Origin of the sequence: Bradyrhizobium sp. (assembly GCF_047605465.1) — a bacterium.
Taxonomy (GTDB): Bacteria; Pseudomonadota; Alphaproteobacteria; order Rhizobiales; family Xanthobacteraceae; genus Bradyrhizobium.
The window spans coordinates 1-57,671 of the sequence record NZ_JASGFS010000014.1; the positions used below are offsets into that span (position 1 = coordinate 1).

Annotated in this window: 51 protein-coding genes; 31 read left to right on the forward strand and 20 right to left on the reverse strand. The window is 57.8% G+C overall.

The genetic code is table 11. The features are described 5' to 3' along the window. Nucleotides 1–126 precede the first annotated feature (126 nt). The 5 genes from QM712_RS14135 to QM712_RS14155 all read left to right on the forward strand — a co-directional run bounded on the left by QM712_RS14135 (nt 127) and on the right by QM712_RS14155 (nt 6,247). A complete protein-coding gene (locus QM712_RS14135) occupies nt 127–1,449 on the forward strand; it encodes a tyrosine-type recombinase/integrase (RefSeq protein WP_415023724.1) in 1,323 nt (440 codons plus the stop codon). A gap of 107 nt (nt 1,450–1,556) precedes the next feature. After that, nucleotides 1,557–2,030, forward strand: coding sequence for a DNA N-6-adenine-methyltransferase (locus QM712_RS14140; protein ID WP_415023725.1), 474 nt, complete (start codon nt 1,557–1,559; stop codon nt 2,028–2,030). 143 nt (nt 2,031–2,173) lie between these two features. Further along, on the forward strand, nt 2,174–2,530 hold the full coding sequence (locus QM712_RS14145; protein ID WP_415023726.1) for a hypothetical protein: 357 nt from the start codon (nt 2,174–2,176) through the stop codon (nt 2,528–2,530). 502 nt (nt 2,531–3,032) lie between these two features. Next, on the forward strand, nt 3,033–5,120 hold the full coding sequence (locus QM712_RS14150; RefSeq protein WP_415023727.1) for a TonB-dependent siderophore receptor: 2,088 nt from the start codon (nt 3,033–3,035) through the stop codon (nt 5,118–5,120). A 17-nt stretch (nt 5,121–5,137) separates the two neighbouring features. Beyond that, the gene (locus tag QM712_RS14155; protein WP_415023728.1) at nt 5,138–6,247 is read left to right on the forward strand and encodes a PepSY-associated TM helix domain-containing protein; all 1,110 of its coding nucleotides are present in this window, start codon (nt 5,138–5,140) and stop codon (nt 6,245–6,247) included. 101 nt (nt 6,248–6,348) lie between these two features. On the opposite strand, the gene QM712_RS14160 is transcribed toward QM712_RS14155, so the two are convergent. Beyond that, nucleotides 6,349–7,716: a relaxase/mobilization nuclease domain-containing protein gene (locus QM712_RS14160; protein ID WP_415023729.1), complete on the reverse strand. Its 1,368-nt coding sequence runs from the start codon at nt 7,714–7,716 to the stop codon at nt 6,349–6,351. Next, complete coding sequence (locus QM712_RS14165; protein WP_415023730.1) at nt 7,685–8,140, reverse strand: plasmid mobilization protein; 456 nt, start codon at nt 8,138–8,140, stop codon at nt 7,685–7,687. The genes QM712_RS14160 and QM712_RS14165 overlap by 32 nt, the downstream gene beginning before the upstream one ends. A 422-nt stretch (nt 8,141–8,562) precedes the next feature. On the opposite strand from QM712_RS14165, the gene QM712_RS14170 reads away from it, so the two are divergent. Genes QM712_RS14170 through QM712_RS14180 form a run of 3 tightly spaced genes read left to right on the forward strand, consistent with a single transcriptional unit; the run spans nt 8,563 to nt 10,721 of the window. Further along, nucleotides 8,563–9,936: a type IV secretory system conjugative DNA transfer family protein gene (locus tag QM712_RS14170; RefSeq protein ID WP_415023731.1), complete on the forward strand. Its 1,374-nt coding sequence runs from the start codon at nt 8,563–8,565 to the stop codon at nt 9,934–9,936. Then, nucleotides 9,929–10,495 carry a hypothetical protein gene (locus QM712_RS14175; protein ID WP_415023732.1) on the forward strand — a complete coding sequence of 189 codons (567 nt, stop codon included), beginning with the start codon at nt 9,929–9,931 and terminating at the stop codon, nt 10,493–10,495. Before QM712_RS14170 ends, QM712_RS14175 begins: the two co-directional genes overlap by 8 nt. A 34-nt stretch (nt 10,496–10,529) precedes the next feature. Next, nucleotides 10,530–10,721 carry a hypothetical protein gene (locus QM712_RS14180; protein WP_415023733.1) on the forward strand — a complete coding sequence of 64 codons (192 nt, stop codon included), beginning with the start codon at nt 10,530–10,532 and terminating at the stop codon, nt 10,719–10,721. A 78-nt stretch (nt 10,722–10,799) separates the two neighbouring features. Here the strand turns inward: QM712_RS14180 and QM712_RS14185 are convergent, their stop codons facing one another. Continuing rightward, nucleotides 10,800–11,063, reverse strand: a complete 264-nt coding sequence (locus QM712_RS14185; RefSeq protein WP_415023734.1) for a hypothetical protein — start codon at nt 11,061–11,063, stop codon at nt 10,800–10,802. A 666-nt stretch (nt 11,064–11,729) separates the two neighbouring features. Between QM712_RS14185 and QM712_RS14190 the strand changes: the two genes are divergently transcribed. The 4 genes from QM712_RS14190 to QM712_RS14205 all read left to right on the forward strand — a co-directional run bounded on the left by QM712_RS14190 (nt 11,730) and on the right by QM712_RS14205 (nt 16,075). After that, the gene (locus QM712_RS14190) at nt 11,730–12,047 is read left to right on the forward strand and encodes a hypothetical protein (protein ID WP_415023735.1); all 318 of its coding nucleotides are present in this window, start codon (nt 11,730–11,732) and stop codon (nt 12,045–12,047) included. Between the two features lie 167 nt (nt 12,048–12,214). Continuing rightward, the gene (locus QM712_RS14195) at nt 12,215–13,087 is read left to right on the forward strand and encodes a hypothetical protein (protein WP_415023736.1); all 873 of its coding nucleotides are present in this window, start codon (nt 12,215–12,217) and stop codon (nt 13,085–13,087) included. Nucleotides 13,088–13,184: 97 nt separating this feature from the next. Next, nucleotides 13,185–14,624 (forward strand): hypothetical protein, encoded by a 1,440-nt coding sequence (locus QM712_RS14200; protein WP_415023737.1) that lies wholly within the window; start codon nt 13,185–13,187, stop codon nt 14,622–14,624. Next, the gene (locus tag QM712_RS14205) at nt 14,621–16,075 is read left to right on the forward strand and encodes an RCC1 domain-containing protein (RefSeq protein WP_415023738.1); all 1,455 of its coding nucleotides are present in this window, start codon (nt 14,621–14,623) and stop codon (nt 16,073–16,075) included. Before QM712_RS14200 ends, QM712_RS14205 begins: the two co-directional genes overlap by 4 nt. Here the strand turns inward: QM712_RS14205 and QM712_RS14210 are convergent. Both QM712_RS14210 and QM712_RS14215 read right to left on the reverse strand, forming a co-directional pair. Then, entirely contained in the window at nt 16,072–16,305 is a 234-nt protein-coding gene (locus tag QM712_RS14210; protein ID WP_415023739.1) for a hypothetical protein, read from the reverse strand. The genes QM712_RS14205 and QM712_RS14210 overlap by 4 nt on opposite strands. Before the next feature lie 48 nt (nt 16,306–16,353). After that, the gene (locus QM712_RS14215; protein WP_415023740.1) at nt 16,354–18,567 is read right to left on the reverse strand and encodes a polysaccharide deacetylase family protein; all 2,214 of its coding nucleotides are present in this window, start codon (nt 18,565–18,567) and stop codon (nt 16,354–16,356) included. Nucleotides 18,568–18,768: 201 nt separating this feature from the next. Between QM712_RS14215 and QM712_RS14220 the strand changes: the two genes are divergently transcribed. Then, entirely contained in the window at nt 18,769–20,484 is a 1,716-nt protein-coding gene (locus QM712_RS14220) for an ArnT family glycosyltransferase (protein ID WP_415023741.1), read from the forward strand. A 147-nt stretch (nt 20,485–20,631) separates the two neighbouring features. Here the strand turns inward: QM712_RS14220 and QM712_RS14225 are convergent, their stop codons facing one another. Beyond that, nucleotides 20,632–20,814, reverse strand: a complete 183-nt coding sequence (locus tag QM712_RS14225; protein WP_415023742.1) for a hypothetical protein — start codon at nt 20,812–20,814, stop codon at nt 20,632–20,634. A 1,033-nt stretch (nt 20,815–21,847) separates the two neighbouring features. Here QM712_RS14225 and QM712_RS14230 point away from each other — a divergent pair. From QM712_RS14230 to QM712_RS14245, 4 genes are all read left to right on the forward strand, one after another. Continuing rightward, on the forward strand, nt 21,848–22,540 hold the full coding sequence (locus tag QM712_RS14230) for an MgtC/SapB family protein (RefSeq protein WP_415023826.1): 693 nt from the start codon (nt 21,848–21,850) through the stop codon (nt 22,538–22,540). A 19-nt stretch (nt 22,541–22,559) separates the two neighbouring features. Continuing rightward, on the forward strand, nt 22,560–22,931 hold the full coding sequence (locus tag QM712_RS14235; protein ID WP_415023743.1) for a DUF930 domain-containing protein: 372 nt from the start codon (nt 22,560–22,562) through the stop codon (nt 22,929–22,931). 62 nt (nt 22,932–22,993) lie between these two features. After that, nucleotides 22,994–23,248, forward strand: a complete 255-nt coding sequence (locus QM712_RS14240) for a PepSY domain-containing protein (protein ID WP_415023744.1) — start codon at nt 22,994–22,996, stop codon at nt 23,246–23,248. 525 nt (nt 23,249–23,773) lie between these two features. Continuing rightward, complete coding sequence (locus QM712_RS14245) at nt 23,774–23,998, forward strand: hypothetical protein (protein WP_415023745.1); 225 nt, start codon at nt 23,774–23,776, stop codon at nt 23,996–23,998. A 90-nt stretch (nt 23,999–24,088) separates the two neighbouring features. Here the strand turns inward: QM712_RS14245 and QM712_RS14250 are convergent, their stop codons facing one another. After that, entirely contained in the window at nt 24,089–24,790 is a 702-nt protein-coding gene (locus QM712_RS14250; protein ID WP_415023746.1) for a hypothetical protein, read from the reverse strand. A 240-nt stretch (nt 24,791–25,030) separates the two neighbouring features. Between QM712_RS14250 and QM712_RS14255 the strand changes: the two genes are divergently transcribed. Continuing rightward, nucleotides 25,031–25,255, forward strand: a complete 225-nt coding sequence (locus QM712_RS14255) for a DUF6894 family protein (RefSeq protein ID WP_415023747.1) — start codon at nt 25,031–25,033, stop codon at nt 25,253–25,255. A gap of 26 nt (nt 25,256–25,281) precedes the next feature. On the opposite strand, the gene QM712_RS14260 is transcribed toward QM712_RS14255, so the two are convergent. From QM712_RS14260 to QM712_RS14270, 3 genes are all read right to left on the reverse strand, one after another. Beyond that, a complete protein-coding gene (locus QM712_RS14260) occupies nt 25,282–25,449 on the reverse strand; it encodes a hypothetical protein (protein WP_415023748.1) in 168 nt (55 codons plus the stop codon). A 213-nt stretch (nt 25,450–25,662) separates the two neighbouring features. Further along, nucleotides 25,663–27,330 (reverse strand): hypothetical protein, encoded by a 1,668-nt coding sequence (locus tag QM712_RS14265; RefSeq protein ID WP_415023749.1) that lies wholly within the window; start codon nt 27,328–27,330, stop codon nt 25,663–25,665. 119 nt (nt 27,331–27,449) lie between these two features. Further along, the gene (locus tag QM712_RS14270; protein ID WP_415023750.1) at nt 27,450–28,811 is read right to left on the reverse strand and encodes a dicarboxylate/amino acid:cation symporter; all 1,362 of its coding nucleotides are present in this window, start codon (nt 28,809–28,811) and stop codon (nt 27,450–27,452) included. A gap of 95 nt (nt 28,812–28,906) precedes the next feature. Between QM712_RS14270 and QM712_RS14275 the strand changes: the two genes are divergently transcribed. Further along, complete coding sequence (locus tag QM712_RS14275) at nt 28,907–29,293, forward strand: hypothetical protein (protein ID WP_415023751.1); 387 nt, start codon at nt 28,907–28,909, stop codon at nt 29,291–29,293. An 85-nt stretch (nt 29,294–29,378) separates the two neighbouring features. Here QM712_RS14275 and QM712_RS14280 read toward each other — a convergent pair whose 3' ends face one another. After that, complete coding sequence (locus tag QM712_RS14280) at nt 29,379–29,963, reverse strand: tyrosine-type recombinase/integrase (RefSeq protein ID WP_415023752.1); 585 nt, start codon at nt 29,961–29,963, stop codon at nt 29,379–29,381. Nucleotides 29,964–30,251: 288 nt separating this feature from the next. Here QM712_RS14280 and QM712_RS14285 point away from each other — a divergent pair, with 288 nt between their 5' ends. The 3 genes from QM712_RS14285 to QM712_RS14295 all read left to right on the forward strand — a co-directional run bounded on the left by QM712_RS14285 (nt 30,252) and on the right by QM712_RS14295 (nt 31,781). Next, nucleotides 30,252–30,416, forward strand: coding sequence for a hypothetical protein (locus tag QM712_RS14285; RefSeq protein ID WP_415023753.1), 165 nt, complete (start codon nt 30,252–30,254; stop codon nt 30,414–30,416). 122 nt (nt 30,417–30,538) lie between these two features. Next, a complete protein-coding gene (locus QM712_RS14290) occupies nt 30,539–31,441 on the forward strand; it encodes a hypothetical protein (RefSeq protein WP_415023754.1) in 903 nt (300 codons plus the stop codon). A 19-nt stretch (nt 31,442–31,460) separates the two neighbouring features. Continuing rightward, a complete protein-coding gene (locus tag QM712_RS14295) occupies nt 31,461–31,781 on the forward strand; it encodes a hypothetical protein (RefSeq protein WP_415023755.1) in 321 nt (106 codons plus the stop codon). Nucleotides 31,782–31,908: 127 nt separating this feature from the next. On the opposite strand, the gene QM712_RS14300 is transcribed toward QM712_RS14295, so the two are convergent. After that, nucleotides 31,909–32,805, reverse strand: a complete 897-nt coding sequence (locus QM712_RS14300; RefSeq protein WP_415023827.1) for an ArdC family protein — start codon at nt 32,803–32,805, stop codon at nt 31,909–31,911. 796 nt (nt 32,806–33,601) lie between these two features. Between QM712_RS14300 and QM712_RS14305 the strand changes: the two genes are divergently transcribed. The 3 genes from QM712_RS14305 to QM712_RS14315 all read left to right on the forward strand — a co-directional run bounded on the left by QM712_RS14305 (nt 33,602) and on the right by QM712_RS14315 (nt 37,741). Beyond that, the gene (locus tag QM712_RS14305) at nt 33,602–35,620 is read left to right on the forward strand and encodes a TonB-dependent receptor (RefSeq protein ID WP_415023756.1); all 2,019 of its coding nucleotides are present in this window, start codon (nt 33,602–33,604) and stop codon (nt 35,618–35,620) included. Nucleotides 35,621–35,640: 20 nt separating this feature from the next. Beyond that, on the forward strand, nt 35,641–36,837 hold the full coding sequence (locus QM712_RS14310) for a PepSY-associated TM helix domain-containing protein (protein WP_415023757.1): 1,197 nt from the start codon (nt 35,641–35,643) through the stop codon (nt 36,835–36,837). Between the two features lie 667 nt (nt 36,838–37,504). Next, complete coding sequence (locus QM712_RS14315; RefSeq protein ID WP_415023758.1) at nt 37,505–37,741, forward strand: hypothetical protein; 237 nt, start codon at nt 37,505–37,507, stop codon at nt 37,739–37,741. A 75-nt stretch (nt 37,742–37,816) separates the two neighbouring features. Here QM712_RS14315 and QM712_RS14320 read toward each other — a convergent pair whose 3' ends face one another. Together QM712_RS14320 and QM712_RS14325 are read right to left on the reverse strand one after the other, a co-directional pair. After that, a complete protein-coding gene (locus tag QM712_RS14320; protein WP_415023759.1) occupies nt 37,817–39,328 on the reverse strand; it encodes a PAS domain-containing protein in 1,512 nt (503 codons plus the stop codon). A gap of 596 nt (nt 39,329–39,924) precedes the next feature. Further along, the gene (locus QM712_RS14325; protein ID WP_415023760.1) at nt 39,925–41,289 is read right to left on the reverse strand and encodes a phosphatase PAP2 family protein; all 1,365 of its coding nucleotides are present in this window, start codon (nt 41,287–41,289) and stop codon (nt 39,925–39,927) included. Nucleotides 41,290–41,802: 513 nt separating this feature from the next. Between QM712_RS14325 and QM712_RS14330 the strand changes: the two genes are divergently transcribed. After that, nucleotides 41,803–42,156, forward strand: a complete 354-nt coding sequence (locus tag QM712_RS14330; RefSeq protein ID WP_415023761.1) for a hypothetical protein — start codon at nt 41,803–41,805, stop codon at nt 42,154–42,156. Nucleotides 42,157–42,213: 57 nt separating this feature from the next. Here QM712_RS14330 and QM712_RS14335 read toward each other — a convergent pair whose 3' ends face one another. Next, nucleotides 42,214–44,097: a ParB/RepB/Spo0J family partition protein gene (locus QM712_RS14335; protein ID WP_415023762.1), complete on the reverse strand. Its 1,884-nt coding sequence runs from the start codon at nt 44,095–44,097 to the stop codon at nt 42,214–42,216. A gap of 375 nt (nt 44,098–44,472) precedes the next feature. Between QM712_RS14335 and QM712_RS14340 the strand changes: the two genes are divergently transcribed. The 4 genes from QM712_RS14340 to QM712_RS14355 all read left to right on the forward strand — a co-directional run bounded on the left by QM712_RS14340 (nt 44,473) and on the right by QM712_RS14355 (nt 48,734). Next, complete coding sequence (locus QM712_RS14340) at nt 44,473–45,288, forward strand: hypothetical protein (RefSeq protein ID WP_415023763.1); 816 nt, start codon at nt 44,473–44,475, stop codon at nt 45,286–45,288. Between the two features lie 297 nt (nt 45,289–45,585). Further along, on the forward strand, nt 45,586–46,815 hold the full coding sequence (locus QM712_RS14345; protein WP_415023764.1) for a DUF3800 domain-containing protein: 1,230 nt from the start codon (nt 45,586–45,588) through the stop codon (nt 46,813–46,815). Nucleotides 46,816–47,037: 222 nt separating this feature from the next. Beyond that, a complete protein-coding gene (locus QM712_RS14350; protein ID WP_415023765.1) occupies nt 47,038–47,865 on the forward strand; it encodes a type IV toxin-antitoxin system AbiEi family antitoxin domain-containing protein in 828 nt (275 codons plus the stop codon). Further along, nucleotides 47,862–48,734, forward strand: a complete 873-nt coding sequence (locus tag QM712_RS14355) for a nucleotidyl transferase AbiEii/AbiGii toxin family protein (protein WP_415023766.1) — start codon at nt 47,862–47,864, stop codon at nt 48,732–48,734. Before QM712_RS14350 ends, QM712_RS14355 begins: the two co-directional genes overlap by 4 nt. Before the next feature lie 249 nt (nt 48,735–48,983). Here the strand turns inward: QM712_RS14355 and QM712_RS14360 are convergent, their stop codons facing one another. The 5 genes from QM712_RS14360 to QM712_RS14380 form a co-directional block, all read right to left on the reverse strand. Next, entirely contained in the window at nt 48,984–49,904 is a 921-nt protein-coding gene (locus tag QM712_RS14360; protein ID WP_415023767.1) for a hypothetical protein, read from the reverse strand. Nucleotides 49,905–50,262: 358 nt separating this feature from the next. Next, nucleotides 50,263–51,900: a non-canonical purine NTP pyrophosphatase gene (locus tag QM712_RS14365; protein WP_415023768.1), complete on the reverse strand. Its 1,638-nt coding sequence runs from the start codon at nt 51,898–51,900 to the stop codon at nt 50,263–50,265. Beyond that, nucleotides 51,897–52,970: a beta-ribofuranosylaminobenzene 5'-phosphate synthase family protein gene (locus QM712_RS14370; protein ID WP_415023769.1), complete on the reverse strand. Its 1,074-nt coding sequence runs from the start codon at nt 52,968–52,970 to the stop codon at nt 51,897–51,899. Before QM712_RS14370 ends, QM712_RS14365 begins: the two co-directional genes overlap by 4 nt. Continuing rightward, a complete protein-coding gene (locus QM712_RS14375; RefSeq protein WP_415023770.1) occupies nt 52,873–53,589 on the reverse strand; it encodes a hypothetical protein in 717 nt (238 codons plus the stop codon). The genes QM712_RS14370 and QM712_RS14375 overlap by 98 nt, the downstream gene beginning before the upstream one ends. Continuing rightward, the gene (locus QM712_RS14380; RefSeq protein ID WP_415023771.1) at nt 53,586–54,680 is read right to left on the reverse strand and encodes a DNA adenine methylase; all 1,095 of its coding nucleotides are present in this window, start codon (nt 54,678–54,680) and stop codon (nt 53,586–53,588) included. The genes QM712_RS14375 and QM712_RS14380 overlap by 4 nt, the downstream gene beginning before the upstream one ends. Nucleotides 54,681–54,913: 233 nt before the next feature. On the opposite strand from QM712_RS14380, the gene QM712_RS14385 reads away from it, so the two are divergent. Then, nucleotides 54,914–57,655 (forward strand): AAA family ATPase, encoded by a 2,742-nt coding sequence (locus QM712_RS14385; RefSeq protein ID WP_415023772.1) that lies wholly within the window; start codon nt 54,914–54,916, stop codon nt 57,653–57,655. Nucleotides 57,656–57,671: the final 16 nt, after the last annotated feature.

Genomic DNA, 57,671 nt, shown 5'->3' on the forward strand with positions numbered 1-57,671 from the left:
CATGCGACTGAAAATCGCAGTGTCGGTGGTTCGATTCCGCCCCTGGGCACCATTACCCCCTCCCACGGTTGAACATCCCGGCTCATAGTGCACCAAAAACCCTGTTTTCATAGGGTCTGAGTGCGCATGCCGATCCGCGGCGATCCCTTGCGTCACCACAATCTGGGGGTATTTATGGGGGTGTCCCCTGTAGAACCCGAAAGCGATACCCCCATGGCGTTATCGGACTTCTCCATCCGCAGCGCGAAGCCGCGTCAGAAGCCTTTCAAGATATCGGATAGCGGCGGTTTGCACCTGTTAGTGCAGCCTGGCGGCGGCAAGCTCTGGCGATTGAAGTACCGCTTCGGCGGCAAGGAGCGGCTTCTCTCCTTCGGACCCTACCCGGCGACGGGCCTTGCCGACGCAAGACAAAAGCGCGACGGAGCCAAGAAGCTTCTCGCGTCCGGGGTCGATCCGTCGGAGGAACGGCGCAAAGAGAAAATCGCGACCGCCATATCCCAGAACAACACGTTCGGCGCGATCGCCTCGGAATACATCGCCGGGAAGGAAACAAGCGGCACCGCTGCCACGACAATCAGCAAGTTAAAATGGTTGCTCGAAGATCTGGCTGCTCCACTGGCCGAGCGTCCGATCTCAAGCATTACACCGGCCGAGTTGCTCGACCTGCTCAAGCGGGTGGAGAAAAGCGGCCGCCGAGAGACCGCCCGCCGCTTGCGTGGCACGATCAGCAGTGTGTTTCGCTTGGCCGTGGTCACCCTGCGGGCCGAAACCGACCCGACCTTCCCCTTGCGCGGCGCGTTGCTCGCACCCGTGGTCGAACACCGGGCGGCTATTCTCGACGAACGAAAGCTTGGGGCGCTGTTGCGGACGGTCGATGATTATGATGGCTGGCCCACCATCACGGCTGCGCTCAAGTTCATGGCGCTGACCTGCGCGCGTCCGGGTGAAGTCCGTCTCGCGCGCCGTGACGAGATCGATTTCGAGAAAGCGATGTGGCGCATTCCGGCCGAGAGGATGAAAATGCGGCGTCCCCATGACGTGCCATTATCACGTCAGGCCATTGCCGTTCTTAAGGACATCTGGTCCTTGTCTGAGCACGGCGAGCTGATATTCCCGTCGGTGCGCTCAAATCGCAAGCCGCTGTCGGAGAACGCGTTCAATTCCGCGCTACGCCGCATGGGGTACTCCAAGGATGAAATGACAGCCCACGGATTTCGGTCGTCGGGTAGCACCATTCTGAACGGTCGTGGCTTCGATCCTGATGTCATCGAAGCCGTCCTCGCGCATCAGGACGAAAACGAAGTGCGGCGCGCGTACAATCGCGCCAAATACTGGCCGGAACGCGTCAAGCTGATGCAGGCCTGGGCAGATCTCCTCGATGAATTCCGCGCACTGCGTCGAAGGGAGACGAGGCAATCAACACAAACAGTTGATCCGATTATTTCCTGACACATAGTGACTCACGAGCGCGCAAGAGACCGCATGGCCGAGCATGGTGTAACGGTGAAATCCGCGCAGCCGTAGCCAAATCGAAAGTCTTCAACAAGGGGACTTTCATGCCAATCAACGCGGGATTGTTTTCAAGCGAGACGCCGGAATGGGCAACGCCGCAACCAGTTTTCGATGCGCTTAACGCGCGTCATGGACCGTTCCTGCTTGACGTCTGCGCCACGCAAGAAAACGCAAAATGCCAACGCTATTTTACGATCAAGGAAAACGGCCTCTGCCAGACGTGGTCCGATAATAACTGGATGAATCCACCCTATGGGCGAACCATTGGAGAGTGGATTGAAAAGGCCTTTCGCGAGGCGCTGCTTGGCAGGCAGACAGTTGCGCTGCTGCCTGGTCGCACCGACACCCGTTGGTTTCATGAATTCATCTACGGGCGGCACGAAACACAATTTCTGTGTGGTCGGCTCAAATTCGGCGGCTCAAAGAACAGTGCGCCGTTCCCGTCGATGGTGGTGATATTCAGCCCAGGAAGCCGACGAAGCGGATCTTCGCCGAAGGAAAGTGCAAATTCGCCGTAAGAAATGGTTTTATGCTACCGAGGCGGACGGAAGGCCCGCAATGGCCGCGACAAAATAGCCTATCTCTTAAAGGATATCGGAACACTAGTTTCGATTTGGATCCTCCCAGTAAAATCCATCATCCACCTGAGTGAGGGTGTCGAGTGACGAAGACGCCTGTTATCGTGCCGGCCGGCGCCCACACGCAAACATCGCTCGCCAGGAGAGAACGTCTAAGCTTTGCGCTGGAGTGTGCAGGAAGGCCAATTTTGGCTTTTGCAGCAATCTCGATCTCGGCCGCCAAGAAGCTCTGTGAAGAAGATTGGTTTCTCAACGAGCTTTGCCGATTTCAGAGTAATGGATCGCCACTTTGGGATGGCAAGCAAGCGCTCATGGTTCGTGCGGCAACAGCGCCCGAACATGCCGAGGTTCTCGTCGAGCACAACGACCAGTTCATGCACGACGAGGATACAAAGTACACATTCAGCTTTCTGGTCTGCGTAGATCCCGAGAAAAACTGAATCGATCAACGTCAAATCGCGGACAGACATCGCTTAAGTTTGGGGGGCGGCCGAAAGGTGCTCCCGCTCCGCCTGACATTTTCCGAGGATGACGATCGCGGGTCGGTTTCAATGCCGGAACCGTTGCGCGTGTGCAACAGGAAAGCACAACGGATTACTAATGGACTGATTCTATCTCCATCCACCATCGGCCCCACTACCCGACGCGCCCAATGTTGGCTAACGCCTGGAGCTAACATTATTCGCATTGGGGGTGAGTGAAATGGAGCGGTCTGTGGCCAAGGCTGTTTGTCTTGGAGCTGTATGTGTTTGCATGCTTTCGGTTGGGAATAATGCATTAGCTCAATCGGCAGGTGAACCGCAGAGCCAAGTTCAAGCAAAGGGCCCGGCAACTCTTCCTCCAGTCGTCGTTGCCGCACCTGTCTCACAGAAGCGCTCACGGCCAATAAGCCAGAGAGCCAGCCGTAGCTCCCCTCACGCAAACCGATCGCGCGTGGTCACCGTGCGCCAAGAGCCGACGACTATTGCTCCAGCGGCTGCAGGTCCAGAAGCGGCCGTTCGACGCGAGCAAGGCTACGTGCCGCAAACTGGAGCTGCCGCAACGAAATCCGCTACGCCGCTCGTAGAAACGCCACAGTCAATCTCAGTCGTCACCAAGCAACAGATCGAAGACCAGCAACCGCAAAATGTTCGCGAGGCACTTCGTTATACGCCAGGCCTCGTTTCCGAATATCGAGGTGCAGGCGGCACCCGTTACGATACCATTCTTTATCGTGGATTTGGTGGCGGCGTGAATTATGACTACTCCTACCTCGACCAATTGCGTCTCCTGGGAGCCAATTACCTCGTTCCGCAAATCGATCCGTACATGCTCGATCGGATTGAAGTCTTAAAAGGCCCCGCGTCCGTCCTTTTTGGACAAGGAAATCCCGGCGGTCTCGTCAATCTTGTGAGTAAGCTACCGACTGCGCAGCCGTTCCATGAGGTCATTGTCCAGGGAGGGACATACGGCCGCATTCAGGGAGGCTTCGATTTTGGTGGGCCTATCGATAAGGAGGCGACTTGGCTTTATCGCTTGACCGGCATCGGCCGTATGGCTGATTCCCAGGTTGATTTCGCGAAAGAGCAACGTGTAGCGATCGCGCCTGCCATAACATATCGCCCCGACGCCGACACTAGCATCACTCTGTTGGCGAAGTACCAGCACGATCCGTATGGCGGATATTTTGGCTTCTTGCCGGCTGCAGGCACCGTGTTGCCCCTGGCAAACGGCAGCCGTATTCCACGCAATTTCTTCGATGGTTCTCCCCAATACGATCAGTTCGATCGGACCGAGGCCAGCATTGGCTATAAGTTCGACCATCGCTTCGACAATATGTTCTCGGTGGCGTCGAGTCTTCGCTACATGCATCTCGATCTTGATTACAAGAGCGTCTTCACCAGTCCGCGTGGTCTAAACACTACCGATCCGAACAACCCATCGCTTTATCGGAGCGCGATCTTCAATAGATCCCATGGCGATGCTTTAACAACCGATAATCATGGCGAGATCAATCTCGCAACCGGACCCGTTTTGCATAAGATCCTTGTCGGAGTTGACTATCAGCAGCTCAACTATGCCGAAGTGCAAGGATCGGGAACAGCTCCTTCTCTTTCGATCTATAATCCTGACTACTCGCTTGCGATCCCTACACCGAGCACCACGGTCGATGCGACGCAGCTCCTGCGTCAGGTCGGGCTGTACGTCCAAGATCAAATCCGTATCGAGAGATTGACGCTTTTGACCGGTGTTCGCCAGGATTGGGCGGACAATGATCGCACCGATCGCCTATCACCGCCGGCGGTCTATCAGCTCGATAAGGCGACCACTTGGCGAACCGGTGCAATCTATAATTTCGACAGCGGATTGGCTCCCTACGTCACCTACTCGACGTCATTCCAGCCCAATAGCGGTGCAGACGTTTCAGGTAATCTTTTTAAGCCGACGACCGGCCAGCAGATCGAAGGTGGCGTTAAGTACCAGCCGGTCGGCTATAACGCACTTCTAACGGCCGCGGTTTACGATTTAACACAACAGAACGTGCTGGTGACCGACCCCGCCAACACAAATTTCAATATTCAGACTGGCGAGGTGCGGACGCGCGGTCTCGAACTGGAGGCGCGTGCAACCGTTCAACCCGGGTGGTCTTGGATCGCTTCCTACGCATACATGGACAACATCAACACAATCAGCACTACGGCTCAAGGCAAGCATCCGACCTACGTGCCGGATCAAACCGCGGGAATTTGGCAAGATTATACGTTCCAGTCGGGACAACTTGCAGGGTTCGGCTTTGCCACTGGCGTTCGCTATGTCGGTCGGAGTTTTGCTGATGCAGCGAACACGATCACGGTACCCTCCGTCTTACTGTTCGATGCAGCGGTGCACTATGACTTCGGAGTTAGATTCCCAACGCTAAGAGGGTGGCGTGCACAAGTGAACGCTCAAAATCTCTTCGATAAGACCTACGTTTCGGCCTGCGCAACTGCTACAAAATGCTTCTACGGTCTCGGCCGTACCGTAGTTGGCACGCTTGCGTACCGATGGTGAACCTTTAGAGAAAGTCCGTGCTGTCGACACAAAAGATCAGGTTTTGGCGGGCGATCCATACATGGACCAGCCTGATCTGCACGCTATTCTTGCTGATGTTGGCGCTGACAGGATTGCCTCTAATATTTCATGACGAAATTGATGAGTGGTTCGGGAAGCTCCAACTCTCGGCTGAAACATCGAGCGCTAGCTCAGCCGATTTCGATGCAATCGTGCGGGAGGCGCAGGCAGTCTATCCGAAGCTTGCGGTCCGCTATCTCATTTGGGACAAAGACCTGCCGGGCGTTGTAAAGGTCAATATGGCGGCATCGATAGATGCACCTCGCGGAAAGGCAACGTTTTTATCTCTTGAGGAGGCTACTAGTCGCGTCCTAGACCCTCAGCCAGGGCGTAGCAGTGCGATGACGTTTATATTGCAACTTCATACCGATATGTTTGCCGGTGACGTTGGAAGTGTGTTTCTCGGTTTGATGGGAGCGCTATTTGTAATCAGCCTCGTGTCGGGCGTCGTGCTTTATGCGCCTTTTATGCGAAAACTGCATTTTGGAACTGTCCGCGCCGAACGCGGGCGAGCTATCAAATGGCTCGACCTTCATAACTTGCTCGGAATTACGACGACAGCCTGGCTGCTTGTGGTTGGATTGACGGGCGTCATTAACACGCTTGATTCATTTATCTTTCGATATTGGCGATCCGATCAACTCGCGCAAATGGTTGCACCCTATAAGGCAATGCCGCCTCCAGCGCGGATTGGATCCGTAACGGAAGCAATTTCGAAGGCGAAGGAAGTATCGCCCGATCGGACCCCGAGTTTCTTGGCTTTTCCAGGAACGTTTTTCAGCAGTAAACACCACTATGCAGTTTTTATGCGAGGGAAGACGCCGCTTACATCGCAGATACTCGAGCCAGTGTTAGTTGACGCGGAGACGCTTCGTGTTACGGAAAAGCGAACGCTTCCTTGGTACGTCCTGGCGCTCGAATTGTCACGACCACTGCACTTTGGAGACTACGGGGAAATGCCCCTCAAAGTAATTTGGGCAGCATTGGATGCTGTCGCTATCGTCGTCATTGCAAGTGGGCTTTATCTTTGGGTTAAAAAACGCATGCGGCCGACAAAGAACGCTTAATGCTATCTTGGTCGCGCAAACACCGACAGATAGTGATGGAACGGCTCACCGTTAGGCGGTTAGGTAGATCTCCAATCTTGGAGCCCGCCATGTCCGCGCAATTATAATTCACGCCCCAAGTCGGGCGACGGATTTTGGCGGCGCCAAGCCTCCATGTCGCGCCGGATTTGTTCGGATCGTGAAATCTGCTCTTGGCCGGCGCCCGTAGCGGCGTCATTAAATTCACGCGTCGGCTCGGCCTGTTCCCGCTTTTGTGTTGGCACGAACCGGGGCGGCGGTGGATTTTCCATCTCGTCGATGAGGTGGTCTTTGGCCCGGGCGAACGTTACGTCCTTCCGAGCCAAACGCTGATGGCTGCGTTCTGCTTCCCGTTCCGTTGCCTGGCGGTCGCGAAGTGTGTGGAAGCGCTCCCGGTGGATGACCCAAATCCGATCCGAGAGCAGCTTGGCCGCGCTCTTTTCCTCTCGCGCCAATTCCCGGCGTTCGCGCTCGTGTATTTGCCCGAGGGATTTGGCGAGGTGCTTGCGAGAGAAAATCAGGCGAGTCATTCGGCGGAACGTCAGCGGCTTCGCGTGCGCCAAACGATGACGGTTCTTGTAAACGAACACGGCCCGCTCCAAAGGATGCGTAGCGCTTCGGTCTACCAAATGCGCTTCGCGCCGCTGAGCTTTGTAAAGCTCACGCCATTGCGGCCGATAGGCGCGCTTATTGTGCGCCCGGGCATTGTCAATTGCCGCACGCGTGTCCTGGTCGAGCGCGTCGCGCTCGCGTATTTGTCGGTCCCATGTGACGCCGCGTTCGAATTTGTGCTTCAGATCCAATTCGGCCCGCAGCCGCTTCATGCGATCGACGACGTCCTTTCGATCGAACCAGTGCGGCCGACTTGGCGATTTATCCTTTATGGGAACGAACGGCGCCGGCTTCACTTCGATTCCGGCCGCGCCGAGTAATCGGGTCGCCACCGACTCCTTCTTGCGCATTTCCCGGACCTTGCGACGCTGTTCGTTGTTCTTGACCCGCTCCTCGCAGTGGATGCGGCCCTGCGCGCGTTCGTAATTTTCCGCCCATTCGGATAGGCGCTCCTTCGAGAACTTCAGCGCTGCCGTGCGTCCGGTATAGGGGTGAATCGTGTTCGCAACGATATGGACGTGAGGGTGGCTTTTGTCGTCATGGGCGACGATGAGCGCTTCGTGCTCGTCGAGGCCAAGCAGCTTCAGGCTATCGAGCGCAGCCGCCTTCATCTGTTCTGAGGTCGGTTTGTCGTCGGCATGCCAAGCCAGCGTGTAATGCAATACCGGCTTATCGTTTTTCCGTCCGCGCGCCGATAGGCCGGCATTAGCCTTAAGCTGGCCCTGATTTCGGAAGGTTTCGTACATTTCAAACCAGGCGGCGTCCGGATCCGTGTGCAAATTTTGCAGCATGATCCAGTCGACGCGATCATTGGTCTTCGCGTTCGGATCGTGCAGCACGTACGTGCACGACCCTTTGAAACTCTTGCCGCGGGCCTGAAGGCGCGGAATCATTTGCAGTGGTCCTATCTTTGAGGGTGCGAATGCGCTGCGCGAGGAGTTCGTCTCGGATCAGGAGTCGCAGGAGCGTGCTGAGTTCGTGCGCCACCTTTTCGATATTCTCCGGCGCCGGCACCGTCGTCACGATGGCATCGAGCGCGCCGGCGATACGTTTGAGTTCGGCGATTGTGGCTGGATGAATCGCACCTGGTGCGTGGTCGTGGGTCTGGACATAACCCTTGCTGAGATAGCGCTCGGCAAGGCCCGCAAGGCTGACGCCCAGTTGTGCGGCCTCCGCGCTGAGGCGCGCGTGTTCTGATGGCGTAACGCGCACAGTGACAACGTGTGTACGTGCGGCTTGCTGATAAGTTCGTGGCCTTGCCACTGACGCCTCCATGAAGGTTGGTGGGTTCGGGGCGCGCCGCGCCCTGACCGGGAAGGGGTCCGGGGAAACGGAGCGGAGCGGTTTCCCGGGCTCGAAAGGGATTTGGAATTCGAATCCGGAACGGATATGGATTCCAAATCCACATCTCGCTACTCCTCTTCAGTCTAAGCGCTTCACTCATGGGTAGAACTTTTCGTATTGTCTTTATCCGGAGACTTTTTCTGGCTTATGCCAGTTTTATTTTTTTTGTAACGCGGCGTCTCATCTTCGGACGTGCAGTCGCATGCTTGAACATGCAGCCACGTTTACTTCGATGATCTTCGTTCACAGCTAACTGGGCATCGCCGAAGAACTTGCAAGAGCGCAGGCCGGACCGGCGTCACGCCGGACGGGGGCGCTCTCCGCTAAACAACGGAGGCCTTATGCTTGACGATGTTTTTCCGCCGCGCGGCTTGGGACTTTCTGAGCACGCCAACACGCCGCCGTCTCAGACGTGGGGACATCCTTGGGAGCTTGGTTCGAATTGGGATTGGCAGCCCGGTAAGCTGCTGCTTGGTCAATGGCAGGGGCGTGCTATCGGCATCGAAGACGATCGTCACGGTGTCACGATTGCCGGGGCGCGGTCGGGAAAATCTACGACCAGCCTTATTCCGAATCTTCTGCGCTATCCGGGGTCGGTCGTGGTCATCGATCCCAAAGGCGAATTGGCGCGCGCCTGTGCCGCGCGTCGGGCGGCCATGGGACAGCGCGTCTTTGTGCTCGATCCGTTTTCCGAAACCGGAATACCGACGGCGTCCTATAATCCGTTCAGCGAGTTGGGTTTTGGAAAGTCGCTACACACCGCAGCCGACGCCGCGCAGCTGGCGGACGCGCTGATTGTCAGCAATCCGCGAGATCCGCACTGGACGGATTCGGCGAAAAATCTGGTACGCGGGCTCGCGCTACATCTCCTGTCGTCATCTTTGTTCGTGACGTTGCGAGAGGTGCGCCGGCTTCTGAACGGGACGCCGGCCGAACTGGATCGCCTGTTCAAGGCGATGGCCAATTCCCGCGCCTTCGACGGCGTCGTTGGCAATATTGGGTCCGCCTTTCTCGGTAAATTGCAGGCCGGCGGCCGCGAGCTTCAGGGCATTCTCTCGACGGCGCAGGAGCAAACCGCGCCGCTCGACGATATCGTGGGCATCACCGATAGCTCGGATTTCGGCCTGAGCGATTTATACAAGGGCGACACAACGATCTTCCTGGTGCTGCCCGGCATGCGCATGGGAACGCATTACCGGTGGCTGCGCCTGATGGTGCAGCAGGCGCTTTGCGCGGTGGAGCGCAACGCGGTCCCGCGCGGCGGCCTCCCGGTCTGGTTCGTGTTGGAGGAGTTTCCGGCGCTAGGCCATATGCGATCGATTGAAACCGCCGCCGGACTGATGGCGGGTTTCGGCGTAAAGCTCTGGGCGGTGCTGCAGGATCTTACCCAGCTTCAAACCCACTACCCAAAATCCTGGGAGACCTTTCTGGGAAATGCCGGCTTTATTCAGGCGTTCGGGAATGCGGATGTAACCACTACAGAACATCTTTCGAAATTGCTTGGCATGACGCAAGTCATGGATCGGCACGATATTCGTGTATCAGGATCCGCGTTAAGCCACGGCGATACCGGCCGGCGGGAAAATCCGCGCAGTGTCCGCTTGCTCGATCCCTACGAAATCACGCGCTGCTTTTCACGCGAGAGCAACCGGCAATTGGTCATCGTGCCAGGCCGTCCGCCCCTTTATATGCACCGGCTGCCGCGCGATGCGTAAGTTCGAAACAGAAATCATCCGCGAATATGATGCGGAAGGCCGCCTGTCGGCTGCGGGCTTGCGCTGGGTGGAAGCGCGATATGGTGTGCTCGCGGTCGGCGGGGCAATCTTTTGGTTGGCAGTTTACGTCGCGGCAGTGTTGGCAATTACAGCCATTTGCATGGGCGGTGCGGTCGGACTTGTCAAACCGACCGCGAGCGCAGGTCTCACGGCCTTGGCGGCGGTCATGATGCTGCGACGGTGGGGCTTGCGTGAGCGGGCGGCGATTTTTCATTTTGACCACATCGCTGTGCCCTTCGGCCAGCCGCGCGCGCGAAAAAGCCGACGGCTGGAAGTCGCGATCGGCGAGGCCGCCAATGTCGAAGTGTGGCGCAGCGGCTACGAATTCTGGCTGTTGGTCTACACGCGCAGCGCCGACGCGTATGTGCTGGGTCGGGGATTGAACGAATTCCAGGCGCGCAAGGTCGTGACGCTATTGAGTCACGCCCGCGACGATTTGCGCGGAAGTCTGACCCGACATCAATCCAATCAGCCGAGCGCGCGTCGGATTATCGAATGAAATTCTTTCCACCATCAATATGCAGGAGGTGACCATGGATCAGAGACTTGTCCGTATTCGCGAATTAATCAATCAGAAGGAGGCGATCGATACTGAACTTGCCGGACTGATTGGCGCTCGGGGTGAGATCCCAAAGCGCGGACGACCGCGCAAGGCCGAAGCGAGCGATGGCGCTTTTGCGCCAAGCGAGAATGGCGCGATGGCCGATACTGAATTGGAACGGTAGACGAAAGCCCCGAGCACATTTGCAGGCGCTCAAAATGAAGCGGCGCCGCTTCCAAGCGGCGCCGCCTTTTGAGGTCCATCAGGTCGATGGGCCTGAGCGCTCCGGCGCTGTCGAGGTGAAGGGGTCATCGCTGACCCCCGTTGCCTCGTTCTTGTCTTCCGACACTTCGCGGATGACGGTACGGCCGGTCGCCGGATAAGCGTCGAATTTGAGGTTGAAGCCTTTGCCGTCGCGGTTGGGCCACGCGGCGCCAATGCGGATCCAGCGGGTTTTTTCTCCCTCACCGATCACCTGATAAATGGTGTGCGTGGGGCGTTTGGATTCGTTCGTTATGTTGCTCATGTTGGTCTCCATTCTTTTGGTTCTGGCCGAGCACCGCGCCCGGCCGATGAAACCGTGAAGACCACGCCGAAGGACGCGGGGTCACACCGGCAACACGGGAGCGAAGCGAATGGAGCGGGCGGCCGGTTGACCCAAGAGCGGACTGGCGTGGTTAGGTTCATCGTCAAGGCCGGGTGTGCATCGCCCGAACGAACCGCATGGAATGGAGACAGGGGTACGTCACGGATGCGAGGGTCCGCACGCACTGACGCAGGAAAAGATAGGTGATAAAGGCCCTGGCATCTCATCGGCACGCCGAAGCCGCGCGCAAATCAACCGCTCGCTTATTCGCGCCGGGATAATTCATAACACAGCGCAGTGTCGTGAAGGCAACGGCGGATTTCAGCCATTTGTCATGAGTTTGTTGACCGCACGTTCGCAAGCCGCGTACCATTGAAGATGAGGTGGGCGATGTCGTCCGCCTCGGGGGGCGTCAAAACCCACAGTTGATGCGGCGGACACAGCCGGAATGTGTCGCTTCTCGGTCTCACGGCCGGGGGGCGGCGTTGAATGTCCAAGCCTCGCGGCCAAAGAGCGCCGCGCCGTTTTCATCAACACGGTTTTGAACTCCCGGCCACCAGCCCAGCAAGTGCTGCCGGTCTGGTCGGCTATTGACCCGGGGGTTGATTGGAAAGATCGCATTTTGCATTTGTTTCTTTGATGGGGCTGGCCGTTCTGCTGCCCTTCTCCGCCATCGCCGCGCCGGTCGCGTCGGCGACGTCATGCGTAGTCAATCCCAAAGACGCGGTCAACGAAGCGCGGAGGGCGCTGGGGACGCCGTCTTCCGCTGACGATCAAGCGGCTCTGTTTTTCCTGATTGAAGCTGTCGCCGCGCTGAATGCGAAGCTTGAGGGCTTGCGCGACGGCAGCGTGCCGTTTGCTGGAGCAATCTATGCGCCAAAGGGCGTGGTCATGAAGAAAAGCCCGCCAAGTGAGGTGCGTTGATTTGGCGATATGTGCCCAGTGTCCGGCCGCTTGGCCCGATTTACCCACAACGATCGCTGTCGGGCGGCCGGACACTGGCCATCATGCTGGCGGCGATCCTGCTTCTGGCTGAGCCTCGCTCTGCCGGTGCGGCGTGCAGCCAACCGGGCGCAGAGGAGGGAGACGTCATGTACAATGCCGACTACAAGCTTGTGCAATATTGCGATGGCACGCGCTGGATCTCCATGGGCGGCGGCGTCACCGACATGCGTATCGGAACGCTTGCGGCCAACCGATGGTGCGTGGCGAACGCCGCCGGCACCGGACTTGAGTGCACGCAAGATAAGCCGATCACCGACGTGACGTTGACAGGCGACGTGATAGGGACGGGACCGGGCGTGGTCGCAACCACCATCGCAAGCCAGGCCGTGACTACGGTTAAGCTGGCGGACGCCAATGTCACCTACGCCAAACTTCAGCCTACCCAAGCCGCCGGCGTGTTGCTGGGACGTGGCGCGGGAGCGGGTGCCGGCATGGTGCAGGAGTTGACGCTGGGGACAGGGCTTTCGCTGGCGGGCACTGTGTTGAGCGCGGCGGCCTCGTCGGCGAACGCCGCTGGCCCCGCCGGCGCGGTCCAGTTCAATGACGGCGGCGCATTCGGCGGTGTCTCTGCTTTCACCTATAGCGGCAGCGTGGGCCTGAATGTCCAAAACGGCAATGCGTCGGGCACAGCCATCAACGCCGGAACGACCGGCGCGACGGCAACGGCAATTAACGCCAGCAGTTCAGCGACAGCTGTTAACGCCACCACCACGGGAGCTACTGGGACGGCCATCGGCGGCACCGCCACGGGTGCGTCGGCAACGGCCATCAACGCCAATGCCTTGGGAAATGCCGGCACCGCCCTGAGGGGCCAGGCCACTGGCGCGAACGCGTATGCCGTCTATTCGCAGGGACGCATGCATGTGACGGGCGCACTGACGACAGCCGCCGAGGTTACGGTTGGCAAGAGCCTGACGCTCACGCCGCAGGCCGGGCTTGCAGCGCCGGTGATGCCATGACCAGCGGGGTATATTGAAACGCGAGAATATGCACAGCATCCGCCCGCCTGGCGCCACACCCCCTGATGAGCGGTCGTTGGGCGGGCGGACCCTGTGCATGGCGTTGGCGGCGATCGCGCTGCTTGCGGGCGTGTCGCCCGCGCGCGCGGATTGTCCCGCGCCGCCCCTGGGCGATCCGTCGGACATGGTGGTGAGCTTCCTGAAAGCCAGCGGTACGCAGGCGGCGTCGGCCAACCTGTTCGCAGCGCCGGTCAAGCAAGGAATGCTTATTTACGACAGCACGGCGAACCGACTGAAATACTGCGACGGGGCGGCCTGGAAAGCGCTGATGGACGCGGGCTCCGTCGCGGGCACGCTGGCCGGTCTGTCCGATGTCGATTTGACCGGCATCAGCAATGGCAAGATTTTGATATTCGACGGCAACGCCGGAAAATGGGTAGTCGGCAACGCGCCCGCGGCAGATGCGGCCGGTACCGCAAACGAAGTGCAGTTTCGCGACAGCGGCACGGGCGCGTTCGATGCGGATTCCGGCTTTGTCTATGACAAGGTGAACCAACGTCTGGGCATTGGCACTGTGATGCCATCGCCAAGCGCGGCGCTTGATGTCGCATCGACCAGCCGCGGCCTGCTGCCACCGCGCATGACGAGCGCACAGCGCACGGCGATTGCAACACCGGCCACAGGTCTGGTCGTTTACGACACCGACCTTAACGCGCTCTACGTCAGGACGGCGTCGGCCTGGACATCTGTGGGATCGGGCGGGTCCGGCACAGGGCGCGCCGGATCAGGCACGTTTTTGTTCGCCGGCGGCAATTGCGAGACCGCAGGCACCGCATGCGCGATCGATATTTCATCGGTGGGTTTCACGGGCACACCCGTCTGCGCTGTCACCATGAACAATATCGACGCCACCGGCTACTCGGAGCACATGGTTGTTCAGGGCGTAACCGCCACCACGCTGAAAGTCTGGAAAGGGCAGTACCTGAATAACGGTACAACGATGTCCGGCAACTGGGTCTGTGTTCAGGGTGTCGGATCGCTGGGCGGCGGTGGCGGGTCTGGCGGTTCGGCGGCGAGCGCGGCGGGACCGGCCGGCGCAGTACAGTTCAATGACGGTGGCGCATTCGGCGGGGCCTCTGCTTTCACGTATAGCAGCAGCGCAGGCCTGAACGTTCAAAACTTAAATGCGACCGGTTCGGGCATCAGCGTCACCGCCATTGGTGGAACGGGCACCGGCATTAGCGCAACCGCTAACGGCGCGTCGGGTACAGCCATCAACGCCGCCACCAATGGTGGGACGGGGACGGCTATCAGCGCGATCGCGACCAGCGGGTCAGGGACAGCTATCAACGCCAACGCTTTCGGAAGTACCGGCATCGCTTTGAGGGGCCAAGCCACGGGCGCAAACGGGTACGGTGTCTATTCGCAGGGGCGCATGCATGTGACAGGCGCGTTTACGACAGGGAGTGATGTAACCGTGGGCGGCCGGTTGAATCTCACGCCGCAGACCGGCCTTGCGGCACCGGTGATGCCATGAGCGGACGGCTGAGAAGTTTCGCAGCAATCATGGTGGCGCTGGCGGTGTTGACGACCGGCCATGCGCAGGCCGCCTGCACTGGCGGGGAGCTCGTCTACAATGACGATTACAATGTTATGCAATGGTGCGACGGCCAGGACTGGATAGGCGCGCCGAAGCCAACGCCACCAATGATGACCGCCGTTGCGGCGGGGTCCGCGCATAGCTGCGCAATCGACATGGCCGGCGCGGCATGGTGCTGGGGCCAGGGAACGAACGGTAAGCTAGGCAATGGCGGCACAGTCGATAGCCCCGTGCCGGTCGCCGTCAGCGGCGGCCACAGCTTCACCCGCATAACGACGGGCGGCTCGCAAAGCTGCGCGATCGACACGGCCGGGGCCGCGTGGTGTTGGGGCTCAGGTAGTACCGGCCTGCTCGGCAATGGCGGCACAGCCAGCAGCAGCGTGCCGGTCGCGGTCAGCGGCGGCTACAGCTTCACCGCCATCACGGCGGGAGACGCAACTACCTGCGGCATCGACACGGCCGGCGCTGCGTGGTGCTGGGGCTTGGGGACCTTAAGCGGGCTCGGCAATGGCGGCACAGCCAACAGTAACGTGCCGGTCGCGGTCAGCGGCGGGCATAGCTTCACCGTCATTACGTCGTGGGTCTACCAGAGTTGCGCGATCGACACGGCCGGGGCCGCGTGGTGTTGGGGCTCCGGGAGCACTGGCCAGCTCGGCAATGGTGGCACTTCCAACAGCAGCGTGCCGGTCGCGGTCAGTGGCGGGCACAGCTTCACCGCCATTGCGATGGGACAATCACATAGCTGCGGCCTCGACACGACCGGTGCCGCGTGGTGCTGGGGCTCTGGGTACAATGGCTTGCTCGGCAATGGCAGCACTGCCAACAGCCTCGTGCCGGTCGCGGTCAGCGGCGGACATCGCTTCACCGCTATCGCGGCGGGCAGCGCGGCCAGTTGCGCGCTGGACGCAGCCGGGGCGGCATGGTGCTGGGGGTACGGGGGCTACGGCGCGCTCGGCAATGGCGGGACGACCGATAGCGCCGTGCCCGTCGCGGTCAGCGGCGGACACAGCTTTGCTGGCATAGTGGCTGGGAAAGCCCATGCCTGCGGCGTCGATACGGCGGGCGGCGCGTGGTGCTGGGGGGAGGGCGCAAATGGGAAGCTCGGCAATGGCGGCACGGCCAACAGCTCCGTGCCCGTCGCGGTCAACGCGCCGGGCGCGGCAGCGGCGGGTGGTGGCTGCACGGCCGGGCAGGTTATCTACAACGGCGATCACCAGGTCCTGCAATGGTGCGACGGCACCCAATGGATCGGGTTGCCCAAACCAAGTCCGTCAGCAGGCGGCGGCAGCAGCTGCGCGGCCGGAGAGATTCTCTACAACGTAGACTACCAAATCATGCAATGGTGCGATGGCACGCAGTGGATCGGCTTTCCTAAGCCAGGCATTTAACGCAACGGGATATGGCGGCCAATCGCGCGCAGATATGCGATAATTTCCTTTTCTAGATGGTCGCAACTTCCAAAGCGGCGGTCGATGTCCATCAGAACAGGCTCGATGCGCTCATAGTGGGAGCTGGGGAGATTGGCGTCACCGAAAAAGTAGCGGTCGTCTCCTATGGCGGTGATGTTGCATCCTGTCTCGATGACGGCCTGCACAAAGGCGGAAAAGTCCGCTTTCACGCAGTCCGCCGCCCCAGCAGATCGGCTTGCGGAGGCCGTCAAAGTGGTTCAGTGGAGCGAGATAGTCGCCGGCGCCATTGCGATTGCACGCTCTGCAGCCTTGTAAAGGTCGAGGCGCGAATACACCCCAAATGACGAGCCGTTGTCGAGGAAGCCGCCGCCGGGACCTTCGGTCACGGTGAGAATATTGTTGGCCTGTTCCAGCGTCAAATAGGGGAACGCTGTGGTGAGCAAGTAGCCTGCTTCCGGGGCAATCTTGCCGACGTCCTCAAGCTGATAAGCGGAAGCTGCAAAGACAACGGGTAGCCGATAAGTTTGTACGGCATCGTTGAGCGCAGCATTTTGTACCGGGTCGAAGAAGCGTCCGAAGTCATTTCTCGCACAATCTGCTAGGGATGCGTCGCATGTCTTGGATAGGAGACCTGCGATACTCACTCGCGCATTGATCAGATCTTTCCGAAAGTCATCGATACGAACACCGTCGCGGATCTCGCCGACATAGCCCGGCCTATTCGCGAGGAGTTGAGCGACGTCATAAAGCGCAAGAGTGCGACCGCCCACGACGTCTGTGGCGTAGTGGGCACCGATGACGATGCGGCCGTTTCCGTACTCAGCAGCTCTTGTGATCATCTGCTGATACCTTTCAGGCACAAGAATCGCGAGCAGCAACGCCAACGCATAGCCGCGTGTGGCATGTCGGCTTGGATAGGATGGGATAGATGTAAGATCTTGGGCGGGACCGCTTAGCCAGGCCCGGTTTGAGGATAGCCTTCCAAAGCCGTCCTGGCCATCGAAGTCCGGCATATGCTCCATGAATTGAAATGGGTGGCCATTGCCATGTTGATCAGTGCTGCTTCCGCTTTTTCCGGCTGCATAGGCGAGACCGAAAATATTTGGCTTTCCATGTGCCCTGCGCAGAATTGCGAGCGCGTCTGACGAGGCAGGCGATGCGCCATCGATCGTTTCATTGCCGAAGAGATATTTGCAGGCTGTGGCGTCTGATTCCGTGGTGGATGTGACATAGGCAAACAATCTCTCCAAACCAAGCGATAGCTCTTTCTGCTTGCCTTCTTTGCCGTCACTCGTTTGGTCGCGGCGGACCACACGATATGCCGCGGCCAGTCTTGAGCCCAAGCCATCGGAAAGCTGAGACGCGGCGCGATCGATATCGCGGGCATCGAGCAGTGCCTGACGTCGAAGTACATCCAGCGATGGTGAATCTGGATAGTTGCTTCGATTCTTCTGCAAAGCGGCTGTAATCAAGCGATTTGAGTTAAGCGCAGCGCGTCCCGTAATCGTGTCATTCAATGCACTGAGTGGCGCCAGACCCGAAATGGCATTGAGGCTCGTTAACGAAGACATGGGCTGTGCCACCAACCCGTATTCTGCAAGCGTCGCCAACCCGTTCGGAGGTGTATCGGCAATTAGCGGTTCGGTTGGGTGATGACGTGGCATCCTCCACTGCTCGGGCGTTGTCTCTGTCTTCGGGATGTTCGCTGATGCAGGAACGATATGGACGATGTGATAACCGCGAGCCTTCAGTTCAGACAGAATCACAGGCAAAGCCTCTGCGGTGCGTTCGTGTATGTCGTGCAGAAGCAGGATGCCGCGCCCTTTCGCTTCCAGTCGCGATATGGCGCGGTGCACGATTTCGGCGCTTGAAATCTTCATCCAGTCGTCCGCGGGGAAATCAGCTCCCCAGATCATCAATCCGCGCTGGGTAAGCGCGGTTTCTGTCGGCTTGGCCGTCAAGAAGCCGGGAACGCGGAAAAAAGGAGCCAGGTCCTTCTTATCGTTTAAGGCGGCGCCAACAGCAGCGATGCCGGCGTCAATCTCAACGCCGGCCTGCTGCTCGGTCATTCTCCGAAATGTGAAGGGATGACTATAACTGTGCGTTCCGATCGTGTGCCCTTCCGCAAAAACACGGCGTACTTCGGCGGGGTGAGCCTTTGCCATCTCACCCACCATCAGGAAGGTTGCTTTAACGCACTCCGATGCGAGCGTATCCAGGATGCGGTTGGTATAGCGCGGAGACGGTCCGTCATCGAATGTGATGACCACCTCGTGGTCTTGTAGAGGAAGGGTTTCGGCATATTGCATCGTGCCGACTCGCGTATGCTCCTTGGGGTCGACCGCAATCGTTCGTGAGACGCCCAGGGCATCGGTGCGGTCGCCGCAGGGCGCAGCCAAGCCCGGCGCTGTCCAGCCGACGCTACTGCAGGTAGCCAGCGCGATGCCTAGTAGCAACTGCTTAATGTGCATGCGATAGCCCTCGCTCAGCGTCGATTTCGGAGTCTTCGTCGAATCACGCGGATTGCCATTCTATTGCGAACAGTTAAAACCTCGTTTCCATCCTTCTCGGACGACGATAAGACAATTCTGAATGACGCGAGGGCTTCCCGCCGCCTCGGACAAGACATTCTTTCCATCGTGCGCTATCGCGCGACTAGCTTTGTTGGACCGATGATCGATCGCGCCGAAACCCTCCAGAAACCTGCTGCCGTTCCAGTGAATTCCTTCGGTTTGAGAGGCGGTCGTAAGGAACGCGGAATGCCCTGGCGTTTCTGGGATATTGCAGCAGTTGGGGTGCTTCTTATCGTGATCGCCTTGGTGATCTCAACCTTCCGCTCGTACGGGGTTTCGAACGACGAGGGCGTGCAACAACATTACGGCGAGTTAATCCTCAAATATTATCGCAGCGGGTTTGCAGACCGTTCAGTTTTCTCCTTCGACAATCTTTATCTCTACGGTGGTCTGTTCGACGTCACTGCGATCGTCCTCCACCACATTTTCCCAATGGAGCTTTATGATCTACGGCACTTGATGACAGCGTTCATCGGTGTTGGGGGCATATGTGCCGCGATCATGTTGGCGAGGCTCGTCGCCGGGCCGCGCGCCGGGGCGCTTGCCGGAATTGTGCTTTCAGTAAGCGGAAGCTGGTATGGGCCTATGTTTACGCATACCAAGGATATACCTCTCGCGTCCGCCATGACCGCCGCTTGTTACTTTCTCGTGCGGGCATCTCGTGACTTGCCGTCGCCACGATGGCGAGACGCCTTAGGCTTCGGCATCGCGACCGGCTGCGCTCTGGGGATCAAGGTTCTTGCGCTTCTTCTGCCGATTTACGCCGGCATCATAATTCTCTGCGGATTTCTGCAGCGCAAAGAGCTGACGTGGAAGGATGGTACCCGCTACATTGCGCTTTGCTTTAGGAAGTTGGGGCCAGCGCTTATCGTCGCTTATGTGTTAATGATCACAGCATGGCCATGGGCGGCACTTTCGCCGTTCAATCCCGTGCGTGGGCTTTTTCAATTTTCCCAATTCCATTATCATATTGCAACGGAGTTAGCTGGCCACCAGTATGAAATGGCTTCAGTGCCTCGCTTGTACATCCCGATCTATTTGTCCATCCGGGAACCGTTGATAGCGCTGATTCCGGCCCTTTTTGCCTTGTTGGTTGTTTTGATTCCGCTTCCGTGCGGAAGAATTGTCACGCCGTTGCGGCGATACGAGACCGCCGCAGTCGGCCTCATGGTACTATTCCCATTGTGCTGTCAGGTCATCGGGCACGGTCCTGCGTTTACCGGGATGCGGCATTTTACCTTTGTGGTGCCGCTAATCGCTGTTCTTGCAGCTATCGGCATGGAGACGGCTCTTGCTTCGCTTGGGCGCATACATTGGCTGACCGTAGCCTGTGCGCTTACAGCTATCCTCGTTAGTGCGGGGATGGTCGCTGATGTTTTAGTTGAGCTACATCCCTATGAATACTTGTACTACAACCCACTCGTCGGAGGTCTCCAAGGGGCGGCGCGGCGGTACGACACGGACTATTGGGTCGCCGTTATGCCAGCAGCTGTGAGCAGTTTGTCTGCATTCTTAAGCGATCCTGAGAAAATGCGGATGGCGAACCGGATCTATTCGGTGGGAGTGTGTGGCGAACATGCATCGTTCGATCGAGAGTTGCGTGTGCAGCATCTCAAAAACCGTCTGCGGTGGACAGATGACTGGGATCGCGCAGACTTTTACATTGCGCCGACGCATGGCGATTGTGACCGGGCGATAAAGGGACGAGTGGTCGCGAAAGTCGAGCGAATGGGGGTCCTGATTGGCGTTGTGAAAGATCTGCGCAACTTGAATGTTCCGGCTGTTGCACAAAACCTAGCTCATCGGAAATCTTGATTGCCCTTGCTCTGTGTGGCTTTGCCGATCTACGTCGCCGGTGGCGACGAAGTTTTGGAGAGACCTGTGCTGATGGAAGCGTTTCAACCCACGATTGGTCATATCAAAACTGGTCGAGGCGGCAGTCGAATCTGCCGGGCCAGCCGTTCATCTGGTTGGTTTTAGCTTCAGTTTCTTTTCCATCCGAAGACGCTTTTTAAGCAAATCTGCCTGACATCGATAGGCATTCGCCAATAGCCGCATTTCAGCGGCGAGTTCGGGATCAGCAAGCCGAAAGGCAACCGCCTCAGCTCTATCTGCCTGCTTGCGGAGAGACTTAGTCGGTTTCATCGTATGCTCCCGTCTGGCAAGCAGAAAAAGCGCCTTCCAGGACGTGTCTGAACCGCCCCATGCATGCCGGCGCGCTTCGCTTGATGATTGCCGCCCGCTTCATCTGAAGCCAAGGCCATAACTGATCCAGCTCGCAGATAAATGGCTGCGACAAATTGGCGCAGACGACACCGCGCATCCGTACAATTCACGCCCGCCCTGCCCGAACATTGCAAAAATGTAAAATGTCATCTCCATGACAAATCGGTTAGCGTCACCGACGCCCGTTCGCGGCTTGGGGGGATCACAATGCGAGTTACAGCTGATGAGTTGCTCGGCGGTGATCTCTTCCGTGAAGCGAACGGCGATGCGAGGGCGATTATCTTGCGTTGGGCAAACTTGATGCTCAGCAAGGGGGAGATGCCGTACCGCGTTCGAGCGGCCTTGGAAGAAGCTCTCCGACAAAAACTTGGGGCCGCAGAAATATGTGCGGGAAATGGCAGCCCTTGATCATGGGTCGCTGACATACGGGGCGTTCACTAATGGCGCGAGTTTTCGTGGAGGCGTGTCCGCAAGGAGCACGCGAGGGCTCTATCATTTTGGGTTATGTGGTGCTGGACCATGCAGACAACATCCTATTTCAAGCGGTTACCAAAAAAGAAGCGGTTTTGTGGGCAAAGCAGAACCAGTATACGCCTTATGCGCCTCGCTTGAGACATCGGAACAACAAGCGTCAACCTGCCCACTGGCAAAGTCTCTAGTTTGCTCTCTTGCCCTAAAGATCCGCTATCGTGCAGCGGATCGTTTGATTGGCTTATCCGACGCGGCAAGAAAAGCTTAGTTCATCGCAGGGCAATCGTGACGGTCAGTAGATGCTTGCCGCCCAGATTTAGCAGAGTTGTACGACCCATCTCGGCTTTGAAGCGAGCACCACGTTGATGTTGACGGAAGCGTAAGCGTAGCTCGGGTGCCGACCCATATTGATGATGTTTGCTAAGTTCTTATCACGTTGCCGGCGAAGAACTGGGACGAGAAGAAAGTAGGTCTGGATACGATGCTTGCCAATCAAGAGATACTTCTACGCTTATGCGTAGCCGCAGCCTGCGGAAGCATTATTGGATTTGAACGCGAGAGACTTCTCTGGACTGCCGGTATCCGAACTCACATGTTGGTCTGTGTTGGGGCATGCCTCATAATGATCGTATCAGCATTCGGATTCAGCGAGAGCCTTGTCGCGAAGAATGTTGTTCTCGATCCTTCCCGCGTGGCTGCGCAAGTAGTGTCGGGCGTCGGATTCTTGGGGGCGGGCGCAATCCTAGCGCGCAACGAGGTCGTGAGGGGACTAACCACTGCAGCGAGCGTCTGGTCGGTTGCGGCCATCGGCCTCGCTGTCGGTGGGGGGCTTTATTTTGCAGCCGGTGCATCTACCGCAATAATCATTCTCATCCTGGCTGGCGTAAAGCCTCTTGAGGAGGCCTATCGGGCGCGTAATCAGAGTTGCCAATTTAAAATCGGGCTGTCGCAGAACGCGGTGATCGCGCCCGAGGATGTCCAAAAGGCACTCGGCTTGCGCTCCAATCAAGTCAAGCGTTTCCTGGTTAGGCCAACCGAAGCGGGGTCGGAAGTGACGGTCTACATCAACAAAGTATCGTCGCGGGATATCAAGCGTTATCGGCAAAAACTCGATGAATTGGATGGTGTAGAAGAAGTCCAGGTCCTCGAACAGAAGCGAGGGAATGGTGGCTAGGTTGACCTTGCACGCTGGCATGGCTGCAAAGCGGTCGATGGTTCTCATATCCCTTTTTGCATGTCCTGCGTTCTGCGCTCCTGATGAGCGCTTCGTGGCAAGCTTGCGCCGCCTCGATCCGGACATGCGGCTCGAGCAAATTTGCGACTACGAGGCGATGACCCAGATTGGACAAGCCGATCGCGCAAAATCATATGTCATTTCGCCGCCGCTTCACGTTGGCAATACGCTGAAGGCGAACGGAGGTGCGTTCCGCCGCAACGGAGCTTGGTTTCGCGTGTCCTTCGTTTGCACGGCAACAGCAGACCACCTGCGTGTGTTGTCATTTAAATTGAAAGTGGGAGGGCTCATTCCGCGAGGAAGTTGGCAAGCCTATGGGCTTTGGGATTAGGTCTCTGCGAGGAACAACTGTAGTGGAATGTCGTTCACTTCGGCTAGGAGTCGGAGAAACATATGAAGCTCGCTACCTTCATCATCATAGGATTGCTGTCGACAGCCGGCGCGGCACGAGCGGATCAGTCTGGACCGGATTGGATGCCGGCTCACCAGGTGAAGGCTCAGCTCGCCAAGGCAGGCTACTCTAACATAACGGAATTCGAGGCGGATGATGGGCATTGGGAGGGGGAGGGCGTGAAATCAGGGAGAAAGATGCAGTTTCATGCAGATCCGAAAACCGGTAGGATCATCTCTGAGAAGCCAAGCCATTGAAGCGAGCACGCCTAGCTCGGCGCCGAAGGGGTTCTGAGCTAATCGGCAAACACGAGGCAATATTCCACCCGCTAATTCCCAGAGGCCGTGTGGGCGAAACGTGCGAGCCGCTACCGGTGACTGAAAATGGGGCTGTAAAGCTGGCATAATGCGCAGGTGACTTTCTCGGCAATGATTTTGTTATAGTCTATGTCCATAGACACGTCATCTGCAGAGCCGAGTCATAATCCGGTCGATCATGAGCACCGTGTGAGATTGGGAGGCGGATGAAGCGCCCCACCGATGCTGTCGCTTTCAGTGGGGCCGCTTCACCCTGCAATCACCAAGTCACGCAAAGGTTCTCCGCTCTATTTAGCAATGTGATTGGTGCCGTCAGCTTGACCGGCAGCAGCCGCTGCACCGTCGGGGATATCCTCCGCGACGGCCATCCCGGGGTGGATGCAATGATGCGGACAGGGTGCATTGCATCGGCCTTTCCAAGCCGGGCATTTAGCCCAACGGGATATGGCGGCCGATCGCGCGTAGATGCGCGACAATTTCCCTTCGCAGATGATCGCGATTCCCAAAGCGGCGATCGATGTCTTCCAAAAAAGGCTCTATGCGCGCCAAGTGGGCTTCGGAGAGACCGTGGTCACCGAATACCCAGCGGTCTTCGCCGATGCCGGTGATATCGCATCCCGTCTCGATGACCGCCTGCACGAAGGCTGGAATTTCCTCACGTTTCATGTGTCTCATGTTCTGCCCCGATGATTTGAACCGGCAGCAGGCTAGGCCCTCTAGCGAAGGATGATACTGTTGAATTAACGGGGGCAGCCGGGACCGGGTCAGCCATCGCGCCCGTCAAAAGTTCTCGCGAAGGCGACGCAATGCGTCGAGCATCTTGTGGGTGCATTCGTGCGTCATTGTGCCGGCCAACTGGCGCTGCGCCATGATGATCGAGACATTCACCGCCTCCCTGCCGATCGTGCCCTGACGTGTAAGCCGCCGAAATTCCTCCATACTCATAAGTACGGGCACACCAGGATGGGGACGAAACTGCGCGCTACGCTCGCTGCGTCTGACAGGGATGCCGATAGGCGCACTGGTCTGCTTGTCGCGATCCGGTTCGAGCCTCCACAGGCGAAAGGCCTGGCGCATGGTGGCAAAGTCGATGCGTGATCCCGTTGCAGCCGTGACCGACGCCAGCACAGCGCCCGTGATTTCGTAGCGGGTGGCGAGGGCATTGCGCATGTTGAGGGTATAGAGCTCCTCCGGGGAGAGCGGCGCGCCGCGCATCGGTCGCCAGACGTCGCCGCCGTCGGCCATGACGCGCTCCTTGACCACCTCGCCCGCATCATTGAGCAACGGCCGATAGGCCTCCTTCAGGATGCCGAACACGAAAAGCCCATGCTTCATCGGGTCTGTGGAGAGGTCGTAATACGATTCCGTTTGCTCGTTTGCATCGATATAGACACGGGAGACGACTTCCACCGGGTAGCCGTCGGTCAGATGGCAGGCATGCCGAGTTTCCTTGTACCCGGCGTCCTTCAAGAATCTGACCATGCGGTCTACGTTGAAATCCCTCGGCAGCATAAATGAGCGACAATTTTCAGTTCGGATGCATCCTTTTCTTTTTAGCAAATCCACGTGCTGTTCTAAATCGAAATATCAAGCGAGACCGCTTGCGGCGCCGACAGCTGACCGACAAGAGAACAGCCGCAGATTATGTGAAACAACCGGCGCGCAAGGCGTCAGCGCTAGCGCGCAGCGACAGAACAGGGCCCCATGTGATAGACTCGGCGGATGTCGAAACGATACTTTTTCCATATCTGGCGCGGGGTGCGTGTCGCGATCGATGACGTGGGACAGGAATTCGCGGCGCTGCCCGAAGCGGACAATCACGGCGCGGATCTTGCGAAAGACATCGCCGGCGGAGACGTCGACTACGGACCCGGCGTGGTCTCCGTGGTGGATGTGCACGGCAACGAGGTTTCACGCCATCGGATCGAGCGATGCCTGCTGTGCTGAACCGCCGGCTGCGTAAGATGGCTTGGTCACAAATTCGAGTCGTCTGCTGGCAGGCCCGCCATTAGCGCCAAGGGATCGGTCTCGGGGACATTATCTTTCTTGAACCAGCCCGAAATGCGCCGTGAGCGTCGTGGCGTCCGGACGTGCCCCCGGCGAATTGCGGGAAACGGCAAAACATTATCGATCTTTGTCATGGCGCACATCCTTCACGGAGAAGAGTGAGCTACTCCTCATCGGCGATCAAGATGATTACGAGTGCAGGGAGGGGGCGGCTAGAGGGCGGAGCACGAGATCGTATGTGAGCTCGTGAATGAATACTGGGTCCTAGCGCCTAGAGGATCTGGAGCGCGCAGCCAAGGCAGACGTCGGGTTAGCCGACGTCTGCATCAGGTGCGCTATCAAAGCCTTCAGACGAAGGCTGCAATCTCCGCGAGGGTTACCTGCGGTGTACCATTGACAGACCAGGTACCGCTTGCACCCTGCTGATCCCACCAATTGATATCATTGAAGCGAATTGCGCACAAAATCACTTCCCCGACCAGCCGGCTTCCCAACTCGCCGAGAGGGTTTTGCGGCCCTGCGCCTGTCGTTCGGGCCAACTCTGCCTCTTTGAGAATGTAATACCAAAGCGGAGTCCGAAACGTCCCATCGGCGGTGAAGAGGTATTTCTTGTCCGCGTTTGGCTCGACTTGGTCGTGAGTAAGGGGGGCGGCCACTCCGAAAAATGCCGCCAATTCTTCACCCGCACATAGGCCAATCATCGAGCTTCGGATGAGGTTTCGCTGAGCCAAATTATGAACGTACTTGATATCATCCGGAATCGTGCGACGGGGGAGGTCGAACACAACGCTTGTGACTTTCCCATCAATCGCGTTGGCCATAGGCCGCTGGTTGCCGAGAAAGAATTGCCAATCGATCTGATGCGCCGCGGAGAGCTTCTGCCCTCCTCGGAGGTCAGCGTAGGTGGGAGGGAAGGTCCCTTGATCGGGCGAAAGGTCCGAGTTGAAGAGTGTCACCGGCGGGTTCGCGGCTTGGATGTTATAGGCCGGTCGCAGCTGGCTGTGACCCATTCGAAATCCGATCGAGAACTCGTGCGGCATTGACATGTACCAGGTCCCCGTCTGGCTTTGCTTCGCGACGTGAAGCGCGCCAAAATCCCCGCCGTCAATCTTGCTGCGCAGTTCGGTCAGGACCGCCGGTTGAATGAGATGCGGCAAGTATTCGTGAATGAGAAAACTCTGCCAGTTTAAAAGAGTGTTGTTTTTCGCGGTGGCAAAGTCGCATCCGTTCGACGTGAACTTATTGTGCAAACGCTCTATGAGGAGATGCACTTGCAAGATCATTTGGTTTTCATCATTTCGGGCGTCGAAGATCGCCGGAGAATTGACCCATTCAGCGTCGTCGGAGACTGCTGTACGGGGCAAATCAATCACCCCTGCTGTAGCGGTGTCATGTCGAAAGCGCCCCGTAGCATCAAAAATTGCTTCAGGACGCTTTGAGAGCTTGCTGCGTAAGCCATATACACTATCAAGATCGATCAGAGGACTGGCCGCGTTCTCGACGTCGTTTCCTTCTGGATCGATGAGATTGATTGCGTTAAGTGTAAGATCGTGATCGACAAATTGTCCAACAAATGTAAAAGCCGCCGGGAAATCTGGACTTTCGAGGGGAGCCGGATTTTGCTCCTCGGCAGGTGAGGTATACACACGTCCGGTGAGCCGTTCGGTCAGATAGCCGACGAGATCGTGCGTCAGCGTGTACGGCTGATCGACAAGCTTGACGAAGAACTTGTCGAGTTCTGCTCCGACGTTCGCGGAGAAGGTTGTCACGAAGGCATTGAACTCTGTCACTCTATTTAGATTGAATACATGCTCCGTTGTCGTGCGAGCAAATAAAGGCTTCAACCTAGCTGCCATCAGGTCGCGATCAAGCAGTGTGGAGACACCACCATGTTTCATCAAGCTTGTAATGATTGTGCTTAGCGGCAGCTGCTTTTCGGACGCTAGCTGGACCAGCGCTTCAGATCGTGCCCCAGCCGTCGTAAGAGCAAGCTGAAGCTCTTGTGCAATCGCCATTGTGTTTTCCTCAAGCCCCCCGAAAGGCCGCCAATGACCCCGGCCAGGGCTCGCAACCTAGGCTACACGCGTCATAGGGTTGCACAACCGGACTTTGGTCGCGATTCCGCTCGTCCTCTTCAGGCCGCTGCCTCTTTTGTAATGTCGAGCTTTTTTTCCCACGCACTGACCACCACCGCCGCAACAGAATTGCCGACCACATTGGTAGCGCTGCGGCCCATGTCGAGAAGGTGGTCGATGCCGAGCACAAGCGCGATTCCCTCCGCCGGCAGGTGAAAAAACGGCAGGACGGCCATGACCACCACCAGCGAGGCGCGCGGCACGCCGGCAATGCCCTTGGAAGTGACCATCAGGATCGCCATCATCAAGAATTGTTGGCCGAACGTCAGCTGCACGCCGTAGGCTTGGGCGATGAACAAGGCGGCAAAGGTCGTATACATGGTCGAGCCGTCCAGGTTGAAGGAATAGCCCAGCGGCAGAACAAAGCTTCCGATGCGGCGCGGGACGCCGAAGCGCTGCAGGCCCTCCAGGATGCCGGGATAGGCGGCCTCCGAACTCGCGGTGGAGAAGGCCAGCAGCACCGGGCCGCGCATCATGCGCATGAACTCGGGCAGACGCTTGCCGACCGCGACGGTCGATGCCAGCAGCAACAACGCGCAGAGCATCAAAAGCGCCAGATAGAAGCCGCCGAGGAACTTGGCGTAGACCAACACGATTCCGATTCCGTGCGTCGCTATGGTCGAAGCCAATGCCGCAAAGATCGCGAACGGCGCGAGCCTCATGATGCAACCCGTCACCTTGAGCATCACGCGGCCGAGTTGCTCGGCCGCTGTCATCAGCACGGGGGCGCGGTCGTCGAGCTGACCGATGGCCGTGCCGACGAACAGTGCGAACACCACAATCTGTAGCACCTCATTGTTCGCCATCGCGTCGAAGATGGAGGTCGGGATCACGTGGGCGATAAAAGCTCTGAGATTGAAGGTCTGGGCCGAGATCGCGTCTATAGCCGTGTCGGTCGCGCTACCCGGCTGCGGCAGGTTCATTCCGGCCCCCGGCTGTACGAGTTGCACCATAGCCACGCCGATCACGAGCGACGCTGAAGCAACTACGAAGAACCAGACAAGGCACTTGATCCCGAGTCGCCCGACGTCGACGGCGCCCTCCATGCGGGCGATCGCTGTTACGAGTGTCGAGAATACCAAGGGGGCGATCACCATGCGGATCAGCCGCAAGAATAGGTCGGTGATGATGCCGAGATAGTCTCCTGCCGTTTCGGCATCGGCAGGAGACAAGTTCTCGCTCAGTAGGCAACCAGTGAGAACACCAAGCACTATAGCAGCAATCACGAACAGGACAAAGTAAGGCTTCAAGAAGCCGAGGCCATTCGAGGTGTTGCCATAATGCGCATCCGACAATGTTAGCTGAGGCCAACTTAAGACCGAGTTAACGCGCGTTAACCATGCACGGGTCAGCGCGCCCAAGACCTGTTACACGCAATCGTGGCCCTTCGCCTTGCGTTGTCGGGCCGTCAAAATGATCCGTTGCCGACGGGATTCGCTTTCGACATAGTAATGGGATGTCTACGGATGAACGTTATCTCGAAAGAATTGCAGAGCTTGCACCCCAATTGGGAGAGGTGGTCGCTAAGCTAAAGGCCGAATGTTCGCCTGATGCAACGCCCGTAGCTGTCGTGGGCGTCGGATTGGCGAAAGCAGTTATCGAACATTTCGATCGTCTGACAAAGCGCATAATACGATCCGTATTTGAATTCTGCGAGGACGCGCTCGACGGCTCCACTCAAGACCTTGCGGCCTTGTCGATGGGTTTCCTTGAATCATTGCAGGATGCAAATGACACCAAGGCGTTCGACTTTACCTCGGTAATAGGTTTCCTGGGGCCAAAGTCCAGAGAGCATTGCTCCGCGATGGATAGGTTTTGGAAGACGATGCCGCGCGCCTTGTAGTGAGTCGTAGAGCGGATTTGCCAACGCCCGCACTGGCTGAACGTGGTTGCGATCCGGGACCTGCGGCGGCGCCTGCCGAGAGTTCTCAAGTCCACATCCGCATGGCAATTTGACGCTCTTCGCATCCCATCGCCTGAAGATAGATGGCGGTTGTCTCCATACGTGCGTGGCCAAGCCAGCGCTGCACCAAGTTAAGAGGGATTCCCGACTGGACCGCGTGAATGCCGAAGCCGTGCCGGAGGCCCTTCGGGGTTGCGTGAATACCGTTGGGAATGTGAGCCTTGGCCATCACGTCCTTGACGAGTTGCCACGCGCGGCTCCGGGAGAAGTGCCATAGTCGATCGTCCTCAGACGTCGCGCGCATTTGCCGGATGGCATTAAGCAAGTCGGATGGTACGGGCACTTCGCGGATAACCGTCTTGCCATTGCGCTTTTTGAGGCAACGGAAGGCGATGAAGCCAGCTTCCGCTTCTACGGAAGATCGTTCGAGCTTAAGAGCTTCGGTGATGCGACAGCCCGTATAGACGAGCGTCAGGCACAGTGTCCCGATTTCGGTGCGGGGACAGGCTTTTGCGGCCTCGATAAAGCGGGCACGCTCGGCATCCACCAAGTATTTGCGTTTACCGGCTGCGGTATAGAGGGAAGCCGGGGCCGCCCCATGAGAATACATGGCTTTTCGCTCCGACGCCGCTGAGAACTGGGTCGGATGCGACAGTCTTGTCTATTCTGTTTAATGCGCCGGACATGGCCAGGAATCCCGGCCGTTTTGCTCCGCACTGAGTGGAATCTAGCAATCGCGTTAGCTGATCGCAAGCCGTAACCGCAATAATTGCTGGCCATTGGACAGAATAGACAATTCTGTTCAATGCGCACCCGGACAGAAAGACTCCGCATTCGCCGCAGCCTCAGACCGCAAATGGCCCGAGGCTGTTTTGATTCATGTTCTGTGGAGCGTCTAATGACTGATGATCGTGAGGCGGCCCGCCGTCAGGCGGAAGACAATTTTTTGCGCAATCCGCAAACCCCGATGGCATCCGAAACAGGAATCCGGGATGCAATCATCCGAAATGAATACAACGCGGAGCTCGACCGTCAAAGGCGCGAGCGTGACAACAACCGCTAAGTAAGCAACGGGCGCGGCCAACAGGCTTGCGCCCGTTTTTCATATCTGGAAATGGAGGATGACGAATGAGAGGCGCTTTATTGGGTGCCGGCATCGCTGCGCTTGTGATTGGAACAGCCAGCGTGAGCCAGGCGCAGCAACAGATCCAATGGAAGCAGGTCACAAATCTGCCGAAGGGCCTTAATCTGCCGCAGGCGATGAGCATTGACATTCTGGGCATTCAACTCGGCGATACCTATCCCGAGGTGAAATCCAAGCTGGAAAAGCTGGCCGCAGAATATGCGCCGCCGACAAAGGCGTCCGAGCCGCCAGCAGCAAGCGCAAGCGCCCCGACCAGTCCCGACTTTCAGGCGCAGGTGCTCAACATGCAGCGTGCCATGGAGCTGCGGCAGCTTGACCAAATGTCCGGGGCCAACAGCGCGCCGCCGATCACGGAACGCACGACGATCATCCGATATCAAGTGCCAAGCGGGGTCATCACGGCGGAATTCGTCGGAGAGATCACGCTGCGCCGGGAGCTTCCAAACGGTAACGCGAAAATCGACGAGACGGTGACTGTCCGTCTGAGCGCGCCGTCTTCGGGCGGACAAGTTTACGCCGTGCGGCGATCGCTGTCCTATGGCAACGGTGACCAGACCGGCATTGCGCAGTTTCTGCAGGCACTTAAGGACAAAATGGGCGGAGCCCAGGCACAGCAAATCGGTTCAACCGGCGATGTCTATCGCTATCAATTCGATGGCGGCCGGCTCGTTGCCCCGAATCCGCCGACGCCGGACGGTCAATGCTCGGTCGAGTCCAACCCGGATACGAGGAGCACCGCCAGAAGCATCAATGCCAGCGGCCTTTGCGATGTTTCGCTCGTTGCGCGGTTCGGTTTCGGCGTCTCCAGACAACATGCGAAGTTCGTCAACTTCTACCTGAGTGATCAGGAGCGGGCGAAGGCGAACAAGGAGACGGATTACGCTTTCATGGAATCGTATGTACGAGGATTGCTCTCGCAGAGCGGTGCGGCACCGAAGCTATAGGTGATTTATGAAATTGCGCATGATCGTACCGGCGCTCGCGGGCTCGCTGCTCGCCGGATGCTCTGGTGAGCCAAGTGCGAACGACATTCTGAATGCTCTCAACGCCAATCCGAAATTCCAGCTCACTCTGGCACTTTTAGCCGGAGGGCAAGGCAATATCGATGCGGTCAAGAAGAACGGCGTCGTTGAAAAATCGGAATGCAAGGAAGCGCAGGGCGCGCCGGGTTATGTTTGCGACTTCCGATGGGGCACGAAAGGGCTCGACGGCGCTGTGCACTACGGCAATCCCATGCGGGGCCGGTTGTTCAAGAGCGGCGACGGATGGAGCGGCGAGTTCTAGATCCTGCGTGGGGTCGCGCCGGGGCGCGTCTCTGGGTTATCCGATCTGCATGGATGCATGCGCAGGGCGGCGGGGGGGGGGGGGGGGGCGGCGCCCCCCCCCCCCCCCCCCCCGCCGCAGTTTTGGATCAGGCGGTGTCGGGTGTCGCCGGGGATTGGAGGCTGTGCAGGAGGTCCGCCGCGCGTTGCGCATGGGCGGCTGCCGCGAAAATCGCCCGCTTGTCATTCTTAAGAACTGCCAACCACGAAGCAATATAAGCCGCGTGGTCGTCGCAATGATCCGGCGTCAATCCCAGATCGGCGCAAAGAAACGCTGCACCTAGCTCGGCGACAAGTTCCTCCATGGCGTAGCCTTCATCGCCGAAACGTTTGCGGCCGAAGTCCCGATCCAGCCGCGTCTTATGCCGCGTCCAGTGCGTGAGTTCATGGATCAGCGTGCCGTAATAGCCGAAGTCGTCGCGAAAGAATTCAAGGGGCGGCATCTGCACGAAATCGCCGCTCATCTGGTAGAACGCGCTCCCGCCGCCGTGACGAATATCTGCCTTCGTTGCGCATATAAAGTTGTCCGCATGGGCGATGCGAGAGAGGGATTCTACGGCGGGCGTCACCGCCGGATAGTATTGCGCGGGAAGGCCATCGATCTGTTCGACGTTGAAGACCGTATATCCCTTCATAAACGGGATCTCGCGCGTTGCATCTTCGCCCGTCTCCTCATCGCCTTCGGTCCGGGTGAGCTTGGAGGCGTAGACGACGAGGCTGCCTTGCTCGCCTTTTCGGACGTGCCCGTTCAACTCAAGTGCCTGCTTGAAGGTCATCCAGATCGGGGCGGTGTATCCGCGTTCAATCGCTTCGGACCATAGCATCAGCACATTGATCCCGCGATACGGCATTCCATTCGCGCGCCGGGGCCGGGTAATCCGCTGGCTAGCATGTGCGGCATCCCATGGCTTCATCCATGGCCGCACGCCGTTCGTCAGTTCTTCGACGATCTTGTTTGTGACTCGTTCATACACATCGCTTCGCATATCCATCTTCCTTCGTGACTAGGGTTTGCGTCATGCAAACCGACTAGCCGCGCGGCGATGAGCGGGGATGGCCGTCACAGGCCGGAAACGCCGGGATGGCGCGGGCCGGGAGCGAAGCGGACTACACGGCCCGGTGTTTTCCGCCCGAAGTCGCCAGCGAAGGGCTTGGCCTTGACTGCCAGGGGGCGCAGCCCCCTCGATTACCAAAAAGCATCCTTTGTTGGGGCCTTCTTAGTGGCGACTCGTGAACCGGGACGAGGCCAAGCTTCCTTGGTCCGGACGATGAAATGACCAGGAATTCCGAATCGCGCCTGCGTCGGCAAGGTGACACGGGTCGTATTAGGGCGCGGTCTCACAACGCGCGGCCACAGTGCCACGACATCAAACGAATTCAGCGACCAATTGCCGCGTGTCTGCATAGCAACATCGATTTTGAAAATACCCTTTTTCGACAGCTTCTAACTGAACGTCCGCCGTTGTTCCCGTATGTCGTACTGATGCCTTGGAACAGTAGTGCCGTCGGAATGAAGCAGGTGGTTAAGTGAATTCTATCAATAATAAGAAAATCGGTCGTGCAATCTTCTTGAGCGCCGTGAGCTATCTCAGCCTTTCACTTGTCGGCCTCGATCGAGTGCATGCCCAAACTCAACTTCCTTCAGTCACGGTTGATGCCCCGCATCAGCGCATTTCCCGCCCCCAGATATCGCAACGACGCGCCGCCTCAACCCGCAGCACTGCGCGGCGCGCAAGAGCCCCTGCGCCACAATCCGCGCCCGTCGCGTCGTATCCGACGCCATTGACGGGCGTCATCGGCGCACTCCCGGTGCCCTATGCCGGCGGACAAGTCGCGCGCGGTGGCCAGCTCGGCATTCTCGGCAATCGGGATGTGATGAACACGCCGTTCAATCAGACCAACATCACTTCAAAGACGATCGAGGACCAGCAGGCCCGCACTGTTGCCGATGTGGTGCAGAATGATCCCTCCGTGCGCAACACCTGGGCCGATGGCGGTTATTCCAATCAGTTCTTCATTCGTGGTTTTCCGGTTGGCGCATCGGAGATTGCGTTCAATGGTCTCTACGGCGTCGTGCCGTACCAGGTCGCAGGAACGGCCTTTGTCGAGCGTGTCGAAATTCTCAAGGGACCGAGCGCGTTCCTCAACGGCATGGCGCCGTTGGGCGGCGTCGGCGGGACCATCAATCTGGTGCCGAAGCGCGCGCTGGAGGATCCGCTGGCGCGGCTGACGCTGGGTTACGTCTCGAACAGCCAGTTCGTCTCGCATATCGACGCCTCGCGGCGCTTCGGCGACTTCAAGGAATGGGGCGTCCGCTTCAACGGGGCCTACAACAACGGCGATACGCCGGTGAAGAACCAGGCCTCGGAGCTCGGCCAGGCCGCGCTCGGTGTCGACTATCGCGGCGAGCGCGTCCGCGTGTCAGCCGACCTCAACTATCAGAAAATCCATGCCAACGATCCAACCCGGCCGGTCTACTTCAATGCGGGCTTCCAGATTCCCAGGCCGCCCAGCAACACCGCAAGCCTCGGGCAACCCGGTTACTTCGCCGACGGCAAGGACATCTACGGGATGGTCAACGCCGAGGTCGATATCACGGACAACACGACGTTGTTCGCGTCGGCGGGCGGGCGGCGCAACGACTTTCTCGGCGTCTACAGCTTCCTCACCATCACCGATCCGCTCGGCAATGCCAGCGGACGGCAATTCGTCCAGCCCAGCAGCGCCGAATCCTATTCGGGGCAGGCGGGCTTCCGGACCAAGGTCGATACGGGGCCGGTTCGCCACGAGTTCACGTTCGCCGCGACGGGCCTGTCGAGCACGCTGGGCGGGCTCAATACACTCACGAACTTCACCTCCAACATCTACAACGTCGCTCCGCTTCCGCCGGTCAACCTCGCGGCCTTTCCGACCAATTCGCCGCGCTCGAACCTGACCAATCTCACGAGCTACTCGCTGTCCGACACCATGTCGACGCTGAATGACCGTCTGCAGCTGACGGTGGGAGGACGCCAGCAGCAGATCGAAATCTCGAATTATTCCACGGCGACCGGTGCGTTGACGTCCAGCTACGATCAGTCAGCGCTGACTCCGTTCGTGGGAGTCGTGGTCAAGCCGCTCGAGCACATATCGCTGTACGCGAACTACATCGAAGGCCTGACCTCCGGCGGCGTCGCGCCCGTCACCGCAACGGCCAACGCCGGACAGATGTTGCCGCCGGCCAGCACCGAGCAGCTCGAAACCGGCATCAAGGTCGACTTCGGGCGTATCACCACGACGGTGGCGCTGTTCCAGATCAAGCAGCCGCTGGCCATCACGCAGAACAACCTCTACCAGCTCGGTGGAGAGCAGCGAAACCGTGGCGTCGAGTTCAACGTATTCGGCGAGGTCTATACGGGTTTCCGGCTCCTCGGCGGGGTGACGCTGATGGACGGCGTGCAGACGAAGACCCTGAACAACGCGACCAATGGCCTGACGGCCGTCGGCGTCCCCGACGTCCAGGTCAATCTCGGCGCGGAATGGGACAATCCGTTCGTTCCCGGGCTGACGCACACCGGGCGTGTCATCTACACCTCCTCGCAGGTCGCCAACGCCGCCAACACGCAGAGCATCCCGGAGTGGACGCGCACGGATATCGGCGCTCGATTCACCTATTTGCGTGACAACGGCAAGCCGATCGTCGTGCGCGCCAACGTGGAGAATGTGTTCAACGAGAATTACTGGTCCGCGGTCTCGACCAACTTCGGACTGGCTCGTGGCGCGCCCCGCACTTATCTTGTCTCGGCGACTTTCGATTTCTGATCAGCGGGTAAGGCTCCGACATGACGCGGGCGACGTTCCGGCGATGGTTCTGGGTGCACAAATGGGTCAGTCTCGTGTGCACCCTGTTCCTGTTGGTGATCTGCATCACCGGATTGCCGCTCGTGTTCAAGGACGAAATCGACGACTGGCTGGATGACGGCTTGCCCTATGCAAACCTTCCGGCAGACGCTCCGAATGCCGACCTGGATCACATCGCGGCGATCAGCCGGCAGATGTATCCCGGCCAGATCATCGCGCTCATTTTTAGGTCCACGGACGAGCCGAAGGTACTGGTCTCGATGGCGCCGTCCTGGAAGGAGTTCCGGGCCGACCGCAACTCCCGTCATTTCATCAGGTTCGATTCACGCACCGCACAGGTTCTGAAGCAATCGAAGCCGATCAATGAGGAGAGCCAGACGTTCATGGGCGTCATGCTGAAATTGCACAAGGACCTGTTTGCCGGGCTTCTGGGCGAGCTATTCCTGGCATTGATGGCATTGCTGTTCGTCGTCGCGATCGTGTCGGGCGTGGTGATCTACGGGCCGTTCATGCGAAAGCTCGATTTCGGAACGGTGCGCGCCGATCGTTCGCCGCGGCTGAAATGGCTTGACCTTCACAACATGCTCGGCGTCGTGACGCTGGCCTGGGCATTGGTGGTCGGTACGACCGGGATCATCAACGAATTGTCCACGCCGCTGTTCAAGATATGGCAGCAGACGGACGTCAAGGCGCTGCTCGAGCCCTTCAAGGGGAGGACCACGCCGGGCGAGACCGAGCTGAGTTCAGTGCAGAAGGCTTTCGAGACGGCTCAGGCGGCGATGCCGGGCATGGTGGTCACTAGCGCGGTGTTTCCCGGAGCTGAGTTCGGGTCGCCGTATCACTACATGTTGTGGACCAAGGGACAGGAGCCGCTGACGTCCAGGCTCTTCAGTCCGGTGCTGGTCGATGCGCGGAGCGGCGCATTGGAGGGCGCGGTCGTCATGCCGTGGTACCTTCGCGCACTGGAGCTGTCGCGGCCGCTTCACTTCGGCGATTACGGCGGCATGCCTCTCAAGATCATCTGGGTTTTGCTGGACCTCGTCACGATTGCCGTGCTTGGCAGCGGAGTTTATCTCTGGCTCTCGCGCAAGGTCACGTCGGTGGCTGAAGCGGACGCCGAGCTGGCGACGAGCGATCGTGCGGCCTCGCCGCGTCCGTTGGCGGACGCCGCCGAATGACTGCCCGGCGCCGTTCGACAGGTTCGATCTGGGGCTGGCCAGTGCTGCTGGCCGCGCTGACCGTGTTCGGCCTTTCGTCGGCACTGCTCGGGCAAGGCGGCGTGTGGTGGGTGCTGTCCTGGTCGACGCTTGCGATTCCACTAATTGTAATCGCCACCTGCATCCACAGGCGGCGGCGACCTGTCGGGACCAAAGGACCAATACCCATTCGTCTCAGTGGAACAGCTCGCTGAAGCAGAAGCCGTTGTTTGGTGCCCGCGAACAACTTCGTCGAATACGCGCCGGAGTCGAATTCCGCGACTGGCCAGAAGGACGTCGTGTGGTTTGCGCTTTGCGGTTTGTGTTTGGCGCGCCGAACTGATCCAGCGTGCTACCGAGGTCGGCTGCCGAGCGTCAGCTTTTGGCCCTTCTCGGAAGTCCGATAACGTCCACCTGCGCGCCGCTGTTAAGGGACAAGCGGACATCAGGTGCGCCTGCTCCTAGCGGCAGGCTTATGAGTTCGCGCCCTAGTCTCCCTTAGGGCTCGCCATCAAATGCGCAGGCGATGAAAGCGATCCGCGCAAGGCAATATCATTGAGCCGCCCGAGAATTCGCAAATCTGTTGCCAGCTCTTGTTATTGTACGTCCCAGAGAGCGTTCGCCAGTAAGGAGCGATCACTTCGCCCTCATGGGACACTGCAGCGCGGTTGGGATAACGTTCGGGCTTTTGTTCGAGCGCCCAGCTAAAGCGGCTGAAGAAGGCGGCAAAGAGGATCCGAAGCTTTGCCTTCTGCGCTTTGAGCCGGACCAGCCAAAAATCCGGGACGATGCCTCCAGAATTGTTGACGGCATCAAACTCTTCCTCGGCATGGGCGATCCCAAAGAGGATTACGAGGACAGTGTGGCCAGGGGCAATCTAAAGTAGGGTCACATTGCCGAGCCGGTCGGCCGCCGATCATAAGCGCTCGCGAACCGCTTCAACGGGCGGTCCAACGGTATCTCACAATACACTGTCGCTGACCCCTGGTAACTCTCGATCGGATGCGTCTTCTTCCGCCTCGATCAGCGGCACGTTGACCGTCAATACGACACCGTCGGGCCGGTAATCGATCTTCGCCTCTCCGTCCGCTTCCCGCGCCATAACTCGCTCGATAAGCGTCGTCCCAAACCCAGTGCGATCAGGCGCGGAGACAGGCGGCCCACCGGACTCGGTCCATATGAGGCGCAACCGTCGTAGGTGCGCGCTTGCATCGATCTCCCAGGCGATGCGGATCAATCCACCCTCGCGAGACAATGCGCCGTATTTGGCCGCATTGGTTGCCATCTCATGCATTCCAAGAGCGATCGAGGTTGTCGTCCTTGGCGGGAGTTGAATGTCGGGGCCAGCAAGCTGAAACTGCCCACTATCCTTTATCCCGAACGGCGCCAATGTGCGGTAGAGAAGGTCACGCAGCCCCGCTCCCTCCCAGCTTTGGCTGACGAGCAGGTCATTCGCTGCGGCCATAGCGTGAACGCGTGCCTGGAGCGTGTCGCCGGCCTCCTCCAGCGATCCGGCTCTCCGGAGCGTCTGCGCGATCACCGCCTGGATCATGGCAAGACTATTCTTCACTCGGTGGCTTAACTCGTTCGCAAGGAGTGCGCGATGCTCCTCCGCGCGCTTCCGCTCGGTGACGTCTTGCGAGACGCCGATCATCGAAAGAGGCGTTCCATCAGCCCGATAATTGGCCTGCCCCCTGATCTGAACCCAACGCTCCTCGCCATTCGGCGTGAGAAGGCGATACTCGATATTCAGCAGCTTGCCGCTTGCGATAGCCGACGCTACCGCTTCATCACGCATTGCCCGGTCAAACGGGTGAACCGCAGCCAACAGATCCTGATAGCTGAAAGGTTCCGACACCGATCTTCCGAAGTTCTCCTTGCACCCGTCAGATGCGATCATCATTTGCGACTGTATGTCCAAGGTCCACGACCCCATCTGGCCGGCCTTCAAAGCGAAACGCAGACGCTGCTCGCTGGCGATTAGTTCTACGTCGCGCCGCGCTACCTCGGTCTGAAGGTCCAGACGCTCCCTTTCCAGTCGTGACAAGCGTTCACGCGCAAGTGTGACGTCAAACTGCGAGGCAAAGAAATAGGACAGATCACCATCACTGTTGAAAACCGGCGATACGAGAACGCGGTTCCAAAATGTACTTCCGTCCTTCTTGTAGTTGAGCAGGTCGAGTTCGATCGGAGTTTTCGCGACAATAGCTTCTCTCAGTCTAGTAACGTCAGCACGATCGGTTTCCGGTCCTTGCAGGAAGCGGCAATTGCGCCCGATAATCTCGTGGTGCTCATAACCCGTCAGCCTGGAGAAGGCGGCGTTGACGAACACGATCGGATTATCGGCCTGGTTCGGATCGGTGATCAACATCGGCATCCGCGTCGCGCGGACCGCCGAGGAGAAGGGGTCCGGCCCATTCCCGCTTCGGGCCAGCTCGTTGATGATGCGGGCTGCTTCGTCAGTATTCTTCAAGTTTGGCTCAGTCGGTGAGTTTGTAAAATCTTATCGCGATCACCGATAAGTGGGGACCGATTCCGCAATGGCAAGAACAAATTGTGAATACCCCGAGTAAATCCTGACGTGCTCGGGAGTTCCGCTGCGGCTGGATGCTGACAGTACGGTGGATTTGCAGAATAGCTTATTCGCAACCTGCTCGGGCTGAATAGTGCCGGTATGCGGTCGGCTACAGCAAGATGGATATGCCTTTGGCGTGAAGATTGCCGCTCCAACAACGTGGCGCGCAAGAAGCGAAAATATCCGACCAGACTCCTTACCGCATAATGCGTGAACTCATGGATCAGCGTTCCGTTAGCCGAAGCCGTCGCGAAGAAATTCGAGGAGCGGCATCTGCACGAAATCGCCGCTCATCTGGTAGAACGCGTTTCCGCCGCTGTGGCGAATGTCTGCCTTCGTTGCCACATACAGAGGTGTTCCACCATGGCGGCTTTGGGTTACGTGCCAATCCGTGCGTCGAACTCACGAGTTTCGGAAGTGGAGCACGCCAGCGACTGTCTATCCTCTTTGGGCGCCATGACCTGCCACGTCATTCGTCAGCGCAAATCGGGGCCCTATGGGCGATCAATCTTTTCCTTTACGAGCTGAGCGGCTCTAGCCCCTGCGGCGTACAGGTTCAGGCGCGAGTAGACTCCGAAAGCCGATCCGTCGTCCAGAAAGCCTCCCCCGGGTCCCTGCGTCTCCGTGAGGATCTTGTCAGCCTCTTCAAGCGTCAAGGATGGAAACGCCGCGGTTAGAAGATACCCGGCCTCGGGCGCAATCTTGCCGACGTCTTCCACCTTTCCAGCGTTTTGCGGATAGACGACAGGCAGTCCATAAGTCTGCGTGGCAAGGTACGACGCTTCATTTGTCGCAGGGTCGTTGAGGCGGCTGACGTCGTGCTTCGCACAGGTTGCAACGGAATCGCCGCAGGCCGACTGTAGAATTGCCGTCAATTCCGCGCGCGCTGTCTTCAATGACGCCTGGTAATCACCAATGACAGGAGCGCCCTTCAAGGTGCGCCCGACATAGGCCGGATCGTTTGCGAGCAGGTGCGCGAGATCGTAAGTCGCCAATGTTCGGCCTCCGAGAACATCCATTGCATAGTGAGCGCCCATCAAAATGCGGTCGTTGCCGTATTCGGCGCCGCGCGCGATCATCTGCTGATAACGTTCCGGCACAAGGACGGCCAACAGAATCGATCCCATGTAGCCATAGGTCGTGTGCCCGCTCGGAAAAGAGGGGCTGTCGATCAGGTTCATAATGGGGCCGCGGTTGTAGACAATGTTGTCCGCCGGCGCATTGAAGTAGTCGGGGCCGACGATCGGTACGATCTGCGGTTCGGTTTGGAAGGGTCTCGAGTTGCCGTAGGCGTCGGATCCGGGATTGCCAGCCGGGCGGCCGTAAGTCCTGCCGAATGTATCGGAAGAGCCGCCGATCACCTTGAATATCTGCGCGGCCTCTTCGGAAACAGCCTGTTTCCCGTCAGTCGTCCCATTCGCAAAGAAGAATTTTGCCGAATTCGAGTCGTCCCGCGTGGTTGCGTTCGTATACGCGATCAAATCCGCAACAGCCGATGAGATGCTAGTGAAATACTGGCGGTCGGCGTAATGAGCGCGGGCCAGATAGGCCGAACCAAGCGACGTGCCAAGTCCATCGACCAATTGAGCCAGGTTGCCGCTCGTGATGAAGGCATCTCTCAGAGCCTGCTGCTGCTGATCGGCAAAGGGGAGAAGCGTCGACTGACGAACGCTTCCGGTCTGGATGCCGCCCGTGACTGTGAAATTCGAGGCAAGCGCCGCTTCGCCAGCATACGATTTTTTCAAGATTGTTAGAGGCGCTAGCCCTTTGAGGACCGCGATATTCGTGACGGTCTGTGCGCCGACTTCGGGACTGACCAGGGTGATCGAAACAGCAAGCAGCAAGATTCGCTTGAGCATTTTTCCTCCAACCAATCTGTTTGTCATTGACGCGTTGACGTCGCCCCAGAGAACGTCAAAGAATTTTCGAACGCACTGACGTGACGACGATCTCGGCCAGGATACGACCAGAAAAATGGCAATCAAGACCGCCGCGACCTGATTTCAGTAAAGAAGATCAAGTTCAGGATCCAGCGCGACGCCCACGCCTCCGGCTCCGACGATCCCGAGCGTTCGAAAAGGCTGCGGTTGGAAGCACCTCGTTTGATGTTCGCAAGTGCCTGAAGTTTCGCTGTCTACAATGACTGGCCTGATAATTCGCTGCATCCCTTTCCAGAAAAAGCTGGATCGGGGCCATTCATCTACCGACGGATCACGATGCATCACGCGCATGACTTGGTTCAACACGGTTGAACGCCGCTGCTCCCGGCGTCTCACCGGTTAGCGCACACCACCACAACGGCCAACGCATGCGGACTTACGCTCTTAGATGCGCGCGCCAATATGAAGCTGACATCATGCACAGGAGCCGCCATGCCCCGCCGCCGCACCGTTTTCAAACCCGAGCCCAGCGATCCGTTCGGGCCAAATACCGTCATCATCGAATGGACCATGGACCGTCTTGAGTTCGTTCAATCCGCAATTGACAAGGGGTGCCCCGAGCTTGAGGGCGTGACGCTCAAGCTGTTGCAGCCGCCGATCGACGCCGCCCGCGCCAAGCGCAATTTCGGCGGCGCGTTCGTCGCGGTCTCGATGCCCGAACCTTTGTTTCAGGAATTCATCGACATGTATGTGGCGACCCAGGGCGGCGGTCTGGTCTCGATGCCTGTGCAGCTTGTGATCATGGGAAAGGCCGAGGCATTTTTCGCGAATGATCGGTGCGTGTGAGATAGCGCTAAAGTGCGTATATGCGGGCGCGCCGCGATGGCGGCGCGCCCGCATATTTTATCCCGCGCAGCTACCGAATGGGTCGGAAGGCGCACGCAGCAGTTCGGGCAGCCAGTTGGTCTCCGCTACCGCGCGTTCGGCAGCCTCAGCCATCGCGGATTTCTTCAGATCGGCCAGCCGCAATGCGGCCTGATCCGAGACCGCCTCGCGAACCGCTTCGATGATGAGCGGCTTGGTCACCCGTAAAAAGTAATTGTTCGCGGTCGGTTGCCAGTACCGGCTCATGTCGAGAGAAACCGCTTTGGCGAGTAACCCGGCATGGGCGAGGGCATGGGGTGAACCATTTCGGGTCACGACGCAGTCGATGGTGAGCGCTGCGCAATGGGCCAATAACTCCATCAACCGGTCGCGGCTGAACGCGGCGAGGGTGTCCCAGAGCATGTTCACGTCTTCGGGAAGCCGTGTCGACCAGTTGGTCTGACGCTCCATCGCTGCCTGTCCGAGTGCCGTTTCATCGATGCCGGGGGCAGAAGACGAGAGCGACGAACTGCGCAGATTGATATCCAGACAAGACATCCGTTCCGCGTGGTAGAAAGTCTGCACTGCGAATACATGAACGACCGTCAGGAAGGCGACGTCGGCATTTGTGGCAACGGCTTCACGGAGCGCCGCTGTCCGGTATGCGGTCAATTCCGCGACCAGCTTTTCGGACAGCGCGTTATTCGCCTGTGCGGCGGGTTGCGCATCGTCATCTTCCCGGAGCACCCGGGGCTCGTCCGATTTTCGGATATAGCCACGCTCAATGCGGACGCTGCCGTCATAGCCAAGTGATACGAACGCGCCGCCGATGGCAATTGCAGCCTGAACGAACACCGGCTGACCTTCCAGTTCCTCCATGGCGGCTTCGAGCGTTGCCAGCCGCCGCGCGGCGTCGCCCCCGTCATCGCTATCTTCGACCTGATCAATGAGCGTATTGTATTCGGCGGCGAGAGTATCAATCCGCTGTTGGGTGTCATCACTGACCTCGGGACGGACCGGATAGAGCCGGCGCATGTCGGCGGTCGTGCGGTGATCGAATTCCGCCGTGACGTTCACCCAAGCCCAGCCTTCGGCGCGAACGGCATCGGCTTCCTGATCCAGCTTTTGCAGGACCAAGCGGTCAAGCAGGGCCGCATCAGCCAAATAGCCGCCATTGCCGTCATCGAACAGATCGCGGAGGATAATTCCGCCCGCCGCGACATAGGCATCCACACCGACGAACCTCGCGCGGCGATCCTTGGTGCTGATGTGATTTTCGGTGAGCATGCCGCGAATGGTGTCGGCCTCCTTATCCCAGCCGAGCGCGTCCCAGACTGCCTCCTGCCGGGCGTGGTCGTCGGTCAGGGTGAAGGCCACCAACTGTTCGAGGTTCATCTCGCCCGCGCGATAAAGCCCGATCAGAGCCGGGCTGACAGCGGCCAGTTTGAGGCGCTGACGAACGACGGCTGGACTGACGCCGAACCGTGCGGCGATGTCATCTGCCGCCATGCCTTTCGTATTGTGAAGTTCGGAAAAGGCTTCGTATTCGTCAGCGGGGTGCATTGCGGATCGAACGACATTTTCCGCCAGACTGATTTCCTGCGCGTCATGCAGCGTGTCGAGAATGCATCGCACCGGCTCTGTCGATGTGATCTGCTTGCGCTTGACCCGCAGCATCTGCGCCAATCTGCGCCCTTCGCCGATGGTGACGAGATAACATCCCGTCTTGCGCAGGGCCCGATCGTATTCGGGCTCGACCACAAGGTTCTGCAACATACCTTTTGCGTGAATGCTGGCGGCAAGCGCTTCAATATCGGCAGCGGCGCGCGGCGTCTTGCGGACATTGCGAGGCGAGGCCTTGAGCTTGTTCAACGGCACCGTGATTTCGGTGCCGCTTTCGATTTCAGGTTTCTTCTTGGTCATTGTGGTCTCCTTGGTTTTGAGGTTGCAGCGCAAAGCGCGCTGAACCTCTGCCCGTCGGCGAGACCGGGGGTGGAAAGTGCAAGGGCGATCGCGGCCGAGGGGAATCACCCGGTCTGCACAAGCGGTGAGCGCGGAAGACCGGGGATACGGCTGCGATCGAGCGCGGCACGCGCGATCCCTTGCGCGCGCCGGGGGCAGCGCCCCTGAGCCTTTTTTGCGCGAAGGATCGAAGCCGGAAGGCGGAGACAAAGCGAAGCGTGGCTCCGTTCACGAGAGCCTGACCGTCAGACGGTCGCGCCCATATCGAGACCTCGGCCTCGGTCTTCCCGTCTGCCGATAAGTCAGGCACACTTCGCTAGACACCAGGGAAAAATAATGCCGGAAGCGCTTTTCGATGTCGGTCCGATCGCCCGTAATCTGAACGCGCGTGCGGCGTCCTATGCAATTGGAGAGCTCCAGGATATCCGCATGCGGCTTCGCGGATATTCGAGACGGCCTTCGTCGGACATTTTTACATCGCACACGATCCACCAGCATTGGGCCTTTCACTATGGCGGACGTACGGAGTTGCAATTTAACATCGGAGTGGATGGAGAGGCCGACGATGAACTCCGCCACGGCGTGGCCTTCTCGTTCCAGCTGAGCCAATCCCTGCCGTCGATCGACGCACTCATTCCCAAGGTGCGGCTTTTCAATGAATTCATGCGGTTATATCCGGAGGAATTCGGGGACATGCGTATGTGGCACTATGCCGACGGCGAGCGCAGTGACGATTACGCTGCCGGACCAATTCTGACCGATCTTGTCAGGGCTGGCCCCTTCGTCTTCCTGGGTAGGCGCCAACTGATTCCGTTGATCGACTATGACGAAATTCTTTCGGACTTCGATCGGCTGCTGCCGCTGTACCAGTATGTTGAAAGCGGTGGGCGGGAAGAGGGGGGATCGCAGGCCGGCGGAGGGAGCTTCGTGTTTCGAGCTGGATGTGTTGAGCGCCCCGGCGCGACGACTGCGACGCTTGCCGAGCGCGAATTGAATGTGAGCCTGCGCCATAACGTGTTGCAGACGGCGCTGACGCGTCGCCTCGTGGCCCAGTATGGGGTCGCGAACGTCGCGACCGAACATTCGAGTGGTCTGGGTACCAAGATCGATGTGGTTTTGCGCCGAACGTCTAAAGAATATTGGTATTACTAGATCAAGACCGCCCATTCGCCGCGCGCTTGCCTACGCGAAGCGCTCGGTCAAGTGATGGAATATGCGTATTGGCCAGGAGCCAACGAAGCAGTGCGGCTGATTATTTGCGGTGAGAGCCCACTTGACGGCGAAGGCGCAGCCTATCTGGAAACCCTGAAACAGCGTTTTTGCCTTCCGATCACCTATGAGCAGATTAGTATCGACTAGACGGGATCTTCTAGAGGCCATACCGGCGGTAAGTCGAGGATTATATTTTCGAGTGTCGCACACTTTAACCGGACGAATAAGGGGGTAGGAATGGGTGCATCAAAGATTCCAATCTATGTTTACGTTGATGAATCGGGAAATACAGGCAAGAACATATTCGATGAGGCCCAGCCTGATTTTTTTACCGCCGCGTTGGTTAGTAAAGGCGATTTTGACCTTCGTTGGGGAGGCCAAGTAAGCGATATAGCCAAGAAGCTAGGTGTTGACGTCCTGCATGCCAACCAACTCGGACTGGGCCGGCTCGAAACGATTGCCGATGATCTCCATTCCTTGCTGAACAGTGCCGGCGCCCATTTCTTCGTGTCGCGAGTAGAGAAGCGGTACTTGCTCGCAACTAAGATGTTTGACGTTCTGTTTGACTCCGGAGAGAACGCGGCCGTTCCCTGGCACGTGTACAATATCCGGCCACTGAAAATTATGCTCGCATTTAAGCTCGCAGAAGTCATCAATGACAAGATAGCGAAGGATTTCTGGAAGTGCCTTCTCTTGCCGAACGAAGCCAAATCGCGGGAGGCGCTCCCTGGCATATGTTCTGCCTTGAAAGCGCAGCTGCATATCTTGCCTGATGAACGATCACGAGAACTGTTAGGCGCCGGGCTCGATTGGATAATTCAGCATCCCGAAAGCATTCATTTCGCCACCGAGCAGAAGATCGCAAAGCAAGGGCACTTCCCCAATCTTGTCGCCTTTGCGAATTTGCTCAGAGGCCTGCAGACGTTTTCGGAGCGTTGGAAAAAGAAGATTAGGCGCATCACCCATGATGAGCAGAGCGAGTTCGGCCTAATGCTGCAAACGTGGCATGAGATGTTCTCGAACGCATCGCCGGACGTGATCGAGTGGGCAGGTGAAAGCTATAGCCTTCAGATGGCTCCGGGCAGCGACTTCGTAATAAGTACTGATGAAAAAAGTGCTGGTATCCAGATCGCGGATTTGGCTCTGTGGCTTTACGCGCAAGCTCTCAAAGGTAAGGACCTGCCTGAAGCTTGCGCAAAACTGTTGTATTTCATTTTGCAACGGGGCTGGCACGACGATTTCTCGTTCGCCGGCGTCGAAAAGCAGCTGATGGAAAAATGGGGCGAGGTATTTTTTGGCCCTATGGATGATGAAAAAATTGAAGCCGGCCGAAAGCTCTTGCAACTGTCCGAAGAGAGGCGTGTGGCTTCTATGGTGCAATATGAACAAGATGGTGTGGCCCCATTTATGAGGGGCTTGGCTACGGATCGGCTATCTGTGAACGATCCAGAGCAATCGGCTCAGTGAGCAATTGCGCTATCGAGTTTGACGCAGTGTAGACCTACAATCGTGGGAGCGGAGCCAGTCGCCCATTCGGTAGCTAGGCGAAGCAAGCGGGCTCATGCTGGCAGAAAGGCCACCCCGCGCCATCATATTGAAAAATGGACAATTTTGGGCGTATACGGCATATGTCGCTTCCGACCTGCTGCTTTGTATTGATAAATAGACGATTTCGGGCTATTTTTGAATATGATGCTAAAGCTCCGGCCCAGCCTTTCGGATTACCTGGTAACCCTGCAATCGGAGGGCCGCGTCACCTTCACGCGCACTGAAGCCATCGGGGCCCTCGGCATTACGGAGGCCGCCTTCCTCAAAGCCGCGGCCCGGCTTCAGAAGCGCCGCGCACTGTTCAATCCCCGGCATGGCTTTTACGTCGCCGTCCCCCCGCAGTTCATGAACTGGGAGGCGCCGCCGCCGGCCTGGTACATCGACGCGCTAATGCGGCATGAGGCCCGTCCCTATTATGTAGGCTTGCTCAAGGCGGCCGAGCTGCACGGCGCATCGCATCATGCCGTGATGGAGTTTCAAGTCGTGACGGACAAGCAGCTTCGCAAGATCCGGGCAGGGCGCTCGTGGGTTACATTCTATTTCCGCAAGGATCTGGAATGCGTCCGGGAGGGCATCGTCGATCGAAAGACGGACACGGGAAGCATGAAGATATCCGGGCCCGAGCTGACCGCGCTCGACCTGTTTCGCTACATGCATGTGGCGGGTGGCATCGATGCCGTCGCAACCGTTATGACGGATCTCGCTGAAAACATTGAGGGGCAAAAGCTCGCGGCCATGTCGGCGCATTTCGAGCGGGCGTGCGGCCAGAGGGCCGGCTATCTGCTTGATCGGCTCGGTCATTCCGAGCGGGCCAATGCGCTTCACGACAAGCTCTTTCAAAAAGGAGCGATGCCCTGGGTCACGCTCGAACCGGAGCCGCGCAACGCCACGAAATCCGACAGCGAGCCCGTTGAGCGCAACGCGCGTTGGCGCGTGATCGTGCGGCGTTACCCGGAGATCGACGAATGATCCCCACGCAAAACACTATCGCTTGGTCAAAGCACGCGCCGTGGTCCGAACAACGGCAAGTCGAGCAAGACCTCATCATCGCACGCGCGCTCGTCGAGCTTTTCAACGATCCGTTCCTGCGCAAAGAGCTTCGCTTCCGCGGTGGAACGGCCCTCAACAAGCTGCATTTTCCAAAGCCGCTGCGCTATTCGGAGGACATCGATCTTGTGCGCACGACGGCGGGCGCGATCGGCCCGATCCTGGACCGCGTCCGTGATATCCTCACGCCGTGGCTCGGCCATCCGCGCTTTGATCAAAGCGAAGTGGCTCCAAAATTTCGGTTCAGGACCGAAGCCGAGGACGGATCAGGTCTCATTCGCCTGAAGGTGGAGATCAATACGCGCGAGCGCGAAGCCTACGATCCGGCCGTCGAGTTTCCGTTCAAGGTCGATAATCCGTGGTTCTCGGGTGCAACCGACATTCCTACATTCTCGAATGAAGAACTTCTTGCGACCAAGCTGCGCGCGCTGCTTCAGCGCAACAAGGGGCGCGATCTCATCGATCTTTCACACGCCCTAGGCACCATCGAGGCGCTCAATGCGAAACGACTGGTAGAGCTGTTCGGCAAGTATCTTGATCTATCTGGCCAAGCGATCTCGCGTGCACAGGCCGAACAACGCATGTTCGAAAAGCTGGAGCGTCCGGACTTCCTCGCCGATGTCAAACCGCTGCTGACGGCGGAAGAGGCTGAGCGGTTCACGGACGAGGCAGGCCGAAAAGCGTTCGCGGCCGTGTTCCGGGATATTGTTCAAATCATCCCAGGGGACACGTGGGCGAACACAGCGGACAAGATCAAGCAACACGAGCTTACCGATTTGCTCGCGGGGTGACCGGGGGATCATGTGAAGCGGCGGTCGGGCAGGATGGATTAGGGCATGAACTAGCCATAGCCGGATATTGGGTGCAGACCGCGTGAATATGTCTTTCTCGGCGCAGGCCTCCGAAGTTTCCAGGGCGGCGACGCAGAGGAGTTGCCAAGATAAAACTTCTCGCCATCATCGTTCGACGGAAAGCGTCAGGGAGCAAAGCAGACTTCGATGAACAACCTCGGCTGAGAAAACGTCTGCAAGTCAGCGCGGTCACATGCACCTGTGCCAGATTTCCCTCATCTCGACGACCCCCTTACCGACCTCTGGCTGTTCGTCGAGGACGCCAGAGTTGAGCATCTCCAGCACGACATCCGCGCGCCAGACGAATCCAAGATCAGAACTTTCGCCGGTTCGCAAGCTTGGTGGCAATTGGTCGACAGCACGGCCGCTGTATAGGCCGACAAATTCCGTCTTCTCACCAAAACCAACCGTCTGTCCGGTGGCCGTCGGCTCCATAATCGTGCCTTGTCTTACGCGGAATACTGGAGCTCCCGACAATCCGCCTCGTCCGGCCATGTCCACGAGAAATTTCGGATATCCGTCCACAGGAACATCCGGATCAGAGGCGATCGATCCGCGTTTCCAGATCGAAAAGACGTTCAACGCGCTAATGCCTTGAGCAAAGCCAACGGCGAAGACATCCCCGCCCGGCTGGCCGTAATTTTCAATCACCGGCACACCATCATTGATGCACTTCACGTCGCCGTTCGTGATGCTGATTACAATGAATGCCATATCGAAGTAATTCCCACAGACAGGATGCACGAACCAGCGCGGATTGGTACGATCCTCGTCGAGATAGAGGGGGATCTCGTCCTCCTGAAAGGTCTGAGGGGTCTGTGTGACGTAGCGGAACCGAACGCGGTCCGGGACGCCGCCATGCCGGCTCAGCGGCGCACGCGTGCTATGGTGCAGGCCTGACAGATTGTGCCAGGCCGTTACAAGAGCGATGCTCTTCCCCAGACGCCAAAACCAGCCGGTTCCTTTGGCCAACAGTTGATCCCGAAAGAACATCTGCAGCATAACGGACGTCACGCTTAGTCCATTGATCTGCGGAGTCGCTTTCATGTAACGGCCGGACGAGAAGGCAGCGCTGAAGGCGGCTGAGAACTTCGACTGCGGGCGGGTCAAGCAGACCTCCAATTTAGCGTCGCGGCATTGCCATAATTGAGCGGACCGTGATTGCTCCAATAGGATCCATGGAAGATTTCATCATTGTTATCGTTAAAGTGGAATAAGCGATAGCAGTGTTTCCGGTCGGTGCCCGTCACACCAACCCTGACATAGGCGTTCTATGCATTTTGAGGTCATATTTTTCCGACGGACGCCACCGACGAATTGGCTAGGGCGCGACGCGCGGCCGGACGCTAGTGACCATGGAATTACGTAGGCTTCTAGGCGGCACTAGAGATTCCAATTGTCGGGCGGGCAATTCGTGTTGCTCACCCATCGTTCGGTCGACATTGAAAAGCGCTGCCCGTCGAGACTATTATGTGGCATCGCGAGCCAGCGTGGAATGTTTGCGATTTGCTGTCTTTAGAAGAGTTCGGAGCGAACGGATGGCCATGCCGTAGCCAGTGTTGGAAAGTCGGTAGCGACGCTTGGAATGTGATTGCTCCCCGGATATCTCATAGTACGCATAGAAGTCCTGATTGAAGTAGCGGCTCACGTTGTCTTTGTGCTTCGGCGGAGCGCTAGTGAATGTCGATTGGATGCGTCGAGCAATCTGTGTGGTTGAAAAAAATGGACGGTTCTCATCGCTAACCCAAGCTCCCAAGAGGGCGATCAAAATGGCGTCCTCTAGCCTGACCTCACCGAGGTGAACAAGCGCGGCCAGGGCGGTGTCAACTATGATGTCATCGGGCGGCTCTGAGCCAACGAATACGTCAATAGCTTCGAGGTATTCGGGCAATGTCGCATTATTGTTTAGCTGGATTGATACCGGTGCTGCCCCGATTCGTTCGAGACCCATCCGACGCTGCTGTTCATCGCGTTGTCTGAACGCTTCCAGGGAAACGTCGTCGCCGGGGCGTCCCCTTGCGAGAAGGCGCTTGTATCGCGATGCCTCATCGGATGCCACAAAGACAACTCGCAGGTTCTTCCCGAGCGCAGTCATCGCATCGCGTAGATAGTCGACCTCAGCAGGCGATCGGAAACCGGATACGACAATCGGCGACCCGCCATTTTCGACGATGTACTCTGCAACTTTCTCTGCCGCTATCTCGGGCTTCTGAGCCAAGGCATCTTCCGCAAAGTCGCCGATCGAGATGTCACCCCGATAGCCATGTCGGTAGTAGTAGTTCAGGTACATGAAGTCGCTTGCCTCGACGTGTAGATAACCAAACTTTCTTGCTAAGTGTTGGCTGGCGGTGGTTTTTCCAGCGCACGTGTAGCCCGACAAGATCAGGTTGGAATCGCTGCCGAGACCGAACTCAAGCTGTCGTGGCTCCGCCGCTAGAAAGTGTCGCTCCACTAGAAAATCGAAGAGCTGTCGAAAAGCCTTCCGCCTAAAATCGACGAGATCTGCTTGCGCTATCGGCAGCGCGCCAAATGGAATTGAGTGGCCGTCAGGTATGAACCACTTATTGAAAGAACGATTGTCGAGCCATGGATAAACTAGATTGCTCTCGAAGCTATATTCTCTCTCCGCGATGTAGCCGTGTTGTAGTCCGAGAAAGGTTAGATAATCGCTATCGATCTGCCATTTTGCTTTGAATTGCTTCGGGACATGTAAAAGAACGTCTGATCGAACTGACGCCGCTCTTTTGTTTCCTGCTGAACGGAGCGTGGCATCCAAATTTGCGAACGTTTGCTCCTGCATCCAATACTTGATTTCGAGGCCCGGCACCTCCGTTCCGTTATGGCTGAGAGCGTCGATTGCGACTGAAGTATCCTCAAGAATGAATGGGTGGCTATCAGTCGCGAGACCTGCCTTCGTGCATTGATTTAGCGCGCTACGATAGCTGGCTTCCAATAAGTCCGCCCTCGATGGCAATCGCGGCTCATCGTAGTTCGCGTGATAGGTGCGTTGACGAAATCCCTTAATGCGTACCGGATACCGTTCCGCGATGTAGCGGGCATGCGCTAGCTTCGTCGTATTTGACGTAAAGAACGTGAGCTCTTTCATGGCGGCGACCGAAGGAGAATACGACCGGTGTTGTTTGGGTGAGTCTGTATGATCTCGCAGTTTAAGAAAGTCTGGGCTACGCTCAAGCGGGCTAGTACTTCCGGCGCAGCAAAACAGAACAAGGAAGGGCCCAAGCTAGACATCCCGACGCAATCGGCGCCGAACTGCTCCAAATCGTGCTTTAGCCGTTGTAATGGACTGCCATATTCATTCCACTCAAGCGCCTTCCATGTTGTCGTCTGAATTGAGGAAACGGCGCGGCAGAACGCCCCATAGTCACGATCTTGAACCGCCGCGTAGATTCCGAAGACTGCCTCATAGCATGCGCGGTGGGTATCCTCGATGCTCAGGGGAAGGACCCGTTTGAAGAATTCAACTTCCTCCTGTTGTGTCTTCGCTCGCACATCGTTCGGAATGCAGACGCATAATGGCCATGCCGGCATTGCGAGGCTTGGGAGTGCTGCTGCGGGAGCGCGACGTTTATCCGATTGAGACGATGGTAGAGACAAAGCGCCATCGCTGACGCGCCCCAAGTCCAAGACCATGCCGCCCGCAAAGTAGGACGTTATGCCGACGCCGGATGTGCCACCGCGCTTGGATTGTTCAACCAATTTGTCTCTGTTCGGCGATTGTCCGTTCGAAGTAAACAAGGCTTCTAGAACGCCCAATCGAATTGCCGTTCCAGATCCCATTCCAACGTGCGTCTTAATTGAACCGGATATTGTGATCGAAGCAGCCGCCAAATTATGCTTATGCCGAGTGTAATCCACATCGCGGATTAGTTCAGCCAGCTCAAAGTCCGCGAGCGGAGCCGGACGTTGATCGCTGATTATGAGTCGATCATTTGGTTCGATATCGATGTTGACGGCAGGCTCGCTGATCGAGAACCCTATACCGCCATTTTTGCGCGGGCCGCCCGCATGCATTGAGATTAATCCCAAATGGATGCGAGAACATGCCACGATTCGCGCTTTAGTCTGCTGACTCACAATCCGTCCAGACCGTCTCAAAATGATCGTGATACTTTTGTGCAAATCGCGTTGACATTGCCACATGCACAGCAGGGGCATATTTGCTTTCGTTGTCTTGAAAGATTGGACCCGCGACCAAGTCGTCATCGGCGCTGACAAAGCTGTGCTGCGCCTTAGCGGGGAAACGGCGAAGTTCGATTCGCTTGCCGAACTCGCCGCTCAAGGCGTGAAGCTTATGAAATAAGCTTGGCAATCGAGCCTTGGCATCCTCTGAGATGTGTTTGTCATCAGGAATAAGAAGTTGGACATGTAATCCTTGATGGCGTCGAAGCGCATCGAGCAACGCGTGGTCTTCGCTTTGCGGATCCAGAAAGTCATCGACAAATCTTGTACAGGAGGCGCCCATCACTTGGACCGACCGGCGAGCTTTCGATACAAGCGCAGTGTAATAGGCTTTGTCGTGCCTGCTCGCGAGAAGGCCGCGAATGCCCATTTGCTCATAGCGTGCGAGATCCCTGAGCGGTTGTACCGAAACTATGTAGGTAAGTAGGAAGACAAGCCCGCCTGAGATAACGCCGCCAACGAGGCCAACGAGCTTCGCGTCGTTAGCATCCAGATTATAGTAGTAGATTCCCGCCACCAGGGTGATGATCGTTACGATTAGGACGATCAGTAGCCATTTCGGTACGGAAACGCTTTGCGTCTCAAAAAGGGTCATGGCCGTCCTATGAATAGCAACTCACGCCTAGGCGTGGCTCCGAGCGCGTGGTTGTGGTCGCGCGAATGGACCGACACATTTGAGAAAGTGTCTTCAAAAAAACGAACTATTTCCTGTTGGTCGGGGTGCGCGCCAGTCACATAGGAAAGGACCACCTGAGACTCCTTGTGGGAGTAGATGAAGGAGAACAATCGTTCTTGAAACGAGCGCTTCGTTGCCCAGTCGAGCATCCATTTAGGGCGTTCGAGCAGTCTAATGTCCGAAGCGTAATCGATGCGTTGTTCCCAGCTATCGTAATTGGCCAAGCCTTCGAGGAAGTGATAGCGACGCCAATAGTCGTCACGATTGTAGCGTGAGATGTTGTTTACATACGGTGGATCGATATAGACTAGATCGTACCCCGGCTTAAGCCGTTCTACGTTGCCGGGCTGTAATACCTTGTGCGGCGTGTCGGCTAACAAGTTGCTAGGCAGGTCGTCGTAGGCTTGCAGAATGTGATGCTGGAAGCTGCGTTCCCAAGTCACGTGGTTGCCGAAAGAACGAGCGACTCCCTTGTTGGTTCGGAGATGCAAATTGGCGCGGTGAAAGAGATTGAAAGGTCGTTTTTTGAGGCACGCCTGGTAAAGAAGGTATCGCAGGAGCGCTGACCGAGCCCTCGTTAGGCGCTTTTGCTGAAGTGACGCGACATACCCGTCGATCCAAGCATTCTCTGCATTCTTATAGTAGATACCGCGAAATGAGCGCGCGACGACGCCAGACGTGGGCGTCACATTAGCGAGAAATTGGACAACGTCGCTGCGGTCCATTGCGACGTTGTTGGAAAGGAGTGTGTTCGCTACGTCGAGGTTAAATCGAAATCCGTCGTGATAGGTGACCGTCTTGCGCATCGCTTTGAACAACAGGGAGACAGATGCCGTGCCGCCTAGCGCGTCGAGGACCGTGTCAAATTCAAGCGTCCTGATGTGATCGTAGATCCATGGAAGCAGTTTACGCTTGCTGCCATAGTACCGTGTCGAAGGGAGTTGCGCGATGGTGTCTGCAATAGGTCTTATCAGCGCGAGAGAGGCCAGTTTACTCGCCGTCGGGCTCACCGAAGCGAGCCCATCTTGAAAAGCAAGTCGACTCACACGTATCACTGACAGTCCCCCATCCCTATTCAATATTAGGGACGAGAAACTTGGAAGTAAACAATCCCGAGTTGATCACTAAGTCCTATGCCGTCGCTTGTGCATCCGCATCGAATAATATCGCGTGCAGCGCAGCACAGGAGGCCCGATGGCCGAGTTTGTTTTGGGTTTAACGCAAAATATTTTGGGAGAGGCAAATGTCGGCGAGCAAAAAGAGCTTTGAATTCACGGAGCAGGGCGCGTTCGAGGCAAATATGGAGGCGTTTTTCACTCATATGGGCCAAGAGGACACCGCTCTTGCCGCGGACCTTCAATCTCAATTCAAGGCATTATCGCAGGGGGGTTACAAGCAGCAGGATATTCTGAACGGCTTACTTGCTGCTGCCGAGAATCCTTCGCCACCCACAAATGTGAGCCCTAGCGCAGCGGTTGTTGCTGGTCAAAGTGCTACGTCGGCCGCAGCCGCGATCTCCGCGACCGGTTGGTTGCTCGAGGGCCTTTCGATCGAGGGCTTTCGCGGCATTAACAATCAAGGTAAGCCGCTTGAATTGAAGTTTCATGCCGACAAGGTCAACAGTATCTCAGCAGTGAACGGCGTCGGAAAGAGCTCCGTTTATGATGCGGTCAGGTACGCAATCTGCGGGGAAGTGCCCTGGCTCGAAGGTCTGCCTGCGAGTGAGCGTGGCACCGATTACTATCTGAACAAGTTCAACACATCGGGGACGGCGACGATTACGCTGAAGCTGGTCGCCGAGCCGAGCGGTGAGCAGGTGACCATCACGGTTAAGCGTGATGCGCAAGGTAATCGCACGGTGTCGTCGACGCCTGCTGCTGACGCCGAGGGCATTTTGCAATCGCTGAATCGCGAATTCGTCCTTCTCGATGGGCACGCATTTCAGAACTTCATTTCGGCAAAGCCTTTGGATCGAGGCCGCACCTTTTCTGGTCTTCTTGGACTCGCCCAATACAGCGCGATGCGCCAATCACTCGCGGCGATCGCCAACACACGCGCCTTTAACAACCACTTTGCGGTAGCCGAACACGCGCAGCTTCGCGGTCGAGAGGAGAAGGGTGCTGCGGACGCACGCGCGGCGATTGCATCAGACTATGAGGCGCTGGTAGGCCAGCCTTTAGGAGCACAGAGTAGTGCCGATGCCCAGGCGAGCTGCCACCTCGCTTTGGAACAGATCGGGCCATTGAAGCCGCTCTGTGAAAATAGGGTCTTTCACGACATCGACATTAACGCCTGCATCGAGGCGGTAAAGGCGGCCGAGGGCGGTCCTAAGCGGGATCGCTTGAGTGAATGCATTCGGGAGCGGGCGGATCTGAAGAAGCTCAATGTTGAGGCTCCGAAATCTGAGCGCGCGGCTGCTTTGGTAAGCCTTGCGGAGGCACGCGATCGGGCGCTTGCGGAGACGGTCGGCGACGTGATGCTGAGCTTGTTTCAAGCAGGACAAAAGGCACTCGGTTTACCGGATTGGAGTGATCCTACTCTGTGTCCGCTTTGCGATCAGAAGGGCTCGCATGACCTGAAGGCGCATATCGCGTCCAAACTCTCTCAGTTTGATACGTTGGAGCAAGCCGGGACGGCGATTGCAAAGGAATGGGGTGAAGCCGGCTGGTCCGATCTGGTCGGATTGGAGGCGAAATTGGAGGACGGGGGCGATCACCGAGTGATTGCGAAATTACGCCCGAGCGCCGAAAAGGGGGAACTCGGGTCTAAGGACGCGGAGAGTCTAGCAGAGTGGCTGAAAACATTGCGTTCGCGCGCCGATCAGAAGGAGCGAGGCTTGGCGACTGAACAAGCCGCTCTCGAGAAGGAGCTACCGCCATCCTCCGTTGAGGTCACACGCAAAGTCGAGGCAGCACGCCGGCTTCAGGCAAATTGGCGCAAGCTCACGGAGGCCGAAACAGCTGCGGGTCAAGAGCAGACGCGGGAGGCCCTAGTCGCGCAGGTGAAGCGCTTCCTCGATTCCGCGTCAGATTGCTTCGGCGCTGCAGAGGGCGCTCTCAGCAAAGCGCGGCTAACCGCCGTCGAGCCAGTGTTTAAGTCGTATTTCAACAAGCTCTCGTTCTTTGGCGTTGTTCCGAAGGTCACCAAGCGCGCCAACAGCGAAGATCTTCAGATTGCGCTCGCGGACTTTCACGGTCTGCCAAACCTTTCGCCGCAGGCGTTGCTTTCAGAGAGTTTCCGGAACGCATTTGCTATCTCACTTTACCTTGCGGCCGCCTCTCTCTACGGCGGGTTGCCGAAGTTCATAGTGCTTGACGATGTGACGTCGAGCTTCGATGCGGGCCATCAGAATTTTCTTGTGGAGTTGCTGAGAACGACATTCGCCCGTCCCGCCAATGCGAGCGGGTTGCAAGTCATCTTGCTCAGCCACGACACCATGCTTGAGAAGCTGTTCAATAAGCATAGCAATACAGGGACTTGGTGGCATCAACGATTAGAAGGCGTGCCTCAACTCGCCGTGCTTCCGCAGGCTGGCGCGGTCAACAAGGTGCGCGATCAGACGCTCTCGATGTTGCAGGCCGGCCAGGTCGACTTTGCGAAAGAAGGCGTACGTCAATATTTGGAATATCGTCTCAGCGATTTGATTAGCCGCCTGCGCATACCGGTGCCGGTCGACGTTGCGTTTAATGACAACAAGCAGCTGGCGCATGAGTTCTTGCAAGCGATCGAAGCGGCGATCAAATTAAACCAGGCGGCCAAGTCGCTCGTGCTCGATTCTACGCAGGTCTCCGGTCTGAACGCTAACATGGCGACAATTGTTGGAAACTTCCTAAGCCATTGGGGTACCGGGCAGACCCTTAGCTTCTCCGGTCCCTCCCTTCTTGGCGTCATGCAGTCGATAGATCAGTATTGCGAATGCTTCATGTTCGTGCCGAGCCCCGGTGCGCCTCGGCAGTTCTACAAATCGTTGAACCAAAAAAGCTAACCTTTAAATCGCCGAA

Excerpts from the sequence above, each read along its gene's own strand:
- QM712_RS14135 (WP_415023724.1), top strand. The coding sequence starts at position 127 with ATGCCGATCCGCGGCGATCCCTTGCGTCACCACAATCTGGGGGTATTT.
- QM712_RS14140 (WP_415023725.1), top strand. The coding sequence starts at position 1,557 with ATGCCAATCAACGCGGGATTGTTTTCAAGCGAGACGCCGGAATGGGCA.
- QM712_RS14170 (WP_415023731.1), top strand. The coding sequence starts at position 8,563 with ATGCTTGACGATGTTTTTCCGCCGCGCGGCTTGGGACTTTCTGAGCAC.
- QM712_RS14175 (WP_415023732.1), top strand. The coding sequence starts at position 9,929 with ATGCGTAAGTTCGAAACAGAAATCATCCGCGAATATGATGCGGAAGGC.
- QM712_RS14180 (WP_415023733.1), top strand. The coding sequence starts at position 10,530 with ATGGATCAGAGACTTGTCCGTATTCGCGAATTAATCAATCAGAAGGAG.
- QM712_RS14185 (WP_415023734.1), bottom strand. The coding sequence starts at position 11,063 with ATGAGCAACATAACGAACGAATCCAAACGCCCCACGCACACCATTTAT.
- QM712_RS14195 (WP_415023736.1), top strand. The coding sequence starts at position 12,215 with ATGTACAATGCCGACTACAAGCTTGTGCAATATTGCGATGGCACGCGC.
- QM712_RS14200 (WP_415023737.1), top strand. The coding sequence starts at position 13,185 with ATGGCGTTGGCGGCGATCGCGCTGCTTGCGGGCGTGTCGCCCGCGCGC.
- QM712_RS14205 (WP_415023738.1), top strand. The coding sequence starts at position 14,621 with ATGAGCGGACGGCTGAGAAGTTTCGCAGCAATCATGGTGGCGCTGGCG.
- QM712_RS14215 (WP_415023740.1), bottom strand. The coding sequence starts at position 18,567 with ATGCACATTAAGCAGTTGCTACTAGGCATCGCGCTGGCTACCTGCAGT.
- QM712_RS14220 (WP_415023741.1), top strand. The coding sequence starts at position 18,769 with ATGATCGATCGCGCCGAAACCCTCCAGAAACCTGCTGCCGTTCCAGTG.
- QM712_RS14225 (WP_415023742.1), bottom strand. The coding sequence starts at position 20,814 with ATGAAACCGACTAAGTCTCTCCGCAAGCAGGCAGATAGAGCTGAGGCG.
- QM712_RS14230 (WP_415023826.1), top strand. The coding sequence starts at position 21,848 with ATGCTTGCCAATCAAGAGATACTTCTACGCTTATGCGTAGCCGCAGCC.
- QM712_RS14235 (WP_415023743.1), top strand. The coding sequence starts at position 22,560 with ATGGCTGCAAAGCGGTCGATGGTTCTCATATCCCTTTTTGCATGTCCT.
- QM712_RS14240 (WP_415023744.1), top strand. The coding sequence starts at position 22,994 with ATGAAGCTCGCTACCTTCATCATCATAGGATTGCTGTCGACAGCCGGC.
- QM712_RS14245 (WP_415023745.1), top strand. The coding sequence starts at position 23,774 with ATGCGCGACAATTTCCCTTCGCAGATGATCGCGATTCCCAAAGCGGCG.
- QM712_RS14250 (WP_415023746.1), bottom strand. The coding sequence starts at position 24,790 with ATGGTCAGATTCTTGAAGGACGCCGGGTACAAGGAAACTCGGCATGCC.
- QM712_RS14255 (WP_415023747.1), top strand. The coding sequence starts at position 25,031 with ATGTCGAAACGATACTTTTTCCATATCTGGCGCGGGGTGCGTGTCGCG.
- QM712_RS14260 (WP_415023748.1), bottom strand. The coding sequence starts at position 25,449 with ATGACAAAGATCGATAATGTTTTGCCGTTTCCCGCAATTCGCCGGGGG.
- QM712_RS14265 (WP_415023749.1), bottom strand. The coding sequence starts at position 27,330 with ATGGCGATTGCACAAGAGCTTCAGCTTGCTCTTACGACGGCTGGGGCA.
- QM712_RS14275 (WP_415023751.1), top strand. The coding sequence starts at position 28,907 with ATGTCTACGGATGAACGTTATCTCGAAAGAATTGCAGAGCTTGCACCC.
- QM712_RS14280 (WP_415023752.1), bottom strand. The coding sequence starts at position 29,963 with ATGTATTCTCATGGGGCGGCCCCGGCTTCCCTCTATACCGCAGCCGGT.
- QM712_RS14285 (WP_415023753.1), top strand. The coding sequence starts at position 30,252 with ATGACTGATGATCGTGAGGCGGCCCGCCGTCAGGCGGAAGACAATTTT.
- QM712_RS14295 (WP_415023755.1), top strand. The coding sequence starts at position 31,461 with ATGATCGTACCGGCGCTCGCGGGCTCGCTGCTCGCCGGATGCTCTGGT.
- QM712_RS14300 (WP_415023827.1), bottom strand. The coding sequence starts at position 32,805 with ATGCGAAGCGATGTGTATGAACGAGTCACAAACAAGATCGTCGAAGAA.
- QM712_RS14310 (WP_415023757.1), top strand. The coding sequence starts at position 35,641 with ATGACGCGGGCGACGTTCCGGCGATGGTTCTGGGTGCACAAATGGGTC.
- QM712_RS14315 (WP_415023758.1), top strand. The coding sequence starts at position 37,505 with ATGGGACACTGCAGCGCGGTTGGGATAACGTTCGGGCTTTTGTTCGAG.
- QM712_RS14325 (WP_415023760.1), bottom strand. The coding sequence starts at position 41,289 with ATGCTCAAGCGAATCTTGCTGCTTGCTGTTTCGATCACCCTGGTCAGT.
- QM712_RS14330 (WP_415023761.1), top strand. The coding sequence starts at position 41,803 with ATGCCCCGCCGCCGCACCGTTTTCAAACCCGAGCCCAGCGATCCGTTC.
- QM712_RS14335 (WP_415023762.1), bottom strand. The coding sequence starts at position 44,097 with ATGACCAAGAAGAAACCTGAAATCGAAAGCGGCACCGAAATCACGGTG.
- QM712_RS14340 (WP_415023763.1), top strand. The coding sequence starts at position 44,473 with ATGCCGGAAGCGCTTTTCGATGTCGGTCCGATCGCCCGTAATCTGAAC.
- QM712_RS14345 (WP_415023764.1), top strand. The coding sequence starts at position 45,586 with ATGGGTGCATCAAAGATTCCAATCTATGTTTACGTTGATGAATCGGGA.
- QM712_RS14350 (WP_415023765.1), top strand. The coding sequence starts at position 47,038 with ATGATGCTAAAGCTCCGGCCCAGCCTTTCGGATTACCTGGTAACCCTG.
- QM712_RS14355 (WP_415023766.1), top strand. The coding sequence starts at position 47,862 with ATGATCCCCACGCAAAACACTATCGCTTGGTCAAAGCACGCGCCGTGG.
- QM712_RS14365 (WP_415023768.1), bottom strand. The coding sequence starts at position 51,900 with ATGAAAGAGCTCACGTTCTTTACGTCAAATACGACGAAGCTAGCGCAT.
- QM712_RS14370 (WP_415023769.1), bottom strand. The coding sequence starts at position 52,970 with ATGCCCCTGCTGTGCATGTGGCAATGTCAACGCGATTTGCACAAAAGT.
- QM712_RS14375 (WP_415023770.1), bottom strand. The coding sequence starts at position 53,589 with ATGACCCTTTTTGAGACGCAAAGCGTTTCCGTACCGAAATGGCTACTG.
- QM712_RS14385 (WP_415023772.1), top strand. The coding sequence starts at position 54,914 with ATGTCGGCGAGCAAAAAGAGCTTTGAATTCACGGAGCAGGGCGCGTTC.